We start from the raw sequence: 48,393 nt of genomic DNA, 5'->3' as shown, positions 1-48,393 counted from the left end.
TCCTTGCGGAACTCGATTTTGAGTCGAGCGCGTCTACCAATTCCGCCACAGGGGCATTCGGACGCCGGCCGGAGGCAGGGGTCGCGAAGCGGGCGGAATATAGCGGGCGCTCCGGGTGGGTCAACCGGCGGTTTGGCCAGATCGGCCGCCGCGCACACCCCAGTGTGATCAAGGCCGCCTCGACAGGATGGTGGCCCCGGGATAGGACCCAGCAGCCACCCGGAGAGCGCCGTGACTGCCCAGACTGTCCCACCATCCACGCCCGTATATGCCTCCTCAAACCCGGCGCTGGTCGCCGCGCTGGCGGTCGGTCTGATCGCTCTGGCCACGCTGGCAGGGGCCTGGTTCTTCCAGCTGGTGCTGGATATCCGGCCGTGCCCGCTCTGTCTCGAACAGCGTTATGCCTATTATCTCGCGATCCCGCTGGCGGTGCTGGTGGCGATTGCTGCCGCCAGGGACGCGCCGCGCGGCCTGGTTGTGACCGGCCTCGCTCTGCTGGCGCTGGCGGCGCTCGCCAATGCGGTGCTCGGCGGCTATCACGCCGGCGTCGAATGGAAATTCTGGCAGGGGCCAACCGACTGCTCCGGTCCGGTGGTGGATCTCGGCAAGGCCGGCAGCCTGCTGGAACGCCTCGACACCGTGAAGGTGATCCGCTGCGACGAGGTGCAGTGGCGGTTTCTCGGCCTGTCGCTGGCCGGCTACAATGTGCTGATCTCGCTGGCGATGGCCATGATCGCAGTATGGGGCGCCAGCCGGACCGCGCGGCGCTAGGCGCTCGCATCGCTTTATTCGAGCATGATCCGATGGGAAAACGGGTTTCCGCTTTTCCGGATCATGCTTAGTCGTCGATATCGTCCTGCGCCTTGCCGAACAGATGCACGATGCCGGGCGTGACGATCGACACATAGATGAAGCGCGACAGATGATGCGCGCCGACGAACACCGGATCGATATGCAGCGTCAGCGCCAGTGCGAGCATGGCGTCCATGGCGCCCGGTGCGAAGGCGACGACGACATCGCTCAGCTTCACAGTTGTGGTCAGCGCGATGATCGTGACAAACACCGACGAGATTGCGATGGCCACCGTGAATGAGCCGAGCGCGGCCCAGACATGGCTGAGAATGGTGCGCGGCGAGATCTTGCCGAAGCGCGAGCCGATCAGGCTGCCGATGCCGACGAGCGCAGTGATATAGGCCCATTGCGGCAGCGTGCCGTGGACCCAGCCAGTGCCGTGCAGCACTGACGAGGCCATCATCGCGCCGAACATCCAGCTCGCGGGAAACTTGATCCAGCGCATGAACAGCGAGACGGCAACGGCCGCGGCGGCGAGTTCGGCGAGCGCCAGCGGCGAGGCTTCAGGTCCGCGCGATGGCAGCGGGCCATGACCCATCAGGCCCGTGGCGGCGAGCAGCAGCGGCACCATGCCGGTGAGGATGATGACGCGGAAAATCTGCACGACTGCGATGCCCGGAACGTCGGCATTGCGCTCGGTGGCCAGCATGATGATCTGCGACAGCGCGCCGGGGCTGCCGGCCAGCAGCGCAGAGGTGCGGTCCCAGCCATGAACGCGCTGCAGATAGATGCTGCTGCCGAAGGTGGCGCAGAAGGTGGCCAGCGCCAGCAGGGCGATGGTCACCGGATAGGCGCTGAGATTGTGCACCATCTCCGGCGACACCATCGAGCCGAGCGACAGGCCCAGTGTCATCAGGATGACATGGGCCATCGGCTGCGGCAGGCCGACCGGGCGGCCGAGGATGCCGTAAGCGGCGACTGCGATCATCGCGCCGGAGATCAGCCCGCCCGGCAATTCCGCCAAATAGAATAGCGCTCCGCCGATCGTGCCGATGACGAGCGTCTCAAGGGTGGTTCGGATCTGAAGGGAGCTGGGAAGAGCGATGGCCATTTGCACGGGAAGATGAAGGAGCCCGCTTTATGGCAAAGTCCGCACCTGCCGACAAATGCGGTGTGGACTACCTGTCCCTCGCTTTCCGGGCGAGGGACAGGCGGTCCGGGCTGATTAGTTCGCCTTCGTGCCCTTTTTGCATTCCGAGCGGAATTTGCGGCGCTCGGCGCCATGCAGACCCTTCGCGTCGGCCTGTTTCGAACATTCAAGCGATGCCGCCGTGCGGGGCTTTTCCGCTGTCTTGTCTGCAGGCGCCATCTTTTCCGCAGGCGCCATCTTGTCGGCGGGGGCCGTCTTGGCAGGCGCAGTCTTGGTGGCCGCCGGCGCAGGTGCCTGCGCGGTGGCCGCGCCGACCAGCAGGAGGGAGGCGACGGCAGCGGTAGCTAGGCTAGAAACAAATCGGATCATGGCAGCACCTCGGATTGAACGGGCAGGACAGGGTGGGCGCGCCGGCCTGAACGGCAGGTGAATAAGTTGAAATATATCTGACAGTGCGATCACGATATTTTTTCGCAGGGAGTTGCGATCTCGTTGCTACGTCCAGCGGTAACGATAGGATGCTGTCGCCTACTTCTACTTTGTGTAGCAAAGGGAGAGAAAGTCATGATGATGCCTGTCAAATTCGCCTGCGCGATTGCAATGTCCAGTTTTGCTCTGCTTGCTTTCAGTCCGGCCCATGCACTCACGGCGACTGAGTGCAGTGCAAAATATCAGGCGGCCAAGACCGCTGGCACGCTGAACGGCCAGAAATGGAATGACTTCCGCAAGGCAGAATGCGGAACTGCTGCCGCTGCGACGCCGGCCGCAGCTGCGCCTGCTGCAACCGCGGCGCCGACGGCTGCCGAAGCCAAACCGGCGGCGGCTCCCAAGCCTGCCGCCGCGCCCAAGCCGGCAGCCACGACGGCCGCGGCTCCGGCAGGCCCTGCCACGTTCCCGTCGGCGGTCGATCCGAAATACGCCAAGGAATCGGCGGGCAAGGCGCGGATGCACACCTGCGTGGATCAATACAATGCCAACAAGGCCAACAATGCCAATGGCGGCATGAAGTGGATCGAAAAGGGCGGCGGCTATTACAGCGAGTGCACCAAGAAGCTGAAGGGCGCCGCCTGATCGGATCAGCTGTGCGCTTGTCCTGATCGACATAAGTTGCTTCGCGGGCGATAACGATCCGTCACCCGCGGAGCCCCCATGATTGCCAGTCTTTCCCTGATCCTGCTGTGCCAGCTCGCCGGCGAGATCGCCGTGCGTGCCTTTGCGTGGCCGGTGCCCGGTCCCGTGTTCGGCATGCTGCTGCTGCTCGTTCTGCTGTTGCTGCGTGACCGCGCCGTGCTGTTCGCGCAGGGGCCGTTGCAGGGTGGCGGCGTGGAGAATGCGGCAAAGGGCCTGCTCGCGCATCTGTCGCTGATGTTCATCCCGGCGGGGGTCGGCGTGGTGCAGAAGCTCGATCTGCTGGCCGAGCACGGCACCGCCATCGCTGTAGTTCTGGCGATCTCGGTGGTGATCACGCTGCTGGTGACGGTGGCGACGTTCCTCGTCATCAGCCGGGTGATGACGCGTGGGCCGAGTGCGTCATGAGCGCCAATCCGTTCTCGCTCTGGGTCTATCTCTCGCAGCAGCCGCTTTTGTGGCTCACGGTGACGCTGCTGGTCTATGCGACGGCCGATGCGTTGTCGCTTGCGACCGGCCGGCATCCGTTCGCCAATCCGGTGTTCCACTCGATGTGGATCATCGCCGTGTTCCTACTGGTGACAGGCACGTCCTACACGACCTATTTCAGCGGTGCGCAATTCGTGCATTTCCTGCTCGGCCCGGCGACGGTGGCGCTGGCGGTGCCACTTTATGAGAACCGCAAGGTCGTGGCGGCGGCGATCGTGCCGATGCTGGCCGCGCTGGTGGTCGGCTGCGCAACGGCGATCGTCTCGGTGGTGCTATTGGCGAAGGCGTTCGGGTTGCCGAACAATGTCGTGTTGTCGCTGGCGCCGAAATCGGTCACCGCAGGTGTCGCCATGGGCATCAGTGAGTCGCTTGGCGCCGATGCGTCGCTGACCGCCGTGGCCGTCGTGCTCACAGGCATCATGGGCGCGATCATCGTCACGCCGATGATGAATCGCATGGGCATCACTGATTATCGCGCCCGCGGCTTTGCCGTCGGCCTCGCCTCGCATGGCATCGGCACTGCACGGGCTTTTCAGGTCGATGCGGTGGCCGGCGTCTTTGCCGGCATCGCCATGAGCCTCAATGCGCTGGTGACCTCTCTGCTGGTGCCGCTCGCCGTCACCCTGCTGGTGCGCTGATGGTCACGACAGCGTTTTCCCAGACATCGGATTTGTGATGCTTGTTGCATGGAGCCGGGTCAAAAAGGCCATTAAGGTCGCGCCGTCGTCAACGAGAATCGACCATTCATGATTACTGTAATGCAGGGCGCGCTCGGCCTGGCTTCGGGCGCACTGGTCGGCTTCTCGCTCGGCCTTGTTGGTGGTGGCGGCTCGATCCTCGCCGTGCCGCTGATGGTCTATGTCGTCGGCGTGCCTGAGCCCCATGTCGCGATCGGCACCAGCGCCATTGCGGTCGCAGCCAATGCGGCGGTCAATCTCGGCAATCATGCGCGTGGCGGCAATGTGCACTGGTCCTGCGCGCTGGTATTTGCCGCCGCAGGAATCGCTGGTGCGCTCGGAGGTTCGATTCTCGGCAAGCGGGTGGACGGGCAGAATCTGCTCGCGCTGTTCGCGGTCCTGATGCTGGTGATCGCCGTACTGATGCTGAAGACGCGCGCCCAGGTCGGCGAGCACCGGGTTGAAATCAGCATGTCGAATACGCCTTCGCTGCTTGCGCTGGGTCTTGTCACGGGCGCGCTGTCCGGCTTCTTCGGGATTGGTGGCGGCTTTCTGATTGTGCCGGCGTTGATGGCGGCCACGGGCATGTCGATCATGAGTGCGATCTCGTCGTCGCTGGTGGCGGTCACCGCTTTCGGTCTCACCACGGCATCGAGCTATGCCTGGTCCGGGCTGATCTCCTGGAAACTGGCGCTGGTGTTCATTCTGGGCGGCCTGCTCGGCGGATTGTTGGGAACCAGTCTGGCACGCCATCTGTCGCTGCGGCGCGGCGCGCTGAATACGGTTTTTGCGTCTATCATTATCATCGTGGCGCTTTATATGTTGGCCCGCAACATCTACGTGACGTGAGCACTGGCGCCTGATGCGTCTTTCGGAGAACATCATGACCGCCACAACCCGCCGTACCTCAAATGCCGCGACCACGCGTCGCGCTGCACTCGGGCTTTTCGGCGGCGCTGTGCTGCTCGGTGCGTCGTCCGGCCGGGTGCTTGCGGCGGCCGGTGCCGCCAAGGACCAGGATATCCTCAACGAAGCCGCGGTCCTCCGCGATCCGGATATCCCGGCCGCCGGCAATCCGAAGGGCGACATCACCATTGTCGAATTTTTCGACTACCAGTGTCCCTATTGCCGCAAGATCGCGCCCGATCTTCGCGCCCTGGTGAAGGAAGACGGCAAGGTTCGACTGGTATCGAAGGACTGGCCGATCCTCGGGCCGGTGTCGGTCTATGCGGCGCGTCTCGTGCTGGCGACGAGATACCAGAACAAGTTCATCGAGGCGCAGGATGCCCTGATCAGCCTCGATACCAGACTCACCGAGGCTATTGCCCGTGACCGGCTCGCCAAGGCCGGCATCGATGTCGATCGCGCCGTCGCCGACCTGCAGAAAAATCAGGATGCGATCGTCGCGAAGCTGAAGCAGATCGATGAGCAGGCGACGGCTTTCGGCTTCAATGGCACGCCGTCCTTCATCGTCGGCAAGTTCCGCATTCCCGGCCCGATCACCAAAGAACAGTTTGTGCTCGCCATTGCCGATGCACGCAAAGCTGCGGCTGCGAAGAAGTAAACTTCACCACGTTCAAACGGAAAACGCCCCCGCTTTTCAGCGAAGGCGTCTTTGCCGGTCTCTCCGCCAGTCTTTCGCTGGCGACGTGTCGCCTTACGACTTCACTTGCGAAGTCAGCTTGGCCCAATCCTGTTTGGTGCGCGTCTTCAGCGCTTCCCATTCGTTGGCGGCGACGTCCCAATTGACGATCGTCCGGCGCTCCTGGGCCGTCTGGCCGTTCGCCACTGACGAGGTCGACATCGAATCGTAGATGTAAACGCCGACGCCCAGGATCAGCGCACCCAGGATCATTCCAAAAAACGCCCGCATGGCGGTAGCCTCCCATTGAGCGCGAATAACGCGGCGTCCGGGACTTTGGTTCCCCGCCGACAGAGCCTCATTGCCGCAGCGCATTCATTCGCGGCATTGATCTTGCGGTCGCGCCGTGGTGATCCTTGGGGATCATGACCGTTCATCTCACCGACCAGTCCGTGCTCGACGATGCCGTCATGGAGCTGGTGAAGCGCGACCCGCGTCTGAAACCGATCCTGGCCATGGCCGGGATGCCCGCATTGCGCCAACGCGCGCCGGGTTTCGAAGGGCTTGCGCAGATCGTCTGCGGGCAGCAGGTCTCGGTGGCATCGGCCTCGGCGATCTGGGCGCGCGTCTCCGGCGCCTTCTCGCCATTCGATCATCACGCTATCCGCAAGGCGCGCACCGATCGTCTCGGTCGGCTGGGTCTGTCAGCGGCAAAAATCAAGACGCTGAAGGCGCTGGCGCGCGAACTCGTCGAGGAGCGCTTGAACCTCGACGTGCTCGCTGAGGAAGACGCCGATGCTGCGCATAATACGCTGGTCGCATTGCACGGCATCGGCCCGTGGACGGCGGACGTCTATCTGCTGTTTTGTCTCGGCCATGGCGACGCATGGCCGGCGGGTGATGTTGCCATTCAGGAATCCATCAAGGTCGGGCTCGGTCTCAACGAACGCCCGACCGTAAAGCAGATGGCGCCGCTGGCAGAACCCTGGCGGCCGCTACGCGGCGCGGCAGCGCATTTGTGGTGGGCGTATTATCACGCCATCAAGAAGCGCGAAGGCGTGATCGGCAACGTCACAACTTAACAAGGGGCGACGTAAGGCGGCTTGGGCCGGGCGAGTGCCGCCTGATCAAGGGCACATGCTGGCGCTTGCAGACGGCGAATAGCGAACCGCTACATCTCGCCGACCGCTTCGCGGCGGCGCTGTTCCGACTCTTCGGCGTAACGGCGGGTCGCGTGAGCTTCCGAAAGCGTGCCGAGGACGCGGTGGCTTTCAGCTTCGACAACTGCCAGCGATTCCGCTTCGGCGCCCTCGAACACCACCATGGCGTCGCGGATGTTCATGTCGGGATGCAACACGACGTCGCGACAATGCAGCAGGCTGTCGAGCCGGAATGCTGCCACATCAGGCGAATGCGCTTCAGCGACGATGGCAAGGCCGACATAGCGGCCTTCGGGATCGACGGCGACAACCTGGGTCTTCGAGCCGAGTGGAAATTTTTCGCGGAATTCGTCGAGCGGCATGGTGGAGTCGACGGTCGGGACGTCCGGGCGGAGCAGGCGTTTGACGGTGAGATCGCGGATCCAGCCGACGTCAGCGGCACTGCGGATGGTCTCGCCGCGCAGATGCAGGCGCCATGTGGCGAAGGAGTAGCCGAACAGTTCGCGCGTCAACTGGGTGGAGATGATGACCGCCACCAGCACCGCGGTGGTGAGCCAGAGATTGCCGGTGGATTCGAGCGCGATGAACGACATGGTGAGCGGCCCGCCGATCACCGAGGCCGACAGCGCGCTCATGCCGATGATGGTGTAGACGGCGGGGTCGATAGTGAAGCCGATGCCGGTTGCATTGAAGCCGACCGCGAACAGATGGCCGCCGAGGGCCCCGAGAAACAGCGTGGCGAAGAAAAGACCGCCACGAAAGCCTGTCCCGAGCGAGATGATCGAGGCGAGCGTCTTCAGCGCCATCACAAAGGCCACCAATGCGACCGGATAGGCGGTCATGCCGCCGAAATGCAGGGCGCCGTGTCCGGATGCCATTACCTGCGGTGTCAGGAGGGCCATCAGGCCGACCAGCAGGCCCCCCAGCGCCGGGCGCATCGGCGGCCACAGCTTGATCTTGGCCAGCAGTGCTTCTGTCCAGGCCACGACGCGCATGATGCCGATACCGAACATTGCGGCGAAGACGCCAAGCAGGGCCGCCACCGCGAGATCACGGCCGAGCACGTCGCCGAAGCGGCCGGCGACGACGCCGAGCGACAGCGGATCGAAGGCATGGGCAACGAAGTAGCCGGTCACCGCGGCAACGCCGACCGGCATCAGACTCGCCGATGTGTAGCCGCCGATTACCAGTTCGAAGGCATAGAACGCCCCAGCAAGCGGCGCACCGAATGCGCCGGCGATCGCAGCCGCCGCACCGCAGCCGACCATCACACGCTGGTCGCCGCGGCGCAGGTGGAAGGCGCGTCCGATGGAGGCGCCGAGCCCGCTGGCGAGCTGGGTATAGCCGGCCTCGAGACCCACGGAGGCCCCGACGCCGCTCGACCACACGGTCTGCAGCGCGACGATGATGCTGCCGCGGAACGACATCCGCCCGCCATAGAGCGCGTTGGCCTCGATGGGGTCGATCTCGCGGGCCGGTCGCCAGCGCAACAGAAGCAGGAAGGCGATACCGAGCAGCAGGCCGCCGAGGCTGGGAACCAGAATCGCGCGCACCGGATCGATCCAGAACTGGCTGGAGAGTCGCTGGCCCCATTCCAGATTGAACAATACCGCGTGAAGAACGCTGACGGCAGCGCCCATGCCGGCCACCACGAGACCCCCGATCACGCCGATCATCGCCGCCAGAATCGCAAGGCTGGTCTCATGCGCGCGGACAAAGGCGCGTAGCCGTTGCGGGGCCTCGAGATAGCGGCTGGAAGGGACCATCGGGCAGCGTCCGGTATTTGCGGCCGCGAACCGGGCGCGCCACGGGGTTTAGCGGCAGGCGCTGCAACAGACCACCCGCAGTTCCCAGAAAAGCGACCCAACGCGGCGCTTTTGTGGGGGGATAAGGTCTGCTCTCTGCCCTTCACAACCCTGTCACGCTGCCTGTAGTATGTGGAGACAGGTTGCTTCGCAGCCATATGTGGGGGTCAGGAGCGTTACTTGAACGCACATGTCTCGCAAGGCGGTTGGCCGGTTCTGGTCCTCAATGCGGACTTCCGGCCGCTAAGTTACTACCCACTGTCTCTGTGGTCGTGGCAAGACGCGATCAAGGCAGTGTTCCTCGACCGTGTGAATATCGTAGAACTCTACGATCACGCGGTGCGGAGTCCTTCGTTCGAATTTCAGCTGCCCAGTGTGGTATCGCTGAAGTCGTTTGTGAAGCCGACGACGCACCCCGCCTTCACCCGGTTCAACGTCTTCCTGCGCGACCGCTTCTCCTGCCAGTATTGCGGTGCGCATGACGATCTGACCTTCGATCACATCATCCCGCGCTCCAAGGGCGGTCAGACGACCTGGGAAAACGTCGTCGCAGCCTGCTCGCCCTGCAATCTGCGCAAGGGCAACATGACGACGCAGCAGGCGCGCATGTTCCCGAGGCAGACGGCCTTCGCGCCGACCGTGCATCAACTGCACCGCAATGGCCGGCTGTTTCCGCCGAACTATCTGCATGGCAGTTGGCTGGACTATCTCTACTGGGACACGGAGCTGGATCCGTAGCATCCGGACGTCCGACTCATCATTGCGCATGGCGCCAAATGCTGTCTCTGTCATCCCCGGTCAGATCGGGAGATCACGATGAGCGAGACCGTTGTCGACGATATCGTGGTGTTGCTGCCGCCTCTGCTGCAATCGCTGGAAGCGCTGCAATTCGTTGCGCGCAATCTGCATCCGCCGGCATTCGACACAGTGATGGACGCCATCGGCGAACCCGATCAGGCGCTCAAGGCAGTGCGCGCCAATCTCCACACATGGCCGGACGATTTTGCGGATCTGCGTGCGCATCTCGATGCGGCGAGCGATGCCGCGCTGACAGCCTTTACCGGCCTGCGCGCCGCCCAGCAGCCCAACGGCGACCTGCCGATGGTGTTTCGTGCATTGCGCCACGCCACGCGCGCGCAGGAGGCGCTGTATGCGACGGTGGCGCGGCTGCCGCCCGTGAGTACATTCTTTCTTCCGCCCGAGGAGCGCGAGAACGTGGCGCTGCTCGAACGACTGGCGTCACCTCCAGCAGATAACGCCGGCGTCATTCATGATGGCGAACCCGGACGTCGCGGCGGTTTCTCGATGTATGTGCCGGAAACCTACACGCCGGATCGGGCCTGGCCGCTGGTGATGGCACTGCATGGCGGCAGCGGCAATGGCCGCGCCTTTCTGTGGAGCTGGCTTGCGGATGCGCGCAGTTCCGGCGCGATCGTGATCGCACCGACGGCGATCGGCAGCACCTGGGCGCTGATGGGCGACGATGCCGATACGCCGAACCTCAATCGCATTCTCGATCTCGTGCAGTCACGCTGGCATATCGATCCCACGCAACTCCTGCTCACGGGCATGAGCGATGGCGGCACGTTCTGCTACGTCACCGGCCTGCGCGCCGAGTCGCCGTTCACCCATCTGGCGCCGGTGGCTTCGACCTTCCATCCGCTGATGGCGCAGTTTGCCGATGCAGATCGCCTGCGCGGTCTGCCGATCCATCTCGTGCATGGCCGGCTCGACTGGATGTTTCCGGTGCAGACCGCGCGGGAAGCGCAGCAGGCCCTGACGATCGCCGGCGCCGACGTCACCTATCGCGAGATCGATGACCTCAGTCACTGCTATCCGCGGGAGATCAACACGGTGCTGCTGGAGTGGCTCGCAAAACATAGGGGCGCGTAACGAAACGCCGCAGGGCCGGTAAGTTCACGGGCTGGACTTCCACGACCGCGATCGGTTCCTATATGGCGGGTACTGGCGATTCCGGACAAAGGAGATTTTGCATGCCTTCACTGACCGAATGGAAGGTGCCCCCAGGTGTGCAGCCGCGTGCTGAGGACTACGGCTTCGACCTCGAAAAGACGCTGGATGCGGTTGTCGGGCTGCATTGCATTATCCCGGACGATGCATTCACCTCGGAGACGCTGGGCACCGAGCGCGCCGGCAACGGCGTGCTGATCGGTGACGGCCTCATTCTCACCATCGGCTATCTCATCACCGAAGCCGAAACGATCTGGGTGCATCTCGGCGACGGTCGCGTGGTGCAGGGAACGGTGCTCGGCGTCGATCAGGAAAGCGGCTTCGGGCTGGTGCAGGCGCTCGGCGAGATCGATATCGCGCCGCTGCCGCTCGGCGAGTCGGCGACCGTGAAGATTGGCGATCGCGTGGTGATCGGCGGCGTCGGCGGACGCACGCGGTCTGTGGCCGGCAAGATTGCCGCGACGCAGGAATTCGCCGGCTATTGGGAATACCTGCTCGACGACGCGATCTTCACGCATCCGGCGCATCCGAACTGGGGCGGTGCCGCCCTGATCAACGCCAAGGGTGAGTTGATCGGCATCGGCTCGCTACAGATCGAGCGCGAGCATGGCGGCAAGAGCGAGCATCTCAACATGATCGTGCCGATCGATCTGCTGAAGCCGATTCTTGATGACCTCAAGACCTATGGTCGCGTCAACAAGCCGCCGCGGCCGTGGCTCGGGCTCTATGCCGCCGAGGTCGAGGACAAGGTCGTCGTGGTCGGGATCGCCAGGAAGGGGCCGGCGGCGCGGGCCGAGCTCAAGACCGGCGATGTCATTCTTGCAGTGAATGGCGAAGAGATATCCGATTCCGCCGAATTCTATCGCGCACTCTGGGCGCTTGGCGCGGCCGGTGTCGATGTGCCGCTGACGCTTTATCGCGGTGGAGATACGTTCGATGTCGAATTGGTATCCACAGACCGTTCCAGGATGCTCAAGACCCCCCGGCTGCACTGAGGCGAGGTAGAATTGCGGTCTGCAACGACAGTCGGGATTGCATTTGTGTATAGGTGCGACAAAATAGCACTTACGCAAAATCGGGATAGCCTAGAATTGCAAGCTATCCGAATTAGCTAAAGATTGTGACTCGAAGCGACGTCTGATTCGCACAACGCCCGATTCACAGCAATTGCAGGTCAATCTCATTGTCACGCGCATCATTCGACAGCTCGCAACGAGCTGCTTGTCGTCGAGAATCCTGACATGTCGAACCATGCAATGCCGTTCGGCAATGACAATATCCGTACCAGCCATTTGAAATGCGATCAGTGCAAGACGCGCACGTCCTTGCAAGGAATCGAGCGATCCCAGGGTTTCGAGACCAGGCTGTTTGGCTGCGTGCATTGCGGCGCTGTCAAAGCAATCCGGATCGATACACCCGATACAATCGCGGCCTGGTCGTAGGCATCATGCGCACCGCAACATGTGCGGTGCGCAGTGTCTCGACATGATCAGTGCGCATGTCCGCCGCCGGCCGGTGCCGAGGCACCAACGGCGTTGACGTCGAGTTCGATGTCCACCTTGCCGGCTTTCTCGAACTGCAACTGCGCTTTTACCTTGTCGCCTTTGGCGAGGGGCTTGGCGAGATCCATCAGCATCAGATGATAGCCGCCGGGCTCGAGCTTCACGGTGGCGCCGGGCTTGATCTCGAGCCCGTCATTGAGCGGGCGCATCTTCATCACGCCATCGGTCATGCTCATCTCATGTATCTCGATGCGGCCGCCGCCGGTGAAGGTGCCGCCGAGCAGCTTGTCGCTGGTCTTGCCGGTATTGGTTACGGTGAGATAGCCGCCGGCTACCTTGGCCGCAGGTGGCGTCGCGCGCGTCCAGGGCGTCGAAATCATCAGGTCGCCCGCATGAACCATGCCGGCCATCTGCGCCATCGCATTATCAGGCGCTGCTGCCGCAAGGCGGACGATCGGCGCAGGTGATTTCAGGCTGTGCGGGTCTTGTCCCGCGGCCGGAATCTGCGCCCAGTCTTCCGAGCCCTGCTCGCAGTTCTGCAATGTCGGCAGATAGAGCGGCGCATCGGCTTTCAGTGCGGCAGGCAGATAGGCCGAGAATACGAACTCGTCATAGAAGTCGCTGTCGAGCTTGCCGGTCCAGGTGATTTCCTTGACGCCCTCCGACGCCTTCATGCCATGCATGAAATCGTAGGACTGCGCATAGGCGCCTTTCTTCACGGCAATGGTCCAGCCGGGCTTCGGCATTGGCTTTACCGCGATCATGCCTTCCGGAATCTGCACGGTGATCTTCGTCGTCGGCGAGGCGCCGCAGCCATGCGGCACGGCGAGCACCGCGCGGTAGGAGCCGCCGACTGTGGCCGGTCCGCTCTGCACGAAGACATGGGCATAGGCAGGTGTAGTCGCCGCGCCGAGCGCAGTGACAAGCAACAGCATGGAGCGATTGGTCATGGAATGTCCTTTCGTGAGAAGCATAGCGGAAATCGTCATGTTCACCACCTCGCCTTGACGCCGGCATAGATGGCGCGGCCGGTGCCGGGTTCGAACAGCGGCGATGTCGCTGTGGCCCTGTCGAGAATGCTGGCGGAGGCGATGTAGCGGGTGTCGAGCACGTTGCGCGCCTCGATATAGCCGGAATATCTGCCGCCGTTGTCGACGCCGGCCTTCAGGCCGAGCAGCGCGTAGGGCTCCGTCTTCAGCGTATTGGCGCTGTCAACGTAATAGGATTCCGGCACCCATTCGACATTGGGGCCGACATAGAAGCCGTTGGCATGCTTGTAGAGCAATTCCGCGCGCAGATAGTGCCGCGGCGCGCCGGGCAGCAGGTTGTTGCCGAAAGTCGCGTCATTGTCGAAGCGGAAGTCGTTGAACGTATAGGCCATGTTGAGCCAGAGCTTGTCCGGCTGCGGACCGGCATCGAACATCCCCTTGAAGACAGCGACGCCGAGCCCGGCCTCGATGCCCTGATGGATGGTGCGGTCGGCATTGGTGACATTGCAGTTGCCGAACGCACTGTAGAGGCATTGCAGTTCGTCGGTGATATTGGCGCGGTAGCCGGTCAATTCCCAGGTCAGGTCGGGACGCCGTCCACGCGTGCCGATTTCATAGGTGGTCGCACGCTGTGGCCGGATGCTGGTGAAGGGAATCGTCGGGATGCCCGGGCCGTTGGAGCTCTCGCCGAAACTCGGCACTTCGGCACTGCGCGAGACATTCGCATAGGCCTGCCAGGTCGGATCGATATTCCAGAGCACGCCACCCTTCGGACTCCACAGATTGAATTCCGTGGCGCCGGACTGGTCGCCATCGCTCAGGAAACGGTCCTGCCGGTTGCGCGTGGCGTAGAGAAACTGTGTGCCGCCAATCAATGCGACGGTGGGCAGCACATAGAGCGAGTTTTCGACATAGACCGAGGTATTCTTAGAGCGGTCGATCGATGACGACGCCAGCGCGCCCTTCTGGCCGGCGATATTGACATACTGGTTATTGTCGATCCGGCCGTTGATCACGTTGACGCCGGCGACAAACACGTTGCGATAGCCGCCAATATTGCGGTCGTCGGTCACTTTCGCGAAGCCGCCATAGTCCTGATAGCTGTAGTCCAGATACTGGAAGATCGGATGCATCAGGTGGCGGTCGACGCCAAAGACACCGAAATCGATCGTCGTGTTATCGAGCCGGATGGTGGTCTTGTTGGCGAGGCGTACCGTGTCGATGTTGCGCTGCTGATCACCGGTGATATTGGCGGCGGCGGCCGTGGTCGGTGAATTCAACGCGCTGTCCTTGCTCACCGAACCGGGAATGCGCTGCCGCACGCTGTTGGCGTTGAGATAGAAACGCGTCTCGAAATCCGGCGAGAACTGGTAACCGACATTGCCGCTGACGCGCGTCGACTCGCCGTAGCTGTGATCGCGGAAGCCGTCCGCCGATTGCGTGGACGCAGTGATGAAGCCGTCCCAGGGGCCATTCACTCCGCCTGTATTGGCTTGCAGGCGGCGGAAGCCGAAGGCGCCCATGTCGACCGAAGCGCCGTTCACGAATGGGTCGCGGCCGGTAGGCGTCACGAAATTGATCGCGCCGCCGAGCGAATTGGCGCCAAAGCGCAGTGCGTTGCCGCCCTTGAACACCTCGACATATTTATAGGCGGTCGGGTCGATCTCCTGGAAATCGCCATAGCCATCGGCGGTGTTGATCGGGATGCCGTCCATGTAGAGCTGGACGCCGCGCAGATGGAAATTGCGCGACAGGCTCGATCCGCGGATCGACAGGCGGGTGTCGTCGCCCCATTTCGGCTGCGCGAACACGCCCGGCACATAATCGAGGATGTCCTTGATGGTGTTCGATGGCGTCGATGCTCGCCACGCATCCGCTGTCACCAGTGCGACGCCACCGGGTGTCTGCTGGATCTCGCGGAGTGCCTGCTGGGCGGTGAGCACGGTGAGCGCGCCCGGGACGCCCGGCGCCTGGGCGTCGTTGCGCGCGGGCGTTGCCGCAGGGGTGCTGCGGGCCGTGCGGGCGTTTGACGCCGCGTTGCGTGGTTTGCGCGCGGCGGCGGCGCGCTGCTGCGCGGGTGCTTCGACGGTGACCGTCGGAAGCGATGTCGAGGAGGCCGATTGGGCTGACACCGCGCCTGGAACGAGCGCGGCCGCGGATGCGAACAGGACGCTGCGCAGCCGCATGGAAACGGATGACATGAGGTGAAACTCCACCGGGATTGAACTGAGTAATGCGCGCGCTGATGCGCGGCGTCTGACGGCGTGGAACGTCAGCTCAGGCGCGGCGGCGCGCGGGCGCGGTGGTCGGAGGTTGCAGCGGTCGCGACGATGCGATCGTCGGGGGGCGCAACGGTAGCGATCGCAATGGCGATGCGCGAGACGAGGAATGTTGCGGAGGCAGGGGGCGCGCCCGGGGCATGGGTACCGACGCACACAGGGCAATGTACCGCAGGAGCGCCCGTCGTCTTGCCGGCGTCGTCCGGGGATGCGGCAAGGTCGGGATGGGTGAGGCAGAGCTCGAAGCCTGCAGCCTGCGCGGTCGGCGAGATCGCCGCCAGTAACAGGCTGGACAGCACGACATTGAGCACAAGCGCATAGGCTGCGGCCAAAGATGCCACGGCCCCAAACCAGCGTTTGCGCGAAACATGTGTCACGGGAACGATCCTCGCCTCCCGATTAACACGGGGACGGAACCTGTCAAAGCCGTTCGTGGAGCGAAGTTACCTGAATCTAGAGAACCACGATGCCGGAATGCTTGGCCTTGTCATCGGGTTCGACATGGATGGTGATCAGCGCCTCGCCGACCTCCTGGCGGATCGCGGTCTCGAGCTTGTCGCAAATGTCGTGCGCGGCGCTCACGGTGGTCGATCCTGCCACCACCAGATGGAAATCGATAAAGGTCATGCTGCCGGCGCGGCGGGTGCGCAGGTCATGCGCCTCGATGGCACCGTGGGCATGGGCCGATATGGTCTGCTTGATACTCGCGAGCATGACTGGCGGGATGGCCTCGTCCATCAATCCGCTGAGCGACTCCTTCATCAGGCCCCAACCGGCCCACAGAATGTTGAGCGCGACGAGTGCCGCAAGGATTGGGTCGAGGATCGCCATGCCTGACAGTGCCGCTACTCCGACGCCGCCGAGAACACCGATCGAAGAATACACGTCGGACAGCAAATGACGGCCGTCTGCTGCGAGGGCAGGCGAGCGGTGGATGCGCCCCTGCCTGATCAACACCCATGCCCAACCGGCATTGATGATACTCGCCGCCGCGTTGACGAGCAGGCCGACCCACGGGGCTTCGACGAGGCGCGGTATCAGATAGCTTTGATAGGCTTCACGCAGGATCAGCATCGCGGCGAGTACGATCAGCACGCCTTCGAGCACGGCCGAGAAATATTCAACCTTGTGATGCCCGTAGGGATGATCGTCGTCTGCCGGTTTCGCGCTCAGCGTGGTCGCAAGCAAAACGACGATTGCCGTCACGACATTGACGATGCTTTCAATCGCATCGGACAGCAGTGCGACGCTGCCGGTCAGAAGATAGGCGGCGTATTTCATAGCGAGGACCAGCAGGCCAACGGCAATGCTGCCTTGCGCAAGACTGCGAACGCTTGTCATCTGAAAATCTCGTTGGGGTAACGCGAAGTCTCACGCGGCTGTGTGCTCTAATATGCCGATCACAACGATGCAAGCCGTGAAATCCAGCTGCAAGTGCTTCGCATTATGATGCGCGTGTACTTCGTCGAGCACGTCGCCTGACCAACAGACATGATATCGATCTCATCATGCGCGTGGGGCTGTGGCGGTCGTTTGCGCATTGATAGTTGCGGAAAGACATCGTGTTGAATCGTGCCGTCATGCGGCGGTCCTCAATGTCTCCGGTCTCAACGAAACCAGCGAGACGATGGTGGAGCGTTTCGGCACGCATCAGCGGGCATAGCTGCCGGGGTCCTTTGGTGGCGCGCGCGATGCCCGCCGGCCGGCCCTCAGGCGGAAACTTCAACCTGAGGTTATTCGTGAGCCTGCGCGGCTGTGGCGCGATCACCACAGCGGCGCGCAAAGTGCAGCACAGGCCTGTTCCATGAGCCAAATGACATGCTGTTGAGCCTGATTTGATCGCTCAGCCCTGTATGAGATGCGGGTCGTCCGGGTGGGACGTGTTGCAGCAAGGGATGGGAATGACAGGTTTCGATGGATCACGCGGGCTGCGCCTTCTCGCGCTTCTGATGTTGCCCGCTTTGCTGGCGGGGTGTGCAAGCAGCGGTGGAATGATGTCGTCCACCGGCTTTGGCGGTCCGTCCGCCAGCTATGCCGAGTTGAAGGATGGCGGCTACACGCTGCCGGCTGTTGACGTCTCCGGAATCGATCCGGCGATGCTGCGTCAGCGCGTCGCCTACCGCACCAGGGAGCCCGTCGGCACCATCGTGGTCGATACGGCCGCACGGCATCTCTATCTCGTCGAAGGCGACGGCAAGGCGATGCGCTACGGCATCGGCGTCGGCAAGGCCGGCCTCGCTTTCGCGGGCAACGCCACCATCAAGCGCAAGGCCGAGTGGCCGCATTGGACCCCGACCGAAAACATGATGAACCGCGAACCGGCGCGCTACCGCAAGATGGCGGGCGGCATGGAGGGCGGCCTCGACAATCCGCTCGGGCCGCGTGCGATGTATCTCTATCAGGGCGACCGCGACACCATGTTCCGCATCCACGGGACGACGGAGCCCGAGACCATCGGCCATGCCGTCTCCAGCGGCTGCATCCGGCTGATGAACCAGGACGTCGTCGATCTCTATAACCGCGTGAAGATCGGCAGCCGCGTGGTGGTGATCCAGAGCGGCCGCGCCGACTCCTGAGAACTATTTTCGTTCGGGATATGAAACGGCGGACATATCGTGTCCGCCGTTTTGCGTTGGCAGGCTAGACCAGCCCGCCATTGGCGCGCAGCACCTGGCCGTTGACCCAGCCGCCGTCGGGGCCGGCCAGGAAGGCGACGACACCGGCGATATCCTCAGGCGTTGCGAGGCGTTCGAGCGGGACCATCTTGGCGAAGCGTTCGACCAGTTCGGGGGACTTCCCGGTCATGAACAGGTCGGTCGCGGTTGGGCCGGGTGCCACTGCGTTGACGGTGATATTGCGGCCACGCAGTTCCTTGGCGAGGATCGGCGTCATCGCTTCCACGGCCGCCTTGGTTGCCGTGTAGATTCCGTAGGTCTCCAGCTTCGTGCCGACCACGCTGGTCGAGAAATTCACGATCCGGCCGCCGTCGCGCAATCGCCTGGCGGCCTCGCGCATGGTGTTGAACGTGCCTTTGAGATTGACCGCGATCTGCTGGTCGAATGCGGCATCGTCGGCATCGGCCAACCTGGCCAGTTTCATGATGCCGGCATTGTTGACGAGGACATCGACGCCGCCAAAGGCCGCCTCCGCCGCATCGAACATGCCCCGCACCGCGGCGGGATCGCTCACGTCCGCCTTGGCGGTGAGCGCACGGCCGCCTGCGGCTTCGATCTTTTGCGCGACGGCTTCGGCCAGCGCGGCACTGCCGGAATAATTGACGATGACCGTGAAGCCGTCGCGGCCCAGCCGCTCGGCGATGGCGGCGCCAATGCCGCGTGAGGCACCGGTGACGATGGCTATCTTGTTGGATTTATTTGTCATTTATCTTCTCCTTGGTCATGCGGGTGGCAACGCCGCTCTGATGGGAAGAAATCTAGACGGTTTCATTTTCCGAATAATGGTGCAATATCTGGCATCACAATCCGGATTTATCGAACAAAGCGATGGATCGTTTCGAGACGATGCGGGTGTTTACCCGGGTGGTAGAGCGGCGCAGTTTTACGGCGGCGGCGGCAGATCTCGGCCTGCCGCGGTCGACCGTGACAGACGCCGTCAAGCAGATCGAGGCGCGGCTCGGCGTGCGTTTGCTGGAGCGCACCACCCGGCTGGTGCGGCCGACGCTGGACGGCGAGGCCTATCACCAGCGCTGCCTGACGCTGATCGCCGATCTTGAAGACGCCGAAAGCGCGTTCTGCGGCGCCAAGCCCAAGGGGCCGTTGCGAGTGGATATGAATGGCACGCTGGCACGCAATTTCGTGCTGCCGCATCTGCCGGACTTTCTCGCCGAATATCCCGACATCCAGCTCTATCTCAGCGAGGGCGACCGGCTGGTCGACCTGATCCGCGAGGGTATCGACTGCGTGGTGCGTGTCGGCGAGCTTCGCGACAGCGATATGGTGGCGCGCCGGCTGACCATGATGGACGAAGTCACCTGCGTCGCACCGTCCTATCTCGCGCGCATGGGCATGCCTTCGTCCATTGATGCGCTCGAGGGCCATCGCATGGTCGGCTATCATTCTTCGGCGACAGGCGCGGTGCTGCCGCTCGAATTTCAGGACAACGGCACGTTGCGCCATGTCACCTTGCCGGTGGCGATCACGGTGAACAGCGCCGACAACTATGCGGCCATGGCGAAACTCGGCTTCGGTCTGGTGCAGGTGCCGCGCTATCGGATCAAGGGTGAACTCGCCGATGGCACGCTGGTCGAGGTGCTGCCGCAATATCCGCCGACACCGTCGCCAGTGTCATTGCTCTATCCGCGCAACCGCCAGCTCTCGCCGCGGGTGCGCGTGTTCATGGACTGGTTGACGCGTGCTTTCGCGCGCGACCTGATCTAGGGAAATCCGCGATGGTCCCTGTGTTTCGTTTCGCACCCAGCCCCAACGGTTATCTGCATCTCGGCCATGCCTATTCGGCGCTGCTGAATTTCGATCTGGCGCGCGAGGCGGGCGGACGATTGCTGCTGCGGATCGAGGATATCGACGCCACGCGGTGCCGCCCGGAATTCGAGGCGGCGATCTATGAGGATCTGGCCTGGCTCGGCATTGCCTGGGAGACGCCGGTGCGGCGACAGTCGCAGCATCTCGTCGACTACCGCGCCGCGACCGAGCGTCTTGCAGCCATGGGACTGCTCTATCCAAGCTTCGAGAGCCGTGCCGAGATCGCACGGTTGATCGCGGCGGAGGAGGTGAAGGGTTGCTGGCCGCGCGATCCCGATGGTGCGCCTGTCTATCCCGGCATTGCCAGATCGCTGTCGCCACAGGCCGTCGCCGAACTCAAACAGGCGGATACGCCCATGGCACTGCGGCTCGATATGGCCAAAGCCATTGCGGCCAGCGGTCCGCTCACATGGACGGAGCAGGGCGTGGGTCCGGGCGGCGAGACCGGCACCATTGCCGCGCAGCCGGAAGCCTGGGGTGACGTGATCCTGGCCCGCAAGGAAACGCCGACCAGCTATCATCTCTCGGTGGTCATCGACGATGCTTTGCAGGGCGTGACCCATGTGGTCCGTGGCCAGGATCTGTTCTGGTCCACCAGCGTGCACCGGCTGCTGCAGCAACTGCTCGACCTGCCGCAGCCGGTCTATCGACACCATCCGCTGGTGCTTGACGTGGCCGGCGCCAAACTGTCGAAGTCGACCGGCTCCACCAGCCTGCGTGAGTTGCGGACCCAGGGTGCTACACCAGCGGATATCCGCCGCATGGTCGGGCTGCCTGCCCTGTCTGCTGCAAGTTAGCAGCAAGCGCGCTGCAAGAAATCCGCAAGCCTGATTGGGCCTGCTGCGTGACTCCGCGCGCCCCGCCGTGGCATGGTGCCGCCGGGACGGGTGGGCAACATATGGCGCTGACATCGCGCTCGCCGCGCAAGACGCGGACGCGCACCAAACAAACGCTGAAAAAACGCGTGGCCAAGAAGCGTGCAGTAAAGAAGCCCGCGCCGAAGTCGCGTGCCAGGCGCAGCTCCGTGCGAGCCGATACGATGGTGGAAACGGCGCTGGCGGTGTTTGCCCATGAGGTGCGCACGCCGCTGACGGGCATTCTTGCGGTCAGCGATCTGCTGGCAACCTCCGAGCTCGATGAACGTGAGCGACGCTGGGTCGAGACCATCAGGGCCGGCGCCGAGCATCTGGCGCGTCTCGCGACGCTGTTCGTCGATGCCGCGCGCAGTACATCCAAATTCGAGATACGGCAGGATTTCTTCGACCTGCGCGCGCTTGCCCGCAACATCGGCGACTCGCTCGCAGGCCGCGCGGCTGCCAAGGGGCTGCTGTCGCGGGTCGCGATCTCCGACAGACTGCCGGTGTTCGTGATCGGCGATCCCGTGCGGCTGCGCGCGGCGCTGGAAAACCTCATCGACAATGCCGTGAAATTTACCGAGCAGGGCAATGTGGCGCTGAAGATCTCGCCTGTGCGCATAGCGGGCAAAATCGGCGTTGCCTTCACCGTCTCCGATAGCGGCATCGGCCTCACGCTCGCCGAGATCAAGCGGCTGTTCAAACCGTTCTCCCAGGCCAATGTCTCCATTGCCTCGCGCTTCGGCGGCGCGGGTCTCGGCCTGTCGTCGGTCAAGCAACTCGCCCGCGCCATGGGGGGCGACATCACCGTGGCGCAGCGCCGCGGTGGTGGGACAGTGTTCACGCTGACGGTCGGTCTCGGCAAGACGAGCGGTCCGATCGCCATCCTGACGAGCGCCGATGATGCTTCTTTTGCGCCGGGAGAAGCGCTGCGGGTGCTGAGCGTCGAGGACAATCCGTTCGGCCGTGTCGTACTCAATGCCATTCTCACCGAACTCGGCCATCAGGCCGAGTTCATCGGCCGCGGGGAGGCTGCGGCGGAGCGCGTTGCGCAGGGCACGTTCGATGCCGTGCTCATGGACATGGTGCTGCCGGGCATCGATGGCGTCGAGGCGATCCGGCAGATCCGTGCGCTGAAGGCGCCCCATGGCCGCATTGCGATCATCGGCGTGTCCGGACGTGGCGAGGACGAAGCCGCGTCGCGTCAGGCCGGCGCCGACGCGTTCCTGATCAAACCGGTGTCTCCGCGGGCGCTAGCGACTGCGCTGCTTGAAGCGAGACGCCGCGGGGCAGCCGCGACTTGATGATGGCGGCATTGAGTTCGCCGCCAAACACGAAGATCGCGGCGATAAAATACAGAAACACCAGCGCGATGATCACCGAGGCCAGGCTGGCATACATCGTCACGTAATTGTTGGCGAAGCGCGCCAGATAAAGGCCGAAGCCGATACCCGACGCCAGCGACGCCAGCATCGTGAAGATGATTCCCGGCAGGATCTGGCCGAAGGTGCGCCGCCCTGCCGGCAGCCACGCATGCAGGATGAACAAGGCGATCACCATGGCGACGATGGTGATGCCGTAACGCGCCACCGTCAGAAGCCGCTCGTTGTTCTCCACCATCAGCGGGACATAGCGCCTGATGATTTCAAGCATCAGCGGGCCGAGCACGATCAGGAACGCCATGGCAAGCGCGGTGACGGCAGCAACCAGCGTGTAGCCGATTGACTCCAGCCGCAGCCAGTACCAGCGCCGCGGCTCGATCACCGAATAGGCGCGGTTCAGCGCCACACGAAGACTCTCGACGCCGTTGGAGGCGAAATACACCGCGAGCACGAGGCCGATGGTCAGGGCATCGCCGCGGGTCGTGGTCAGCACGTCGTGGATCTGGCCGGACAGCGCACCCGCCACCTGATCGGGCCAGACTTCCAGCAGCAGGCCGACAGCCTGGTCGGCGAGATTCTTGGAACCGAAAAAGCCGGCCAGCGAGGCCAGCACGATCAGGAACGGAAACAACGCCATCAAAGTAGAGAGGGCGATATGGCTGGCGATCGCCCAGCCGTCATCGGCAAGAAACGTATAGAAGGCGTCCATCACAACATCGTAGACGGTGCGTATCTGCCCCACGTGCCACCTGGTTCGGGATCGGCCCGGCAAATCACCGGCCCTCATGTTAGCTTCTGATATCTAACGCGAAAAAGCCAGATCGTTGCATTGCGGCGCGCGCGCGACCGCCGTGCCATTTTGACGACCGACGATAGCGCTGCCTGTGACGCAGTGTTATGTAGCCGGTATGACATCAACGCTCAGCAATATCATCCTCCCCATCGCGGTCGGCGCCGTTGCGCTGGTTCTGCTGCTTGGCCTGTTCAACATGATGCGCGGCGGCTCGCCTGATCGCTCGCAGAAGCTGATGCGATGGCGCGTGCTGCTGCAATTCGTTGCTATTATCATCACCATGGCTACCGTCTGGGCCATGGGCCGCTGACGCAGATTTCTCACTGACGCTGGATCAATCCGATGGTCGTTCTCAACCGCATCTATACCCGGACCGGCGATGACGGCACGACGGCGCTTGGCACCGGCGAGCGTCGGCCGAAATATGATCTCCGGGTCAGTGCCTATGGAACCGTTGATGAGACCAATGCCGCGATCGGCGTTGTCAGGCTGCATCTCGCCCATGCGCGGTCCCTGGATGCGATGCTCGGGCTGATCCAGAACGATCTGTTCGATCTCGGGGCCGATCTCGCGGTTCCGCAGCGCGAGGGCAAGGCTGAACGGCTGCGCCTGCTGGCGAGTCAGGTCGAGCGGTTGGAGAACGATATTGACATGCTCAACGCGCCGCTGGCCGATCTGACCTCGTTTGTTTTGCCTGGCGGAACTCCAGCCGCCGCTTACCTTCATCTTGCCCGGACGATCTGCCGCCGTGCGGAACGGATCATGGTGGAACTCGCTGCCCAGCCCGATGAGCCGGTATCGGATGCTGGTATCCAGTATATGAACCGGCTATCGGACTTCCTGTTCGTCGCCAGCCGCTCGCAGAACGATAATGGCGCCGGCGACGTGCTCTGGGTGCCCGGCCAGAACCGGTAATTTCGGCTAAATTGGCGGACTTGGAGATACTCGATTTTCGGGTTTCGCGCGTTGACCCCGTGTGGCAGGGGCTTTAGGTTCCGCGCCCAAGCTTCCGAGCAAGTTCTGAAACAATAAAACTCACACGAAAGAGGATCGATGAAGGTTCTGGTCGCGGTCAAACGGGTGGTCGATTACAACGTCAAGGTTCGCGTCAAGAGCGACGGATCGGGCGTCGAACTGTCCAACGTCAAGATGTCGATGAATCCGTTCGACGAAATCGCTGTCGAGGAAGCCCTGCGCCTGAAAGAGGCCGGCAAGGCAACCGAAGTGGTGGTGGTGTCGATCGGTCCCGCACAGGCGTCCGAAACCCTCCGCACCGGCCTCGCGATGGGCGCCGACCGTGGCATCCTCGTCAAGGTTGACGGCACCGTCGAGCCGCTCGCCGTGGCGAAGATCCTCAAGGCTGTGGCCGATGAGGAAAAGCCGGGTCTCGTGATCCTCGGCAAGCAGGCGATCGACGACGACGCCAACCAGACCGGCCAGATGCTGGCTGCGCTGCTTGGCTGGCCGCAGGCGACCTTCGCCAACAAGCTCGTGATTGAGGGCGATGACGTCACCGTGACCCGTGAAGTCGACGGCGGTCTGCAGACCGTCAAGCTCAAGGGACCGGCAATCGTTACCACCGACCTTCGTCTGAACGAGCCGCGCTACGCGTCGCTGCCGAACATCATGAAGGCGAAGAAGAAGCCGATCGACGAGAAGACCGCCGATGGTTACGGCGTCGATATCTCTCCGCGTCTCGAGATCATCAAGACCAGCGAACCGGGCGGCCGCAAGGCCGGCGTCAAGGTCAAGGACGTCGCCGAACTGGTATCGAAACTCAAGACTGAAGCCGGGGTGCTCTAATGCCGACATTGCTGCTTGCCGATCACGACAACGCCACCCTGAAGGATTCCACCAACAAGGCGCTCACCGCCGCCACCCAGATCGGTGGCGAGGTGCACATCCTCGTTGCCGGACAGAATGCGAAGCCGGCCGCGGAAGCTGCCGCCAAGCTGCAGGGCGTCACCAAGGTGCTGCTCGCCGACGACGCATCCTACGCCCACGATCTCGCCGAGCCGCTGGCCGCGCTGATCGTGTCGCTGGCGCCCGCCTATGACGTGCTGATCGCCGCTGCGACCACACGCTCGAAGAACGTGATGCCGCGCGTCGCCGCCCTGCTCGACGTGATGCAGGTGTCGGAAATCACCAAGGTGGTCGCACCCGACACCTTTGAGCGTCCGATCTATGCCGGTAACGCCATCCAGACCGTGAGGTCCAAGGACGCCAAGAAGGTCATCACGGTGCGTACCTCGACGTTTGGCGCAGCCGGTGAGGGCGGCAGCGCGGCGGTGGAAGACGTCAAGACGGCCGAGAATCCCGGTCTGTCGACCTTTGTCGGCGAGGACATGGCCAAGAGCGATCGTCCGGAACTGACCTCGGCGAAGATCATCGTGTCCGGCGGCCGCGCCATGCAGAGCCGCGAGAACTTCACCAAATATATCGAGCCGCTCGCCGACAAGCTCGGTGCCGGCGTCGGCGCTTCGCGCGCCGCGGTGGATGCCGGCTATGCGCCGAACGACTGGCAGGTCGGCCAGACCGGCAAGGTCGTGGCTCCGGAACTGTATATCGCCATCGGCATTTCCGGCGCGATCCAGCATCTCGCCGGCATGAAGGACTCCAAGGTGATCGTCGCGATCAACAAGGACGAAGACGCGCCGATCTTCCAGGTCGCCGATTACGGCCTGGTCGCCGACCTCTACCAGGCCGTGCCGGAGCTGACCGAAGCACTCGGCAAGTAGAGGCCCGGCAGGCAAGGATTTTGGCAAATAAGGCGTTGCTGAAGAAGGCTTTGCGCCACAATTAACGACATCGGCCGGAGTGACTGACTCCGGCCGATATTTTATGTAAAGATAGCTTTCCGAACGCGGCATGCGCGGGCGGCGTGTTCCCAGAGATGACAGGCAAGATGGCGGTTATGATCAAGAAAGTCGGCGTGATCGGCTCGGGCCAGATGGGCAATGGCATTGCGCATGTGGCCGCATTGGGTGGCCTCGATGTTGTGCTGAACGATGTCTCTGCCGACCGCCTGAAGTCTGCCATGGCGACGATCAACGGCAACCTGTCGCGTCAGGTGTCGAAGAAGGTCATCACCGAGGATGCGCGCAAGCAGGCGCTGGATCGCATCACCTCGTCGGACTCGATGGATGGTCTCGCCGATTGCGATCTCGTGATCGAATCCGCCGTCGAGAAGGAAGAGATCAAGCGCAAGATTTTCCACGACCTCTGCGCCGTGCTGAAGCCGGAGGCGATCATCGCCTCCAACACATCGTCGATCTCGATCACGCGCCTCGCCGCGTCGACCGACCGTCCCGAGAAGTTCATCGGCATTCACTTCATGAATCCGGTGCCGTTGATGGAGCTGGTCGAGCTGATCCGCGGCATTGCCACCGACGATGCGACCTTCGACGCGTCCAAGGAGTTCGTCACCAAGCTCGGCAAGCAGATCGCCGTCTCGGAAGATTTCCCGGCCTTCATCGTCAATCGTATTCTTTTGCCGATGATCAACGAGGCGATCTACACGCTGTATGAAGGCGTTGGTAACGTCGAGGCCATCGACATGGCGATGAAGCTCGGTGCGCATCACCCGATGGGCCCGCTCGAACTCGCCGATTTCATCGGCCTCGATACGTGCCTGTCGATCATGCAGGTGCTGCACGAAGGCCTTGCCGACTCCAAGTATCGGCCGTGCCCGCTGCTGGTGAAGTATGTCGAAGCCGGCTGGCTCGGTCGCAAGACCCAGCGCGGTTTCTACGACTATCGCGGCGATAAGCCGGTGCCGACGCGCTAAGGCGAAGTGCTCGTCTTTTTAAAGTAGAACACTGTCGTTGCCGGGCCTGACCCGGCAATCCACCTTTGCGCATGCAAGGAAGAAGGATGGATCCGCAGGGGCATCCAGCGAAGCTTGCTTCGCGCTGCCGCGGATGACGGTGGTGTGTGTGGTTGGCCTCGCGGCCAGGTTAAATCAACATCCGCATCAGCTTCGTCGCCGCCGGCACCATCCCGATGATCATCGCCATGCCGAAACCAACACCGCACAGATGCGCCATCAATGTCTCACGCAGCGTGATCATGTCACGTACTGCGCCACGCCATTGCCGAACGACCAGTTCTCCGGCAGCACCTCGACGAGATTGATGAAGACGTCTTCGGGCCGCAGGCCCGGTCTGTCAGTCAGCTTCTCGACGATCCGTTTGTAGAGCGCCTGCTTCTGCTCGCGCGGCCGGGTGTTGCTGACCGTCAACTGGATGATGACGAGGTCATCGGTCCGGCGAATGCCGAGGTAATTCGGATCGTAGATGAAATCGCCATCGCCGTGCTCGTGGATGGTGACAAAACGGTCGTTTTCGGGGACAGCGAAACTCTCCCGTAGCGCCTGGTAGACGCCTTCGGCGATCGCCTCCCGGTAGGCGGCGGGCTTGCCCTTCTTCAGTGAAATACGAACCAGCGGCATTTTGGTCTCCTGTCGTTCAAATCCGATGCAGGAAATCTAGTCTCCGGTTGATCATTGGAAAATGGTATGGAATAATATTTCAATGATATCGAAATTAAATGGTTGGCGATGAAAACGCTCGACGTGGAAGCGGTGCAGGCGTTCGTCCTAGTGGCCGATCTGACCAGCTTCACCCGCGCCGCCGAGGCGATGGGCAGCACCCAATCGGCGATCAGCCTGAAGATCAAGCGGCTGGAAAGCGGGCTGGGCAAGCGCCTGCTGGAGCGAACGCCGCGGCTGGTGCGGCTGTCCGCCGAAGGCGCCGCCTTCCTGGCCTCCGCCCGCACCCTCGTCGCCGCGCATCAGTCAGCTATGGGCTCTTTCGCCGTCGAGAAGCGCCGTCTCGTGGTTGGCATCAGCCATCACGTTGTCGGTGCCGATCTGGCGCATGTGCTGAAGCGCATGAACGCCACCGATCCGTCGCTCGTGGTCGAGCTGCGCATCGATACATCGCGTGCGATGCTGGAAGCCTATGACGGCGGCGCGCTGGATGCCGCCATCGTGCTGCGCCACGATTCCCGCCGCCGCGATGGTGAGCCGTTGCTGGAGGAAGATTTCGGCTGGATGGCGATGCCGGATTTCCATTACCAGCCCGGTGAGCCGCTCCGGCTGGCAACGCAGGCGGAGCCTTGCAGTGTGCGCGCGATGGCGGTGGGAGCGCTCGATGCGGCCGGCATTCCGTGGGAGGAGGTTTTCGTCGGCGGCGGCGTTGCGACGATCGGTGCCGCGATTTCTGCCGGCCTTGCCGCCGCGGCCCTGGTGCGGCGCGTCGCGCCGGCGGGCGCCATCGACATCGGCCCGAAGCTCGGTCTGCCCAAGCTGCCGCGCGGCGAAGTGCTGCTTTACTCGAAGCTCACCGATGCACGTGCCCGCGGTGCATTGCGGACGCTGGGTGCGGCATTTCGAGCCAATGCAGGATGACCTCGCCAGTGATGAACTTTCATTAACCCCGCATCGCTAAACCATCCGCACGGCGTCACGGAGTGTTTCTCATGGATATGGCTTTGGTTGCCAGCGCGCTTGCCATGAAGGCAGCGGGAACGCAGCAGCAGATTTCGACGTCACTTCTCAAGTCGAATGCCGACATGGAAAAGAACACAGTGCTCACGCTGCTCGGCGGCGCCCAGCAGGCGTCGCAGGCCAATCTCGGCGCGGGCGTCGGCGGCAACGTCGATATCGCCGCCTAGGGCGCTATCTTAGCGGGGTATTCGCAACGGTCGCCGTTGCGCGAAAATGGCTTGGCGGCGCGCCGATGATGCGCTTGAAGGCGCGGCTGAACGCGGCTTCCGATTCATAACCAAGCCGGCGTGCGACGACCGCGATCTTCATGCGGTCGCGCGTGAGCCACTGCTTTGCTTCCTGCATCCGCAATTGCGCGACGTAACGGGCCGGTGTCTGGCCAACCACATTGGCGAAGCGCAACGCAAATGCCGAGCGTGACGCATGCATGACGTTCGCCAGCGCCTCGACGGTCCAGTCCCTGGTCGGATCGCGATGGATCGCGGCGAGAACCCGGCCGATACCGGGGTCGCGCGCTGCTGCGACCCAGCCGGCAGAGCCGCAACCTTTCTCCACCCAGTTGCGGATCAGTGCCGCGGCAACAACATCGGCCAGCCGCGTCAGCATCCCGCCGGCGCCGACGCGATCCAGCGCCAGTTCGGATGTCATGGCCTCGAGCAAATGCGGGATGGCGGGCTCGTCGGTGGCAAGTTCGTGCATCTGCATCAGCTCAGGCATCATCAGCAGTAAAGGATGCTGGCTGTCGAGGTTGAAGGTCATGCCGGCACCGAACAGCACGGTTTCCTCGCCATTGCTGTTGCCGCCGCTGCAGGTATCGAGGATGCCGCAGCACACCGGCTCGAACTTGCAATTCTCGACCGGTGCGGGGAAGGCGTCGGGTGAGCTCGCCAGCGCGTGTTCCGCGCCGCGCGGCAACAAGACCGCGTCACCCGGTTCAAGGCGGATCCACTCGCGATCAAGCGTTCGCAGCCAGCAGCCGCGCTCGGCGACGAAGTGAAATTGCGCCTTTGGCCGTTCCGGGAATACCAGCCCCCAGGGCTCGGTCATGCGGCAGCGGACGTAATCGACGCCCTCAATCTTCAAGCCCCGGAGCATTTCCGTCAGAGGGTGAGTGGCGACAGGTATGGACGAATGATCAAGCATTGCGGGTTTTCTAGCATGGAAACTCCAGTGGGTCACCTCCATCTCGGGGGTCCCTTCTGGAGACTGCCATGACTGATTCCGCCACTGCCGCACTTGATGCCGATATTTCTCCAATAACCACTGAGCGGACGAAGGCGGCCTGGGCGGCTGTTGTCTCCTTGATGCTTGGCGCGTTCAGCCAGGTCACGGCTGAATTCCTGCCCGCCAGCCTGCTCACGCCGATCGCCACCGACCTCGGTGTCTCGGTTGGCGCTGCCGGGCAGGTGGTGACGGCGACGTCCCTTGTCGGGATCATCGCCGGGCTTGCGACGGCCATCGTGACGCGCGCCATGGATCGTCGCCTCGTCCTGTGGTTACTGACGGTGCTGCTGATCGTGTCCAATCTGCTGTCGGCGACCGCAAGCAACCTGACAATGCTGTTGTTTGCCCGCGTGCTGCTTGGCATCAGTCTCAGCGGGTTTTGGGCGATGGCGACCGCCACCGCGATGCGGCTCGTTCCGGCGGATGCGCTGCCGCGTGCGATCTCGCTGATTTTCAGCGGCGTTTCGATCGCCACCGTCAGCGCCGCGCCGATCGGTGCATATCTCGGCGATCTCTGGGGGTGGCGGAACGTGTTCTTGCTGGCCGCTATTGTCGGCGCCGTCGTGCTCGTCTTTCAGATGCTGACGCTGCCGCGCTTGCCGCCGCTCACATCGCCGGATGTGCGCACGCTGTTTGTGCTGATGCGTCGGCCCAGCGTCCGGCTCGTGATGATCGCCATCGCCGTCAGCATCTCGGGCCACTTCGCCGGTTTCACTTACGTCCGGCATTTCCTCGAGCAGGTGCCGCAGCTTCCGGTCACTGCGATTTCCCTCGTCCTGCTGGCTTATGGCGTTGGCGGCTTCTTCGGCAATTTCGCGGGTGGGGCGCTTGTTGCGCGTAGTGCGAAACTTGCGATCGTCACGGGATCTGCGGCCATCGCCGTGCTTGCGCTGGTGCTGTTTGTCTTTGGCGCGTCGGGCCTTGTGGCGGGCATCGCGGTTGGGCTCTGGGGTTTTGCGTTCGGTGTACTGCCGGTTGGCTTCCAGACATGGATGGTGCGGGTCGCATCCGACGAAGCTGAGTCTGCGGGCGGCCTGCTCGTGTCGGCTTTCCAGGTCGCGATCACGGTCGGCGCAGTCGTCGGCGGCATTCTGGTCGATGGATTCGGCCCGTTCGGTGCCGTCGGCTATCTCGCAGCGGCAACGCTGGCAGGCGCGCTGCTCGTATTGCTGTCGCGTGGCGGCGAGGTGCGGGCCTGAAACGCGAAGAGAGGCCGCAGCTTGCCCTGACGGCCTCTCTTACACAAACGGCGTGATCCAGCCGATCCCGGCGCCGCCCGGCTGCAGCAGGATCGCGAGCCGGCCGACATCGGGAATGTCGAATACCGGCCGCATCAGCGTTGCGCCTGCGGCGACGGCCTTCTTTACCCGCGCATCGACATCGTCGACTGCCAGATATGGCATCCAGCCGTCGGGCACGGTCTCGTAGCCCGGACCTTCCGCGTGGAAGATGCCGCCGACCGGCACATTGTCCATCATGGCGATCCAGTAGATGCCGCCGCCCGCCAGCGTCTTGGCCTGATAGGTCCAGCCGATGGTCTCCTGATAGAAGGTTTTCGCGCGCTCGGGATCGCGCGTCACGAATTCATTCCAGTTGAAATGGCCGTGCGGCGTCATGGCGTCCTCCCGTTGTTGCGTCAGACCGAAACCAGCGTCTTGAAGCCACCATAGATCATGCGCTTGGCATCGAACGGCATCGCCTTCGGATCCATCATCTTGGCGAGGCGCGGATCCTTCATGACCTTGGCATTGATGCGGTCGCGATCCTTGCGTGACTTGTAGATGATATAGGAAAACACGACCGTCTCGTCGGGTTTCAGTTTTACGCTGCGCGGAAACGACGTCCACTTGCCGACGCTGACGTCATCGGCAACATATTCACGATAGTCGAGCGCGCCGTGTTCGCGCCAGATCTTGCCGGCCTTGCGTGCCATGGCGGCATAGGCTTTCAGCTGCTTCTTCGGCACCGGAACAATGAATCCGTCAGTATAAGCCATTGGTTGTTTCTCCCCGCTGTCGCGCACAAATGCCGGGCGTGAAGCCCGGTTGTTTTCAAGACGAACGCAAGCGCGTTCATCCGACAGGATGGCGGGGAATTTCGTGGTTGGGGCAGGCGGCCGTATGTCGCACTCTGTGCGACTACCTCAGAAGCTAGCCGCGGCAGGCTTCACTGCAGCTTTCAGCAGCTTGACGGCATCTTCGCTGTCCCACTCGGCGGGGCCGGCGATAGTTGCGATCTCGCAGCCCTTGCCGTCGATCAGCACCGAGGTCGGCATGCCCAGCGCGCGGCCGATGCCCTTGAGGTCCTGAAACACCTTGGCCGAAGTATCGGTGAAATAATCCAGCCGGTTGAGGCCGCCGTCTTTCAGGAAGGTCTTCGGTTTCTCGGCGTCGCGGGTGTCGATATTGATCGCCACTACCTGGAAATCGGGGCCGCCGAGCTTGGTCTCGAGGTTGTTCAGCGCCGGCATCTCCTTGCGGCAGGGCACGCACCAGGTGGCCCACAGGTTCACCAGAACCGTCCGGCCGCGCCAGTCGGACAGCTTTTTCTCCTGGCCGTCGGCATCCTTGAAGGTCAAATCGGGCAGCTTCAGCGGCGTCTTGGCCATGGTCAGGCCGGCGACTTCACCGCGCGCCAGCGGCTCGATCTTCTTCGACAGCGCCACGGCCGGCGCGCAGGTCGGGTCACCGGAGGCGGTTCGGGGCCATAGCCGATCCATATTGGATACCGCGGCAAATCCGGCCACGGCGCCCACGAGCACCGCGCCAAGCACGATCAGGCGGCGTTTGGCCGGACGGGGGGCGGGCTGGTCAGGCATAGGGTTTGTCATTCGGTCTCAGTTAGGGCTATGCAACGGAGTGCGACGGACGATCCGTCAGCTGCAGTTAAAGATGAGTGATAATTCATGGCTTCGCGCAAGGGCAACGGCAAGTCCAACAACGACAAGTCCAACACCGGCAAGGGCTCCAAGGTGAGCAACAAGATGTGGGGCGGGCTGTTCGACGAAAGCCCCGACGCCATCATGGAGGAAATCAATATCTCCATCGACGTCGATCGCCACCTCTATGCCCAGGACATTGCCGCGTCCAAGGCCCATGCCGCGATGCTGGCCAAGCAGGGGATCATCACGGCCAAGGATGCGAAAAATATCGCAGCCGGTCTAGACACGATCCTGTCAGAGATCACCACGGGGTCGTTCACATTCAAGCGTGCGCTCGAAGACATTCACATGAATGTGGAGAGCCGGCTCGGCGAACTGATTGGCCCGGCCTCCGGCCGTCTGCACACCGCGCGTTCGCGCAACGATCAGGTGGCGACCGATTTCCGCCTGTTTGTGCGCGATACAATCGACGAGATCGACGCGGCTTTTGCCTCGCTGCAGCGGGCGCTGGTCGATCGCGCGCTGGAACATGCCGGTACGGTCATGCCCGGCTTCACCCATCTGCAGACCGCGCAGCCTGTGACCTTTGGTCACCATCTGCTGGCCTATGTGGAAATGGTGGCGCGTGATCGTGGCCGCTTTGCCGATGCGCGCAAGCGCCTCAATGAAAGCCCGCTCGGCGCGGCCGCGCTGGCCGGCACCTCGTTCCCGATCGATCGCCATGCCACGGCGAAGGCGTTGGGTTTCGACCGCCCGATGGCCAATTCGCTCGATGCGGTGTCGGATCGCGACTTTGTGCTGGAGACACTGTCGGCGGCCTCCATCGCTGCCGTGCATCTGTCGCGCTTCGCCGAGGAGATCGTGATCTGGACCTCGCCGCTGGTCGGCCTCGTCCGGCTCTCCGACAAGTTCACCACCGGCTCCTCGATCATGCCGCAGAAGCGCAATCCGGATGCCGCTGAACTGGTGCGCGCCAAGACCGGCCGCGTCATCGGCTCGCTCAACGGGTTGTTGATTGTCATGAAGGGCCTGCCGCTAGCCTATCAGAAGGACATGCAGGAAGACAAAGCCGGTGCGATGGAGGCCTATTCGGCGCTCTCGCTCGCGATCCGCGCGATTGCCGGCATGGTCCGCGATCTGGTGCCCAATGAGGAGCGCATGAAGCTTGCTGCCGGCGAGGGCTATGCCACCGCCACCGATCTGGCGGACTGGCTGGTGCGGACCCTGAAAATGCCGTTCCGCGAGGCGCATCACGTCACCGGCCGCATCGTCGGCATCGCGACCAAGAAGGGTGTCGCGCTGCACGAGCTCGACCTGACGGAGATGCAGGCGGTGGAACCGAAGATCACCGCGGAGGTGATGAAGGTCCTGTCGGTGGAATCGTCGGTGAAGAGCCGGGTCAGCTATGGCGGCACCGCGCCTAAAAACGTGACCGCGCAGGCCAAGAGCTGGCTCAAGCGACTGGAAAAAGAGCGGAAATTGGGCTGAGCGGGCGTGGCGTGGGAAAATTCAATGGGCTGCGGGGTCTCGCCAGAGCGCGGCAATCTTTGTATGGTGCGCCCGCATTTGGGGATTTTGCTGTGACTCGTCCGACCCGCCCTGCGTCCGCGCGATGGGCCATTCTCGTTCTGACCGTTTCTGCTTTGGCGCTGGCCGGCTGCGGCCGTAAAGGCGGCCTCGATCTGCCGCCACAGGCTGCCGCGCAGCCGATGGGCACTGCAGCCCCGGCGGCGGATCCCGATGCACAGTCGGCTGCCAGCAAGGGCAGGGACGTGTTCGCGCCCTCCAATGGCGTCGACGAGGGCGCACCGGCGGCGACCCGTGGCCGCAAGAAGCCGTTCCTGCTCGATCCGATTCTGGACTAACTCGCCATGCGCCATTTCGACTATCGCAACGGCGTGCTGCACGCCGAAGGCGTTGACATTGCCGAGATGGCCGATGCCGTCGGCACGCCGTTCTATTGCTATTCGACCGCGACGCTGGAACGGCATTATCGCGTCTTCACCGAAGCCTTCGCCGACACCAAGGCACTGGTCTGCTACGCCATGAAGGCGAATTCCAACCAGTCGGTGCTGCGCACGCTGGCGAAGCTCGGCGCCGGCGCCGACGTTGTCTCCGGCGGCGAATTGAAGCGCGCGCTCGCCGCCGGCATTCCGCCGAAGAAGATCGTGTTTTCCGGTGTCGGCAAGACCGCGGATGAACTGCGGCTGGCACTCGACGAGGACATTCTCTGCCTCAATATCGAGTCGGAGCCTGAACTCGAATTGCTGTCGGCTATCGCCAGCGAGACCGGCCGTACGGCGCGGATCTCGATCCGCGTGAATCCCGATGTGGATTCCGGCACTCATGCCAAGATCTCCACCGGAAAGTCCGAGAACAAGTTCGGCATCCCGATCAGTCGTGCGCGCGAGGTCTATGCCCGCGCGGCGAAACTGCCGGGCATCGAGGTCACCGGCGTCGATATGCATATCGGCAGTCAGATCACCGATCTCGGCCCGATGGAGCAGGCGTTCCGTATTCTGGCCGATTTCGTCACCGTGCTGCGCAATGACGGCCACACGATTTCACATGTCGATTTCGGTGGCGGCCTCGGTATCCCCTATTACGAGGACCGCGCCGCGCCGCCGGAGCCGATGGCCTACGCGGCCATGGTCAAGCGCGTCACACACAATCTCGGCTGCACGCTGATGTTCGAGCCCGGCCGCATGATTGTCGGCAATGCCGGCATTCTCGTCGCGCGCGTGATCCATGTGAAGCATGGCGACGGCAAGACCTTCGTGATCATCGACGCGGCCATGAACGATCTGATCCGGCCGACTTTGTACGAAGCCTATCACGAGATCCTGCCGGTCGTGGCGCCCGCACCCGGCGCGAAGCTCGCGGCCGTTGATGTGGTCGGCCCTGTCTGTGAAACCGGCGATTACCTCGCCCTCGATCGCAAGCTGCCGGAACTGAAGTCCGGCGATCTGCTCGCGATCATGACCGCCGGCGCCTATGGCGCCGTGCAGGCGGGGACCTACAACACCCGCGCGCTGGTCCCGGAAGTGCTGGTGAAAGACGACCAGTATGCGGTGGTGCGCCCGCGCATCGAGGTCGAGCAGTTGATCGCCATGGACAAGGCCGCGCCCTGGCTGTGACTCTTGTCCCTCCCCACTGCGCTTCGCTTGGGGGAGGGATGCCGCTACCATCGGCGTGCTCCTTCCTCACGGCTTCGTGACCCCACGCACTCCGAATCGACTTAGGCTCAGGCTTTGCATGTGAATGGATGGCCACGTGCCATGCCTCATTGCCGCCGCCGTGCTAGTGTGTCGTGCCGTAACATCGGAGATCGTCGTTGAGCGCTGCGCCCCCCGACCGACCAGACCCCCAACGCGACGTCCATGCCGATCGTCAGGCGGCGGCACAGCTTCAGCTCGCGCAGGCACTGCAGCGCGCCCGACTGGCGATTGCCTGGGAGCGGGGGTGGCCGCATCTGGCTCGCCTGCTCAGCGTCGTCGGCCTGTTTCTGGTGGCGTCCTGGGCCGGTCTGTGGCTGACGCTTCCCTTCACTGCGCGCGCCGCCGGTCTTGCGTTATTCGTCATCGCTGCGCTGGCGACGCTCGTTCCTCTCCTGAAGTTTCGCTGGCCGTCGCGTGAAGACGGGTTGTCGCGTCTCGATCGCGGCACCGGGATTGCGCATCGTCCGGCAACGGCGCTGACCGATACGCTGTCGTCGCAGGACCCGCTGGCCCGGGCCCTCTGGCTCGTGCAGCGCGAACGTACGCTGGCGTCGCTCAAGAAAATCCGCGCCGGTCTGCCGTCGCCGCGTCTGGCGATCCATGATCCCTGGGCCCTGCGCGCCATCGTCGTCGTGCTGCTGTTCGCCACCTGGTTTGCCGCCAGCGGTGAGCGCGGCGCGCGGATCATGGCGGCATTCGACTGGAACGGCGTGCTGGCGCCGGCGAATGTGCGCGTCGATGCCTGGATCACGCCGCCGCCTTATACAGGCAAGCCGCCAATCATTCTCTCCGCCGCCAACAAGGACGCGTCCACCGCCGGTGCTGCTGCGTTGCCGGTGCCATCGGGCTCGACGCTGATCGTGCGTTCCAGCGGCGGCGCGCTTGATGTCATTCTCACCGGTGGCGTTGCCGAAGTGGCGCCGACGGCGGAAGCCCCGAAGGGCACCAACGAGAAGCACTTCACCATCACGTCTGACGGGACAGCACATGTGCGTGCGCCATCCGGCCAGCCGCAGTGGAAGTTCACGGCAACCGGCGATCGTCCGCCGACCATTGCGCTCGCCAAGGATCCGGAGCGCCAGGCCCGCGGTTCGCTGCAGATGTCCTACAAGCTTGAGGACGACTACGGCGTTACCGAGGCTCATGCGCTATTCGCAGCGCGCCCTGCCGAGATCAGGGATGGCATCAAGGAAGCCGCCAAGCCGCGGCCACTGTTCGATGCGCCGTCATTTGCGCTGGTTCTGCCAAATGCGCGCACGCGCAACGGTGTCGGCCAAACCGTCAAGGATCTCAGCGAGGATCCCTATGCGGGCGCCGATGTCACGCTGACGCTGACCGCCAAGGATGAAGCCGGCAACGAGGGAAAGAGCGAGCCGTTCAGCATGCGGCTGCCGGAGCGGCTGTTCACCAAGCCGCTGCCGCGGGCGCTGATCGAGCAGCGTCGTATCCTGGCGCTCGACGCCAATCAGCGCGGCATGGTCTCCTACGCGCTGCAGGCCCTGATGATCGCTCCGGAGGCCTTCACGCCGGAAGCCGGCCAGTATCTCGGGCTGCGCAGCGTTGCCACCCAGATCGAACGGGCCCGCACCGATGCTGCCTTGAAGGAGGTCGTCGCCAGCCTGTGGGCGCTCGCTGTCACTATCGAGGATGGCGATATTACCGATGTCGACAAGGCACTGCGTGCGGCGCAGGACGCGCTGAAGCAGGCGTTGGAGCGCGGTGCCAGCGACGAGGAGATCAAGAAGCTCACCGAGAACCTGCGTGCGGCGCTGGACAATTTCCTGAAGCAGCTTGCCGAGCAGATGAAGCAGAATCCGCAGCAGCTGGCGCGTCCGCTCGACAAGAACACCAGGGTCATGCGGCAGCAGGACCTCAACAACATGATCGAGCGGATGGAGCGGCTGTCGCGCTCCGGCGACAAGGACGCCGCCAGGCAGCTGCTCGAACAGATGCAGCAGATGCTGGAAAACCTGCAGATGGCGCAGCCCGGCCAGTCCGGCGACAGCGATATGGATCAGGCGATGAACGAGCTTGGGGATATGATCCGCAAGCAGCAGCAGCTTCGCGACAAGACCTTCAAGCAGGGCCAGGAGCAGCGCAACGAGCGTCGCCGCGGCAAGCAGGGCGAGCAGGGCCTGGGCGATCTGCAGCAGGATCAGCAGAACCTGCGCGACCGCCTCAAGCAGCTGCAGGATCAGCTCGCCAAGCAGGGCATGGGCCAGGGACAGAAGGGCCAAAAAGGACAGCAAGGGCAAAAGGGTCAGCAGGGCCAGCAAGGCCAGGGCGGCGACGATCAGGCGGACGCCGATGGTGACGGCGACGGCGATAGTCTCGGCGATGCCGATAACGCGATGGGCGATGCCGGCGGCCAGCTCGGCGACGGCAATGCCGATGGTGCGGTCGGTTCACAGGGCAAGGCGCTCGATGCGCTCCGCAAGGGTGCCCAGCAGCTCGCGCAGGCCATGCAGCAGGGTGAAGGTCAGGGCGATGGCCCCGGCAACAATCCCGGACGCCAGCAGAGTGGTGGCCGGCAGAGCGATCCGCTCGGGCGGCCGCTGCGTGGCCGTGAACTCGGAGACGACCTCACGGTGAAGATTCCCGGCGAGATCGACGTGCAGCGCGTGCGGCGTATTCTGGAGGAGCTGCGTCGTCGCCTTGGCGACACCACGCGGCCGCAGCTCGAACTGGATTATATCGAGCGGCTGCTGAAGGATTATTGAGAGGCCGCGCGCAGTTGCAGGATGGGTAGAGCGCAGGCGCGTAGCGCCGAAGCGAAACCCATCGCTCTCGGCGAAAGTGGATGATGGGTTTCGCTACGCTCTACCCATCCTGCGATTTTCCGCTACCCCTTGTTCTTCACCGCCAGCGCATCTGCGACTGCCGTGCGGATATCCGCCACCGAAAACGGCTTCGTCACCACGTCGTGTACGATTGCATTCAGCCCGGTCGCGCGCTCACGCTGATCGGCATAGCCGGTCATCAGCAGGATGGTGAGGTCGGGGAAATCGCGCGCCGTGGCCAAGGCCAGTGCGATGCCGTCCATGATGGGCATCTTGATATCGGTGAGGAGCAGATCGAATGCGCCGTTCTGTTCGGTGAGGATCTCCAGCGCCTCGGCGCCGTCTTCGGCCGTGACGATCTCGTGGCCATCCATGGCGATGGCGCGGCCGACCAGCAGCCGCATCGATTCTTCGTCATCTGCAATCAGGATACGCGCCACAACAACTCCTCAGACCAAGATTCTATCGTTTGTTAGACGCGTTTTCTTCACGCGAACCGGAAGCCACTTCGCTTGAAAACGCTTAAGCGCCGGCGACGTCGCGCTTGTTGAAGAAGCGCACATCGATACTGCGGCCCTCGGCCGGCGGCGAGGCCAGCCGCGATCGAAACCACGTCTTGTCGCCGGGATTGAGGCCGGGCTGCTCAAGCACGGCGTTCCAGCCATAAATTTCAGTCCCCTTCTCATCGCGTACCACGAAACGCAGGCGCGGCAAGGCGGTGGGCGTGCGGGTCTCGGACACGATCAAGCCCTCGATGAGCAGCACCGATTTGCCATCCACGGTTTCTGAGGAGACCTTCACGTCCTTGAAGGCGAGGCCCCGTACGTTTACGTCGAGACCGACGGCCTGATAGAAAGTCGCGGTCTGCGGCATCAGTCTGACCATGTCGACGCGCCAGATCACCAGCGCCAGCAACAGCGCCGCCATGGCAGCGGTGGCGATGGGGAGGCCGTGGCGCGGCACGACGAACAGGCGCGGCAGCGACGGCACAAAACGGCCCAGCGCGGCAAAGCGCGACGGCGCGGTGGCTCGCATTGCGGCCAGCGTATCGTGCTGCGCCATCGTGGCCCAGTCCGCGTTTCCGGTGCGATCATTGGCATCGGCCGGCCAGTCGGCTGAAATCGACGGACTTTCGACCACCGGAACGTTCGGTGCCGAGGCGTCGTCGTCCTCGGTCACGCCCCAGGCGCTCATATCCTCGTTCGGGTCGGGCTCGCTGGCGGCTCTGCCCGTCATGGCGGGAACCGGGGTCTCGGCGCGGGACACGAGCTCGGGCCGGGCCAGCCAGACTTCCTTGCAGCGGGCACAGCGAACAGTCCGTCCGGCATCGCCGAACGTGGCCGGATTCACGGCGTAGGATGTCGTGCAATTGGGGCAAACGATATGCATGGAGCTGATAGCCGATGACATGGCCGGCAGGCTACAAGACGACCGTTAACGAATCGGAAACCATAACGGCCGCACAAGCATTTGACCGTCTTTTTGAGGCTTTTTGAACCCATCGAACGGAGCTGAATGTGGTCCGGTTCGAAAATGTTGGTTTGCGCTACGGGCTTGGCCCGGAAATTCTGCGCGACCTCAGTTTCCAGATTCCTGCGCATTCGTTCCAGTTCCTGACCGGCCCGTCGGGTGCCGGCAAGACGTCGCTGCTGCGCCTGCTGTTCCTGTCGCTGCGGCCGACCCGCGGCCTGGTCAATCTGTTCGGCCAGGACATCTCGCTGCTCGGCAAGGACGAGATTGCCGACCTGCGCAAGCGCATCGGCATCGTGCTGCAGGATTTCCGTCTGCTCGACCATATGACGACCTATGAGAATGTCGCGCTGCCGTTCCGGGTGATGGGCCGCGAGGAATCCAGCTATCGGCGCGAGGTCATCGACCTCCTGAAATGGGTGGGTCTGGGTGACCGCATGGATGCGCTGCCGCCGATCCTGTCGGGCGGCGAGAAGCAGCGCGCCGCAATTGCGCGCGCGGTGATCGCGCGACCCATGCTGCTGCTGGCGGACGAGCCGACGGGTAACGTCGATCCGACACTGGGCCGGCGTCTGCTGCGGCTGTTCATCGAACTCAACAGGTCGGGAACCGCGGTGATCATCGCGACTCATGACATTACGTTGATGGACCAATATGACGCGCGGCGCATGGTGCTGCATCAAGGCCGGCTGCATATCTATGAATAGGCAAACCTATGAGTAGAATCGGCGAAGAACACGGCCCGCTGATGGACCTCGGCACCGATCGCCCGCAGGTCCCGGCGAAGGCGCGCAATGCATCCCCGATCGTGCCGCGCGGTTCGATCGCCGGCCGGGCGTTGGTTGCTGTCGTCGCCATCATGACGTTCCTCGCCTCCATCACCACGGGCGCGGTATTGCTGATCAGCGCGTCGGCGTCGGAATGGCAATCGGAGGTCGCCAGCGAAATCACCATCCAGGTGAAGCCGCAGGGTGGCCGCGATCTCGACCGCGATACGCAGGCGGTCACCGACGCCATTCGCGGCCAGCCGGGGATTGTCGAGGTGCAGCCCTATAGCAGGGAGCAATCGGCGCAGTTGCTGGAGCCGTGGCTCGGCACGGGACTGTCGCTGGACGATCTGCCTGTGCCACGCGTCATCATTGCGCGTGTCGCGCCGGGGACGGCGCTGGACATCATCGGCCTGCGCAAGCGGGTGACGCAGGCCGTGCCCTCGGCCAGCGTTGACGATCACCGCGCCTGGGTCGAGCGGATGCGCTCGATGACATCGGCAACGGTGCTGGCCGGGCTCGGCATCCTTGCGCTCGTCATTATCGCGACCATTATCTCCGTATCCTTTGCGACGCGCGGCGCGATGGCGGCGAACCGGCCGATCGTCGAGGTGCTGCATTTCGTCGGCGCCGGGGACCGCTATATTGCCAACCGCTTCTTCCGCCATTTCCTGCGGCTTGGGCTGCAGGGCGGTATCATTGGCGGTGGAGCCGCGATGCTGATGTTCGGGTTTTCCGAGTCGATCGCGAGCTGGTTTTCCGGCACGCCGGTGGGCGACCAGTTCGCCGCTTTGCTGGGGACGTTCTCGCTGCGGTCGTCGGGATATCTCGCAGTGGCGGGGCAGGCGCTCCTGATTGCGGGAATCACCGCATGGGCTTCACGCCGCACATTGTTTTCGACGCTGAACGATATTGAGTAATGCGCCGTACGGCGGGCCCCGGCATCGCCAAACCGCCGGAAAATACCTAAGATTGTCGTCAAAGGACTGAACGCGACATCAATGACCTTGCTCGACGACCAGGACACCACGCAGATGCCCGCCGCCGCGCCACCGCGGCGGCGCGTCATCCGTGCGGCGATCGTGGTCGCCTTCGCGCTGTCCTTCATGGTCGGCGCCATCGGCTTTGTCGCGTTTCTCGCGCAACTCCGCAGCGGCGAGTTGAAGCCGTCGGCCAATGCCGATGGCATCGTGGTCCTGACCGGCGGGTCGTCGCGGGTCGCGGATGCGCTGGAATTGCTTGCCAGTGGTTTCGGCAAGCGGCTGCTGATCTCCGGCGTGCATCCGACCAATGGCGCCGCCAATATCTCGCGCACGCTGCCGGACAGCCAGCGGCTGCTGGATTGCTGCGTCGACCTCGATCGCTCCGCCGTCAACACCCGCAGCAACGCGGTGGAGACCAAACGTTGGGCTCGTGAGCGCGGCTTCAAGTCGTTGATCGTTGTGACCTCGAATTATCACATGCCGCGCGCCATCGTCGAAATGTCGCACGAGATGCCGGATATCGAGCTGATCCCGTTCTCGGTCATCGGCGAGAAATGGCGCGACGAACCGTGGTGGACCAGTGGCCCGACGCTGCGGTTGCTGCTATCGGAATATGTCAAATATCTCGCGGCCGAAGTGCGGGTGCGGCTGGCGAATATCGGGATCGACCTGATGCCGGATTCCGCTGGCGACCAGCAGGGCGATGCGCCGCCGCGCAAGCCGGCGACGGCTTCGGCGAACTGAGCTGCAACTGACCTGATCGGATCACCATGACTTCGATATTCGTGCGTTCGTTGATCTACAACGTGCTGTTCTATGTGCTGCTGGTGTTCTGGATCCTGGTGGCGATCCCGACCTTCGTGATGCCGCCGCGCGCCTTCATGGCGATCGCGAAGGCGTGGGCGACCAGCAGCATCTGGCTGATGCGCGTCGTCTGCAACACGAGGGTTGATTATCGTGGTCTCGAGAAAATCCCGGCAGGGCCGCTGGTGGTCGCCTCGAAACATCAATCGATGTGGGAAACCTTCGCGCTGATGCCGTTCTTCGACCGGCCGCTGTTCATCTACAAGCGCGAGCTCGGGCAGATTCCGTTCTTTGGCTGGTATCTGAAGAAGTCGAAGATGATCGGCGTCGATCGCGATGGCGGTGCGCGTTCGCTCATCGATATGGCCAAGCGCGCCACCGAAGAAATCCAGCGTGGCCGTCAGCTCATTATCTTTCCCGAGGGCACGCGTCGGCCTGTCGAGGCTCCCCCGGATTACAAACCCGGTGTCGCGCAGATCTACGCCAAATCCGGTGCGCCGTGTCTGCCGGTGGCGCTGAATTCCGGCCTGTTCTGGCCGCGTCGCACATTCCTGCGTTATCCCGGCACGCTGGTGGTGGAATTTCTCGATCCTCTGCCGCCCGGCATGCCACGCAAGGAATTCATCGCGGCGATCAGCACGTCGATCGAAGCTGCCACAGATCGGATCGTTGCTGAAGCGCGTGCTGAGCAGGCGATGATCTTCGGACGCGTGCCGAATGTGGCGGTGAAGGAAAGCTGAGCCTGCTTCCTTCCCTTCTCCCGCAAGGGGAGGAGGGGGAGAACGCGCCAGTGGTCAACTACTCGTGCAGCATCGCCGCGAGTTGATGCAGCTGCGCATCGCGAAAACCTTCGGCCTCGATGGCTTTCACGGTCGAGAGCACGTAATCGCGGTTCAGCCCGGAGCGGCCGTGGCCCTGCCGCACGAAGTGCAATTGCTCGTTGAGACTCAGACGCCCCGCATACTGCACATGGCCGCGATCCACCACATAGGCCAGCGCGCTGACGCGGGTCCGCGCCGTGTCGTCGAGCCAGACCGAGCGCATCACCTCGCGATAGACGTGGGTGGTCTGCTCGCGCTCCCGCAGATAGGCGATCGTGTCATGGCGCAGCTTGGCGGCCACGCGGAAGGCGATGCCACGGCAGGCGCCGCCGCGGTCCAGGCCAAGCACCAGGCCGGGCTTTTCCGGCGTGCCACGGTGGTCGAAGGAATAGACGCAGAGCGCCCGATGTTCGCCGATCAGCCGGGCCGGGACCTGTTCGATGAACTCGAAGCCCGGCCGCCACATCAGGGAGCCATAGCCGAACACCCAGAGATCGCTGTCGGAATCGGGTTCGGCGGTGATTTTCGCGGTCATGGTGCCGACCTAGCAGAAACCTTGGGCCCGGGCGATCCGGATTTCCTGCAACGTGGCCCTGCGACAGCGGATAACCTCATGAAAGGGATCGCCGATTTGACAAAATCATGCGATCTACGTCCGGCCATGTCCGAATATGCACAGCCCACCCAGCGCCGTCTCTGGCCGATTTTCATCTTGCCCGTCATCATCGTCGTCCTCGCGGCGGGGTGGAGCGGCTTCTGGTTCTATGCCGCGTCCAAGGTCGACGAAAGCGTCGACATCTGGCGTGCCCGCGAGGCTGCCGCTGGCCGCGTCTATGATTGTGCCAACCGCTCGGTCTCCGGCTTCCCGTTCCGGCTGGAAGTCCGCTGCAGTGGTGTCAGCGTGTCGCTGACGTCGCAGACCGCCACCCAGAATGCGACGCAGATTCCGATTACCGCGAAGCTCGGCGAAATCCTGGTGGTCGCGCAGATCTATACGCCGCGGCTCCTGATCGCTGAATTCACCGCGCCTGCCGTCCTGTCTGATCGCGGCCAGCCGGCGATGGTGATGAACTGGGGCTCTGCACGCAGCAGCATCACCGGCCTGCCCGGAACGCCTGACAGCGCCGATATCGTGTTCGACGATGTGTCGCTCGATCGCTTCGCGGGCTCGGTGCAGGCGCCGACCGCGCGTGCCAAACATGTCGAATTGCACGGCCGCACGGCGGCGAGTTCGACGCCGGACAAGCCGGTGATCGAGACGGCATTGCAGATCACAAGCGGCAGTATTGCCGATGTTCATCCGATCCTTGCCGCCCCGTTCGATGCCGATATCCGCGCATTGCTCAGCGGCCTCAAGGATATTTCGCCCAAGCCCTGGCCGGTGCGGTTCCGCGAGCTTCAGGCTGCAGGTGGACGTGTCGAGATCGTCCAGTCGCGCGTCCAGCAGGGCGAGATCATCTCGCTGGCAACAGGCTCATTGGGGCTAACGGCTGCAGGCAATCTTGACGGCGAATTGCAGATGACCGTGGCCGGCCTCGACAAGGCCGTTGCGGCCCTTGGCATCGACAAGCTGCTGGAAGTTGGCGTACCGCAGGAAACGCTCGATCGACTGGCGCCGGGCGTGAAGTCGCAGGACGTCAACAACATCCTGGGTGCGCTCGACCGTGCGATCCCCGGCCTTGGCAATTTCGCGCGCAAGAATGCCGGCGCAGGCCTCGTCGCCGGAGTCAATTCGATCGGCTCACCGGCGACGCTCGAAGGCAAGCCGGCGCGGTCGTTCCCGCTGAAATTTGTCGATGGTGCGGTGTTCTTCGGCCCGTTGCGCGTGGCGCAGATTCCGCCGCTGTTTTAGAGACAGGTCCAAGAGACCGCAGGATGGGTAGAGCGTCTTCGCGAAACCCATCACCTTGTGCTCGTCGCTGATGGGTTTCGCTACGGCGCTGCGCGCCTGCGCTCTACCCATCCTGCGGCCATGAGAGCTTTAGCTTAGCTCTCGCTCTTCTTCGTCAGCGCCTGATGCTTGCGCCCGAAGTCCGGCGCCGCTTCATCCTGACCAATACTGACGATGCCGCGGCGGATCGCACGCGTCCGGGTGAAATGCTCGAACAGCGCATCGCCGTCATCGCGGCGGATCGCGCGCGTCAGCTTCGACAGGTCTTCCTGGAAGGTGCCGAGCATTTCCAGCACCGCGTCCTTGTTGGCGAGAAACACGTCGCGCCACATGGTCGGGTCTGATGCTGCGATACGGGTGAAATCGCGGAAACCGCCCGCGGAGAACTTCAGCACTTCCGAACGAGTCACGTCTTCGAGCTCGTCGGCCGTGCCTACGATTGTATAAGCGATCAGATGCGGCAGATGGCTGGTGACTGCGAGCACCAGATCGTGATGCTCGGCCTGCATGATCTCGACATTGGCGCCCAATGCAGCCCAGAAACCGGTGAGCTTCTCGACCGCCGCGGAGTCCGCGCCGTCGGGCGGCGTCAGAATGCACCAGCGATTGATGAACAGTTCCGCGAAGCCGGAATCCGGCCCGGAATTCTCGGTGCCGGCGACAGGATGCGCGGGAATGAAGTGCACGTTGTCCGGCAGATACTCCGCCATGGCGTGCAGCACGGAAGCTTTCACCGAACCGACGTCGGAGACGATCGCACCGGGCGCAAGATGCGCCGCGATGCTCTTGGCGACGTCGCCTGCCACACCGACAGGAACGCAGGCGATGACCAGATCGGCATCCTTCACCGCGCTTGCATTGTCGTCGGCGATGCGGTCGGCGAGCTTGATCTCGGCAGCGCGCAGGCGCACGGCCGCCGAATTGTCGGTGGCGACCAGTTCGCCGGCAAGGCCGAGCTGCTGGATGCCGCGCGCCAGCGACGAGCCGATCAGGCCGAGCCCGATCAGCGCGATGCGTTTGAACGGCGGCGTCGTGGTCATTTCGCCGCCATGAATTCGCGCAGGTTCTCGATCACGAGGTTGTTGGCTTCCTCGGTGCCGATGGTCATGCGCAGGGAGTTGGGCAGGCCGTAATTGACGACGGCCCGCAGCACCAGGCCACGCTTGGTCAGGAACGCATCGGCATCGGCCGCGGTCTTGCCCGGCGTGGTCGGGAAATGCATCAGGACGAAGTTCGCCACGCTCGGAGTTACCTTGATGCCGAGTTTGCCGATCTCTTCCGTCAGCGTGTCGCGCCACTTCGCGGTGAAGGCGCGCGACATCTCGACATGTGCGGTATCCTCGATCGCCGCGACGGCGGCGAGCATCGCCGGTGCCGAGACGTTGAAGGGACCGCGGACGCGATTCATCGCGTCCACAATGTGAGCCGGGCCGAACATCCAGCCGATGCGTAGCGCTGCGAGGCCGTGCACCTTGGAGAAGGTGAAACACACCACGGTATTCTCGGTAGTCTTCGCCAGTTCAAGGCCGCTGTCGTAGTCGCCCTTGGTGACGTAATCCGAATAGGCGGCATCGAGCACCAGCAGCACGTTTTCCGGCAGGCCGGCGCGCAAGCGCTTGATCTCCGACGACGGCAGATAGGTGCCGGTCGGGTTGTTCGGGTTGGCCAGCCACACCAGCTTGGTGCGCGGGGTCACGCATTTCAGGATCGCATCGACATTGCAGGTGAAGTCGGTTTCCGGCGCGACCACATTGGTTGCGCCGTTGCCCATCGTGGCGATCGGATAGACCAGAAAGCCGTGGGTCGTCGAAATCGCCTCGTCCCCGGGGCCGAGATAGACGTGGGCGATCAGATTGAGAATTTCATCGGAGCCGGCGCCGCAGATGATGCAGGCCGGATCGAGGCCGAAGCGGCGGCCGATGGCCTCGCGCAGCACCTTCGATGTGCCTTCCGGATAGTCCTCGAGATGCGTCGCAACACTCGCGAAAGCTTCCCTGGCGCGCGCCGACGGACCGAACGGGGTCTCATTGGCAGACAGCTTGAACACCTTGCGGCCGGGCTCGGCCACCGGGCTCTTGCCAGGGGTGTAGGGGGCGATTTCGAGAATGCCGGGCTTCGGCACGGGACGGGACATCTTCAACTCCGGAACGTCAGATTGGCTTACGAGCGCGGTGCGCCGCTGGCGGGCACGGTATAGCGGGTTGCGTGGCTGCCGACGAGAGCCGTGGAGCGCACCGAGGCACCGGCCTCGATCAGCGCCGACTTGATCTTGTCGAGGCTCGAGGCCGAGGTGATCGAGATCAGCAGCGCTGCACCGTCAAAGGCGGTATCCGGCACGGCGACGATTTCCGCCAGCGGCGACAGCGCGCGCGCAGTCTCGGCATTCCAGCCGGACACCCGCACGCTCCACATCTCGACCTCTGTCACCATGGCGCTGTCGGCGACGCGCGACACCACAAACACGGGAAGCGCGGCCGGATGGTCGGCGCGTTCGATGAAGGGCAGGCGCGCGATGATCTTCGGCGCGCCCTGGGCTTCCAGCGGGATCCACCAAGGCGTGCGGCTGGACGTCGCCGAGACCAGCGCGAGATCGCCCTTGGACTTTGCGACCGCCTCGACCGCTGCCGCTGCGCTGAAATGCGCAACGTAAGGAACGGTGAAGCCGAAGTGAAAGCGTGCGGAGTCCCGCATCGCGCTCTCGCCGAGCGACAGATCCGCATGCACCGAGAACGGCGCCTGGACATAAGTAAAAGTCGAGATGATCACCCGCCAGATGCTCTCGACGGTGTCGATCGGCAGGATGCCGCGATGGCGCTGCACCAGACGGCGCATCATGTCGGCCTCGCGTGCCGGGCGGAAGGCCGAGCCGACCTCCTGGGTCTGCTTCACCGAAATCAGCCGGTCGATGATGTCGCCGCGCTGCATCAACAGGGCGTGGACCTGCGCATCGATGCTGTCGATCTCTTTGCGCAGTTCGTCCAGCGAGGGCGGAG

52 protein-coding genes are annotated in these 48,393 nt (G+C 63.4%); 31 read left to right on the top strand and 21 right to left on the bottom strand.

The genetic code is table 11. The annotated features are described in order from the left end of the window. Positions 1 to 231: 231 nt before the first annotated feature. Complete coding sequence (locus tag ACEK02_RS22715) at positions 232 to 771, top strand: disulfide bond formation protein B (protein ID WP_371423808.1); 540 nt, start codon at positions 232 to 234, stop codon at positions 769 to 771. Positions 772 to 838: 67 nt separating this feature from the next. Here ACEK02_RS22715 and ACEK02_RS22710 read toward each other — a convergent pair whose 3' ends face one another. Further along, positions 839 to 1,903, bottom strand: a complete 1,065-nt coding sequence (locus tag ACEK02_RS22710) for an AbrB family transcriptional regulator (protein ID WP_371423807.1) — start codon at positions 1,901 to 1,903, stop codon at positions 839 to 841. A gap of 114 nt (positions 1,904 to 2,017) precedes the next feature. Further along, positions 2,018 to 2,311, bottom strand: a complete 294-nt coding sequence (locus ACEK02_RS22705; protein ID WP_371423806.1) for a PsiF family protein — start codon at positions 2,309 to 2,311, stop codon at positions 2,018 to 2,020. A gap of 195 nt (positions 2,312 to 2,506) precedes the next feature. On the opposite strand from ACEK02_RS22705, the gene ACEK02_RS22700 reads away from it, so the two are divergent. The 5 genes from ACEK02_RS22700 to ACEK02_RS22680 all read left to right on the top strand — a co-directional run bounded on the left by ACEK02_RS22700 (position 2,507) and on the right by ACEK02_RS22680 (position 5,800). Continuing rightward, positions 2,507 to 3,013, top strand: a complete 507-nt coding sequence (locus tag ACEK02_RS22700; RefSeq protein WP_371423805.1) for a hypothetical protein — start codon at positions 2,507 to 2,509, stop codon at positions 3,011 to 3,013. Between the two features lie 78 nt (positions 3,014 to 3,091). Further along, a complete protein-coding gene (locus ACEK02_RS22695) occupies positions 3,092 to 3,478 on the top strand; it encodes a CidA/LrgA family protein (RefSeq protein WP_371423804.1) in 387 nt (128 codons plus the stop codon). Next, positions 3,475 to 4,197: an LrgB family protein gene (locus ACEK02_RS22690; RefSeq protein WP_371423803.1), complete on the top strand. Its 723-nt coding sequence runs from the start codon at positions 3,475 to 3,477 to the stop codon at positions 4,195 to 4,197. Before ACEK02_RS22695 ends, ACEK02_RS22690 begins: the two co-directional genes overlap by 4 nt. 108 nt (positions 4,198 to 4,305) lie before the next feature. After that, complete coding sequence (locus tag ACEK02_RS22685) at positions 4,306 to 5,085, top strand: sulfite exporter TauE/SafE family protein (protein WP_371423802.1); 780 nt, start codon at positions 4,306 to 4,308, stop codon at positions 5,083 to 5,085. Positions 5,086 to 5,119: 34 nt separating this feature from the next. Then, on the top strand, positions 5,120 to 5,800 hold the full coding sequence (locus ACEK02_RS22680) for a DsbA family protein (RefSeq protein ID WP_371423801.1): 681 nt from the start codon (positions 5,120 to 5,122) through the stop codon (positions 5,798 to 5,800). A 93-nt stretch (positions 5,801 to 5,893) separates the two neighbouring features. Here the strand turns inward: ACEK02_RS22680 and ACEK02_RS22675 are convergent, their stop codons facing one another. Continuing rightward, positions 5,894 to 6,109: a hypothetical protein gene (locus ACEK02_RS22675; protein ID WP_371423800.1), complete on the bottom strand. Its 216-nt coding sequence runs from the start codon at positions 6,107 to 6,109 to the stop codon at positions 5,894 to 5,896. 134 nt (positions 6,110 to 6,243) lie between these two features. On the opposite strand from ACEK02_RS22675, the gene ACEK02_RS22670 reads away from it, so the two are divergent. After that, positions 6,244 to 6,900, top strand: a complete 657-nt coding sequence (locus ACEK02_RS22670) for a DNA-3-methyladenine glycosylase (RefSeq protein ID WP_371423799.1) — start codon at positions 6,244 to 6,246, stop codon at positions 6,898 to 6,900. Between the two features lie 89 nt (positions 6,901 to 6,989). On the opposite strand, the gene ACEK02_RS22665 is transcribed toward ACEK02_RS22670, so the two are convergent. Then, positions 6,990 to 8,744 (bottom strand): chloride channel protein, encoded by a 1,755-nt coding sequence (locus ACEK02_RS22665; protein ID WP_371423798.1) that lies wholly within the window; start codon positions 8,742 to 8,744, stop codon positions 6,990 to 6,992. Positions 8,745 to 8,963: 219 nt separating this feature from the next. Between ACEK02_RS22665 and ACEK02_RS22660 the strand changes: the two genes are divergently transcribed. The 3 genes from ACEK02_RS22660 (at position 8,964) to ACEK02_RS22650 (ending at position 11,749) form a co-directional block, all read left to right on the top strand. After that, positions 8,964 to 9,521 (top strand): HNH endonuclease, encoded by a 558-nt coding sequence (locus ACEK02_RS22660; protein WP_371423797.1) that lies wholly within the window; start codon positions 8,964 to 8,966, stop codon positions 9,519 to 9,521. Between the two features lie 78 nt (positions 9,522 to 9,599). Next, a complete protein-coding gene (locus ACEK02_RS22655) occupies positions 9,600 to 10,676 on the top strand; it encodes a phospholipase (RefSeq protein ID WP_371423796.1) in 1,077 nt (358 codons plus the stop codon). A gap of 101 nt (positions 10,677 to 10,777) precedes the next feature. Then, complete coding sequence (locus ACEK02_RS22650; RefSeq protein WP_371423795.1) at positions 10,778 to 11,749, top strand: S1C family serine protease; 972 nt, start codon at positions 10,778 to 10,780, stop codon at positions 11,747 to 11,749. A 494-nt stretch (positions 11,750 to 12,243) separates the two neighbouring features. Here the strand turns inward: ACEK02_RS22650 and ACEK02_RS22645 are convergent, their stop codons facing one another. From ACEK02_RS22645 to ACEK02_RS22630, 4 genes are all read right to left on the bottom strand, one after another. Next, positions 12,244 to 13,206, bottom strand: coding sequence for a DUF1775 domain-containing protein (locus ACEK02_RS22645; RefSeq protein ID WP_371423794.1), 963 nt, complete (start codon positions 13,204 to 13,206; stop codon positions 12,244 to 12,246). A 41-nt stretch (positions 13,207 to 13,247) separates the two neighbouring features. Further along, positions 13,248 to 15,446: a TonB-dependent receptor family protein gene (locus ACEK02_RS22640; protein ID WP_371423793.1), complete on the bottom strand. Its 2,199-nt coding sequence runs from the start codon at positions 15,444 to 15,446 to the stop codon at positions 13,248 to 13,250. A 71-nt stretch (positions 15,447 to 15,517) separates the two neighbouring features. Further along, positions 15,518 to 15,901, bottom strand: a complete 384-nt coding sequence (locus ACEK02_RS22635) for a DUF2946 family protein (RefSeq protein WP_371423792.1) — start codon at positions 15,899 to 15,901, stop codon at positions 15,518 to 15,520. 76 nt (positions 15,902 to 15,977) lie between these two features. Then, the gene (locus tag ACEK02_RS22630) at positions 15,978 to 16,865 is read right to left on the bottom strand and encodes a cation diffusion facilitator family transporter (RefSeq protein WP_371423791.1); all 888 of its coding nucleotides are present in this window, start codon (positions 16,863 to 16,865) and stop codon (positions 15,978 to 15,980) included. A 650-nt stretch (positions 16,866 to 17,515) separates the two neighbouring features. Here ACEK02_RS22630 and ACEK02_RS22625 point away from each other — a divergent pair. Beyond that, a complete protein-coding gene (locus ACEK02_RS22625; RefSeq protein WP_371423790.1) occupies positions 17,516 to 18,100 on the top strand; it encodes a L,D-transpeptidase in 585 nt (194 codons plus the stop codon). A 64-nt stretch (positions 18,101 to 18,164) separates the two neighbouring features. On the opposite strand, the gene ACEK02_RS22620 is transcribed toward ACEK02_RS22625, so the two are convergent. Continuing rightward, the gene (locus tag ACEK02_RS22620) at positions 18,165 to 18,905 is read right to left on the bottom strand and encodes an SDR family oxidoreductase (RefSeq protein WP_371423789.1); all 741 of its coding nucleotides are present in this window, start codon (positions 18,903 to 18,905) and stop codon (positions 18,165 to 18,167) included. A gap of 122 nt (positions 18,906 to 19,027) precedes the next feature. Here ACEK02_RS22620 and ACEK02_RS22615 point away from each other — a divergent pair, with 122 nt between their 5' ends. The 3 genes from ACEK02_RS22615 to ACEK02_RS22605 all read left to right on the top strand — a co-directional run bounded on the left by ACEK02_RS22615 (position 19,028) and on the right by ACEK02_RS22605 (position 22,181). Then, positions 19,028 to 19,921, top strand: a complete 894-nt coding sequence (locus tag ACEK02_RS22615) for a LysR family transcriptional regulator (protein ID WP_371423788.1) — start codon at positions 19,028 to 19,030, stop codon at positions 19,919 to 19,921. Positions 19,922 to 19,932: 11 nt separating this feature from the next. After that, on the top strand, positions 19,933 to 20,820 hold the full coding sequence (gene gluQRS / locus ACEK02_RS22610) for a tRNA glutamyl-Q(34) synthetase GluQRS (protein ID WP_371423787.1): 888 nt from the start codon (positions 19,933 to 19,935) through the stop codon (positions 20,818 to 20,820). Between the two features lie 101 nt (positions 20,821 to 20,921). Then, complete coding sequence (locus tag ACEK02_RS22605) at positions 20,922 to 22,181, top strand: ATP-binding protein (protein WP_371423786.1); 1,260 nt, start codon at positions 20,922 to 20,924, stop codon at positions 22,179 to 22,181. Here ACEK02_RS22605 and ACEK02_RS22600 read toward each other — a convergent pair. Next, on the bottom strand, positions 22,108 to 22,968 hold the full coding sequence (locus ACEK02_RS22600) for a YihY/virulence factor BrkB family protein (protein ID WP_371423810.1): 861 nt from the start codon (positions 22,966 to 22,968) through the stop codon (positions 22,108 to 22,110). The two genes, ACEK02_RS22605 and ACEK02_RS22600, sit on opposite strands and share 74 nt — an antisense overlap. A gap of 199 nt (positions 22,969 to 23,167) precedes the next feature. On the opposite strand from ACEK02_RS22600, the gene ACEK02_RS22595 reads away from it, so the two are divergent. From ACEK02_RS22595 to ACEK02_RS22575, 5 genes are all read left to right on the top strand, one after another. Next, positions 23,168 to 23,362 carry a twin transmembrane helix small protein gene (locus ACEK02_RS22595; RefSeq protein ID WP_371423785.1) on the top strand — a complete coding sequence of 65 codons (195 nt, stop codon included), beginning with the start codon at positions 23,168 to 23,170 and terminating at the stop codon, positions 23,360 to 23,362. Positions 23,363 to 23,394: 32 nt separating this feature from the next. Continuing rightward, positions 23,395 to 23,967 (top strand): cob(I)yrinic acid a,c-diamide adenosyltransferase, encoded by a 573-nt coding sequence (locus ACEK02_RS22590; RefSeq protein ID WP_371423784.1) that lies wholly within the window; start codon positions 23,395 to 23,397, stop codon positions 23,965 to 23,967. A 138-nt stretch (positions 23,968 to 24,105) separates the two neighbouring features. Further along, positions 24,106 to 24,855 (top strand): electron transfer flavoprotein subunit beta/FixA family protein, encoded by a 750-nt coding sequence (locus ACEK02_RS22585; protein WP_093757405.1) that lies wholly within the window; start codon positions 24,106 to 24,108, stop codon positions 24,853 to 24,855. Then, on the top strand, positions 24,855 to 25,790 hold the full coding sequence (locus ACEK02_RS22580; RefSeq protein WP_371423783.1) for an electron transfer flavoprotein subunit alpha/FixB family protein: 936 nt from the start codon (positions 24,855 to 24,857) through the stop codon (positions 25,788 to 25,790). The genes ACEK02_RS22585 and ACEK02_RS22580 overlap by 1 nt, the downstream gene beginning before the upstream one ends. A 167-nt stretch (positions 25,791 to 25,957) precedes the next feature. Continuing rightward, positions 25,958 to 26,839, top strand: coding sequence for a 3-hydroxybutyryl-CoA dehydrogenase (locus tag ACEK02_RS22575; protein ID WP_371423782.1), 882 nt, complete (start codon positions 25,958 to 25,960; stop codon positions 26,837 to 26,839). A 279-nt stretch (positions 26,840 to 27,118) separates the two neighbouring features. Here the strand turns inward: ACEK02_RS22575 and ACEK02_RS22570 are convergent, their stop codons facing one another. Beyond that, positions 27,119 to 27,502: a tautomerase family protein gene (locus ACEK02_RS22570; protein WP_371423781.1), complete on the bottom strand. Its 384-nt coding sequence runs from the start codon at positions 27,500 to 27,502 to the stop codon at positions 27,119 to 27,121. Positions 27,503 to 27,610: 108 nt separating this feature from the next. On the opposite strand from ACEK02_RS22570, the gene ACEK02_RS22565 reads away from it, so the two are divergent. Both ACEK02_RS22565 and ACEK02_RS22560 read left to right on the top strand, forming a co-directional pair. Then, positions 27,611 to 28,462, top strand: a complete 852-nt coding sequence (locus ACEK02_RS22565) for a LysR family transcriptional regulator (RefSeq protein ID WP_371423780.1) — start codon at positions 27,611 to 27,613, stop codon at positions 28,460 to 28,462. A 71-nt stretch (positions 28,463 to 28,533) separates the two neighbouring features. After that, the gene (locus ACEK02_RS22560; protein ID WP_371423779.1) at positions 28,534 to 28,728 is read left to right on the top strand and encodes a putative motility protein; all 195 of its coding nucleotides are present in this window, start codon (positions 28,534 to 28,536) and stop codon (positions 28,726 to 28,728) included. A 4-nt stretch (positions 28,729 to 28,732) separates the two neighbouring features. On the opposite strand, the gene ACEK02_RS22555 is transcribed toward ACEK02_RS22560, so the two are convergent. Further along, on the bottom strand, positions 28,733 to 29,704 hold the full coding sequence (locus tag ACEK02_RS22555) for an AraC family transcriptional regulator (RefSeq protein ID WP_371423778.1): 972 nt from the start codon (positions 29,702 to 29,704) through the stop codon (positions 28,733 to 28,735). Positions 29,705 to 29,772: 68 nt separating this feature from the next. On the opposite strand from ACEK02_RS22555, the gene ACEK02_RS22550 reads away from it, so the two are divergent. Further along, entirely contained in the window at positions 29,773 to 30,984 is a 1,212-nt protein-coding gene (locus tag ACEK02_RS22550; protein WP_371423777.1) for an MFS transporter, read from the top strand. 39 nt (positions 30,985 to 31,023) lie between these two features. Here ACEK02_RS22550 and ACEK02_RS22545 read toward each other — a convergent pair whose 3' ends face one another. From ACEK02_RS22545 to ACEK02_RS22535, 3 genes are all read right to left on the bottom strand, one after another. Continuing rightward, the gene (locus ACEK02_RS22545) at positions 31,024 to 31,401 is read right to left on the bottom strand and encodes a VOC family protein (protein ID WP_371423776.1); all 378 of its coding nucleotides are present in this window, start codon (positions 31,399 to 31,401) and stop codon (positions 31,024 to 31,026) included. A gap of 20 nt (positions 31,402 to 31,421) precedes the next feature. Continuing rightward, positions 31,422 to 31,781: a DUF1428 domain-containing protein gene (locus ACEK02_RS22540; RefSeq protein WP_371423775.1), complete on the bottom strand. Its 360-nt coding sequence runs from the start codon at positions 31,779 to 31,781 to the stop codon at positions 31,422 to 31,424. Between the two features lie 147 nt (positions 31,782 to 31,928). After that, positions 31,929 to 32,603, bottom strand: a complete 675-nt coding sequence (locus ACEK02_RS22535) for a TlpA disulfide reductase family protein (protein WP_371423774.1) — start codon at positions 32,601 to 32,603, stop codon at positions 31,929 to 31,931. A gap of 153 nt (positions 32,604 to 32,756) precedes the next feature. On the opposite strand from ACEK02_RS22535, the gene argH reads away from it, so the two are divergent. The 4 genes from argH (at position 32,757) to ACEK02_RS22515 (ending at position 38,604) form a co-directional block, all read left to right on the top strand. Next, entirely contained in the window at positions 32,757 to 34,154 is a 1,398-nt protein-coding gene (gene argH, locus ACEK02_RS22530) for an argininosuccinate lyase (RefSeq protein WP_371423809.1), read from the top strand. Between the two features lie 92 nt (positions 34,155 to 34,246). Further along, on the top strand, positions 34,247 to 34,531 hold the full coding sequence (locus ACEK02_RS22525) for a lipoprotein (protein ID WP_371423773.1): 285 nt from the start codon (positions 34,247 to 34,249) through the stop codon (positions 34,529 to 34,531). Between the two features lie 6 nt (positions 34,532 to 34,537). Further along, positions 34,538 to 35,803: a diaminopimelate decarboxylase gene (gene lysA, locus ACEK02_RS22520; protein ID WP_371423772.1), complete on the top strand. Its 1,266-nt coding sequence runs from the start codon at positions 34,538 to 34,540 to the stop codon at positions 35,801 to 35,803. 197 nt (positions 35,804 to 36,000) lie between these two features. Further along, positions 36,001 to 38,604 carry a TIGR02302 family protein gene (locus ACEK02_RS22515; RefSeq protein WP_371423771.1) on the top strand — a complete coding sequence of 868 codons (2,604 nt, stop codon included), beginning with the start codon at positions 36,001 to 36,003 and terminating at the stop codon, positions 38,602 to 38,604. Positions 38,605 to 38,726: 122 nt separating this feature from the next. Here the strand turns inward: ACEK02_RS22515 and ACEK02_RS22510 are convergent, their stop codons facing one another. Both ACEK02_RS22510 and ACEK02_RS22505 read right to left on the bottom strand, forming a co-directional pair. Next, complete coding sequence (locus ACEK02_RS22510; RefSeq protein WP_371423770.1) at positions 38,727 to 39,104, bottom strand: response regulator; 378 nt, start codon at positions 39,102 to 39,104, stop codon at positions 38,727 to 38,729. An 82-nt stretch (positions 39,105 to 39,186) separates the two neighbouring features. Beyond that, entirely contained in the window at positions 39,187 to 40,053 is an 867-nt protein-coding gene (locus ACEK02_RS22505; protein WP_371423769.1) for an MJ0042-type zinc finger domain-containing protein, read from the bottom strand. Between the two features lie 128 nt (positions 40,054 to 40,181). On the opposite strand from ACEK02_RS22505, the gene ftsE reads away from it, so the two are divergent. The 4 genes from ftsE (at position 40,182) to ACEK02_RS22485 (ending at position 43,428) form a co-directional block, all read left to right on the top strand. Further along, complete coding sequence (ftsE, locus tag ACEK02_RS22500; protein ID WP_371423768.1) at positions 40,182 to 40,841, top strand: cell division ATP-binding protein FtsE; 660 nt, start codon at positions 40,182 to 40,184, stop codon at positions 40,839 to 40,841. An 8-nt stretch (positions 40,842 to 40,849) separates the two neighbouring features. Next, on the top strand, positions 40,850 to 41,821 hold the full coding sequence (locus tag ACEK02_RS22495) for a cell division protein FtsX (RefSeq protein WP_371423767.1): 972 nt from the start codon (positions 40,850 to 40,852) through the stop codon (positions 41,819 to 41,821). Between the two features lie 81 nt (positions 41,822 to 41,902). After that, positions 41,903 to 42,628, top strand: coding sequence for a YdcF family protein (locus ACEK02_RS22490; protein ID WP_371423766.1), 726 nt, complete (start codon positions 41,903 to 41,905; stop codon positions 42,626 to 42,628). A gap of 26 nt (positions 42,629 to 42,654) precedes the next feature. Then, positions 42,655 to 43,428 carry a lysophospholipid acyltransferase family protein gene (locus tag ACEK02_RS22485; protein ID WP_371423765.1) on the top strand — a complete coding sequence of 258 codons (774 nt, stop codon included), beginning with the start codon at positions 42,655 to 42,657 and terminating at the stop codon, positions 43,426 to 43,428. A gap of 58 nt (positions 43,429 to 43,486) precedes the next feature. Here ACEK02_RS22485 and ACEK02_RS22480 read toward each other — a convergent pair whose 3' ends face one another. Then, positions 43,487 to 44,044, bottom strand: coding sequence for a gamma-glutamylcyclotransferase (locus ACEK02_RS22480; protein WP_371423764.1), 558 nt, complete (start codon positions 44,042 to 44,044; stop codon positions 43,487 to 43,489). Between the two features lie 126 nt (positions 44,045 to 44,170). Here ACEK02_RS22480 and ACEK02_RS22475 point away from each other — a divergent pair, with 126 nt between their 5' ends. Continuing rightward, entirely contained in the window at positions 44,171 to 45,361 is a 1,191-nt protein-coding gene (locus ACEK02_RS22475; protein WP_371423763.1) for a DUF2125 domain-containing protein, read from the top strand. 134 nt (positions 45,362 to 45,495) lie between these two features. Here ACEK02_RS22475 and ACEK02_RS22470 read toward each other — a convergent pair whose 3' ends face one another. The 3 genes from ACEK02_RS22470 to ACEK02_RS22460 all read right to left on the bottom strand — a co-directional run. Then, positions 45,496 to 46,440, bottom strand: a complete 945-nt coding sequence (locus tag ACEK02_RS22470; RefSeq protein ID WP_371423762.1) for a prephenate/arogenate dehydrogenase family protein — start codon at positions 46,438 to 46,440, stop codon at positions 45,496 to 45,498. Beyond that, positions 46,437 to 47,534 (bottom strand): histidinol-phosphate transaminase, encoded by a 1,098-nt coding sequence (gene hisC, locus ACEK02_RS22465; RefSeq protein WP_371423761.1) that lies wholly within the window; start codon positions 47,532 to 47,534, stop codon positions 46,437 to 46,439. Before hisC ends, ACEK02_RS22470 begins: the two co-directional genes overlap by 4 nt. A 26-nt stretch (positions 47,535 to 47,560) precedes the next feature. After that, positions 47,561 to 48,393 (bottom strand): chorismate mutase (locus tag ACEK02_RS22460; protein ID WP_371423760.1); only part of this gene is annotated, 833 nt, incomplete at its 5' end.

The sequence above is a fragment of the Tardiphaga sp. genome (assembly GCF_041424195.1).
GTDB lineage: Bacteria > Pseudomonadota > Alphaproteobacteria > Rhizobiales > Xanthobacteraceae > Tardiphaga.
The sequence above is the reverse complement of the archived record's forward strand: the minus strand, read 5'-3'. Positions and strand labels throughout refer to the sequence as shown.

Bases quoted from the DNA above. Each gene is read 5' to 3' on its own strand.
- ACEK02_RS22615 (WP_371423788.1), top strand. From the start codon at position 19,028: ATGGATCGTTTCGAGACGATGCGGGTGTTTACCCGGGTGGTAGAGCGG.
- ACEK02_RS22645 (WP_371423794.1), bottom strand. From the start codon at position 13,206: ATGACCAATCGCTCCATGCTGTTGCTTGTCACTGCGCTCGGCGCGGCG.
- ACEK02_RS22605 (WP_371423786.1), top strand. From the start codon at position 20,922: ATGGCGCTGACATCGCGCTCGCCGCGCAAGACGCGGACGCGCACCAAA.
- ACEK02_RS22475 (WP_371423763.1), top strand. From the start codon at position 44,171: ATGTCCGAATATGCACAGCCCACCCAGCGCCGTCTCTGGCCGATTTTC.
- ACEK02_RS22550 (WP_371423777.1), top strand. From the start codon at position 29,773: ATGACTGATTCCGCCACTGCCGCACTTGATGCCGATATTTCTCCAATA.
- ACEK02_RS22665 (WP_371423798.1), bottom strand. From the start codon at position 8,744: ATGGTCCCTTCCAGCCGCTATCTCGAGGCCCCGCAACGGCTACGCGCC.
- ACEK02_RS22700 (WP_371423805.1), top strand. From the start codon at position 2,507: ATGATGATGCCTGTCAAATTCGCCTGCGCGATTGCAATGTCCAGTTTT.
- ACEK02_RS22560 (WP_371423779.1), top strand. From the start codon at position 28,534: ATGGATATGGCTTTGGTTGCCAGCGCGCTTGCCATGAAGGCAGCGGGA.
- ACEK02_RS22685 (WP_371423802.1), top strand. From the start codon at position 4,306: ATGATTACTGTAATGCAGGGCGCGCTCGGCCTGGCTTCGGGCGCACTG.
- ACEK02_RS22490 (WP_371423766.1), top strand. From the start codon at position 41,903: ATGACCTTGCTCGACGACCAGGACACCACGCAGATGCCCGCCGCCGCG.
- ACEK02_RS22505 (WP_371423769.1), bottom strand. From the start codon at position 40,053: ATGCATATCGTTTGCCCCAATTGCACGACATCCTACGCCGTGAATCCG.
- ACEK02_RS22695 (WP_371423804.1), top strand. From the start codon at position 3,092: ATGATTGCCAGTCTTTCCCTGATCCTGCTGTGCCAGCTCGCCGGCGAG.
- ACEK02_RS22710 (WP_371423807.1), bottom strand. From the start codon at position 1,903: ATGGCCATCGCTCTTCCCAGCTCCCTTCAGATCCGAACCACCCTTGAG.
- ACEK02_RS22600 (WP_371423810.1), bottom strand. From the start codon at position 22,968: ATGGACGCCTTCTATACGTTTCTTGCCGATGACGGCTGGGCGATCGCC.
- ACEK02_RS22480 (WP_371423764.1), bottom strand. From the start codon at position 44,044: ATGACCGCGAAAATCACCGCCGAACCCGATTCCGACAGCGATCTCTGG.
- ACEK02_RS22570 (WP_371423781.1), bottom strand. From the start codon at position 27,502: ATGCCGCTGGTTCGTATTTCACTGAAGAAGGGCAAGCCCGCCGCCTAC.
- gluQRS (WP_371423787.1), top strand. From the start codon at position 19,933: ATGGTCCCTGTGTTTCGTTTCGCACCCAGCCCCAACGGTTATCTGCAT.
- ACEK02_RS22620 (WP_371423789.1), bottom strand. From the start codon at position 18,905: ATGACAAATAAATCCAACAAGATAGCCATCGTCACCGGTGCCTCACGC.
- ACEK02_RS22495 (WP_371423767.1), top strand. From the start codon at position 40,850: ATGAGTAGAATCGGCGAAGAACACGGCCCGCTGATGGACCTCGGCACC.
- ACEK02_RS22565 (WP_371423780.1), top strand. From the start codon at position 27,611: ATGAAAACGCTCGACGTGGAAGCGGTGCAGGCGTTCGTCCTAGTGGCC.
- ACEK02_RS22675 (WP_371423800.1), bottom strand. From the start codon at position 6,109: ATGCGGGCGTTTTTTGGAATGATCCTGGGTGCGCTGATCCTGGGCGTC.
- ACEK02_RS22535 (WP_371423774.1), bottom strand. From the start codon at position 32,603: ATGCCTGACCAGCCCGCCCCCCGTCCGGCCAAACGCCGCCTGATCGTG.
- ACEK02_RS22585 (WP_093757405.1), top strand. From the start codon at position 24,106: ATGAAGGTTCTGGTCGCGGTCAAACGGGTGGTCGATTACAACGTCAAG.
- ACEK02_RS22545 (WP_371423776.1), bottom strand. From the start codon at position 31,401: ATGACGCCGCACGGCCATTTCAACTGGAATGAATTCGTGACGCGCGAT.
- ACEK02_RS22595 (WP_371423785.1), top strand. From the start codon at position 23,168: ATGACATCAACGCTCAGCAATATCATCCTCCCCATCGCGGTCGGCGCC.
- ACEK02_RS22630 (WP_371423791.1), bottom strand. From the start codon at position 16,865: ATGACAAGCGTTCGCAGTCTTGCGCAAGGCAGCATTGCCGTTGGCCTG.
- hisC (WP_371423761.1), bottom strand. From the start codon at position 47,534: ATGTCCCGTCCCGTGCCGAAGCCCGGCATTCTCGAAATCGCCCCCTAC.
- ACEK02_RS22690 (WP_371423803.1), top strand. From the start codon at position 3,475: ATGAGCGCCAATCCGTTCTCGCTCTGGGTCTATCTCTCGCAGCAGCCG.
- ACEK02_RS22555 (WP_371423778.1), bottom strand. From the start codon at position 29,704: ATGCTTGATCATTCGTCCATACCTGTCGCCACTCACCCTCTGACGGAA.
- ACEK02_RS22640 (WP_371423793.1), bottom strand. From the start codon at position 15,446: ATGTCATCCGTTTCCATGCGGCTGCGCAGCGTCCTGTTCGCATCCGCG.
- ACEK02_RS22485 (WP_371423765.1), top strand. From the start codon at position 42,655: ATGACTTCGATATTCGTGCGTTCGTTGATCTACAACGTGCTGTTCTAT.
- ACEK02_RS22540 (WP_371423775.1), bottom strand. From the start codon at position 31,781: ATGGCTTATACTGACGGATTCATTGTTCCGGTGCCGAAGAAGCAGCTG.
- ACEK02_RS22625 (WP_371423790.1), top strand. From the start codon at position 17,516: ATGATGTCGTCCACCGGCTTTGGCGGTCCGTCCGCCAGCTATGCCGAG.
- ACEK02_RS22655 (WP_371423796.1), top strand. From the start codon at position 9,600: ATGAGCGAGACCGTTGTCGACGATATCGTGGTGTTGCTGCCGCCTCTG.
- ACEK02_RS22590 (WP_371423784.1), top strand. From the start codon at position 23,395: ATGGTCGTTCTCAACCGCATCTATACCCGGACCGGCGATGACGGCACG.
- ACEK02_RS22650 (WP_371423795.1), top strand. From the start codon at position 10,778: ATGCCTTCACTGACCGAATGGAAGGTGCCCCCAGGTGTGCAGCCGCGT.
- ACEK02_RS22670 (WP_371423799.1), top strand. From the start codon at position 6,244: ATGACCGTTCATCTCACCGACCAGTCCGTGCTCGACGATGCCGTCATG.
- ACEK02_RS22680 (WP_371423801.1), top strand. From the start codon at position 5,120: ATGACCGCCACAACCCGCCGTACCTCAAATGCCGCGACCACGCGTCGC.
- ACEK02_RS22705 (WP_371423806.1), bottom strand. From the start codon at position 2,311: ATGATCCGATTTGTTTCTAGCCTAGCTACCGCTGCCGTCGCCTCCCTC.
- ACEK02_RS22470 (WP_371423762.1), bottom strand. From the start codon at position 46,440: ATGACCACGACGCCGCCGTTCAAACGCATCGCGCTGATCGGGCTCGGC.
- ACEK02_RS22575 (WP_371423782.1), top strand. From the start codon at position 25,958: ATGGCGGTTATGATCAAGAAAGTCGGCGTGATCGGCTCGGGCCAGATG.
- ACEK02_RS22580 (WP_371423783.1), top strand. From the start codon at position 24,855: ATGCCGACATTGCTGCTTGCCGATCACGACAACGCCACCCTGAAGGAT.
- lysA (WP_371423772.1), top strand. From the start codon at position 34,538: ATGCGCCATTTCGACTATCGCAACGGCGTGCTGCACGCCGAAGGCGTT.